We start from the raw sequence: 57,671 nt of genomic DNA on the forward strand, positions 1-57,671 counted from the left end.
GGCACGAACAAGCGCGGGCGCATAGGGGAGTTTGGGGGGAAAGGCAAGGTTGGGTGCCCCGTTTCCTCCACCCCCGTTTGCTTCGAGCGCAGGTTCGAGCCTGTCGAGAACCGTAGTCGAGAAGGGGTTGCCCCAAACGCATGGTTCTCGACGGGCGCTTCTCGACAAGCTCGAAGCTGCTCGAACCGAACGGAGGGAGACGGGGGTTACGCCGACGGCAACCTCAGCCGCACCAGCAACCCGCCCAGATCCTCGCTCTCCTCGAGCGACGCTGTACCCTCGTAAATCTCCGCCACGTCGCGCACGATGGCGAGGCCGAGACCGGTGCCGGGTTTGCCCGAATCGAGCCGCACGCCGCGATCGAAAATGCGCAGCCGGTCCGCCTCCGGAATGCCGCGACCGTCGTCCTCGACCAGCAGTTCGACGAAGCCCGCATCGGCACGCGCGGTGACGAAGACGCTGCCGCCGCCATATTTGGCGGCATTCTCGACCAGGTTGCCGAGGATTTCGTCGAGGTCCTGCCGCTCGATCCGGGCGATCAGGTCCTTCTGCCCGTCCACGTCGATGCGGACATTGGGATAGAGCCGGGCGACGGCGCGTTCGACCGCCTCGACCGAGGCCCATACGTCCGCCCGGCTGTGTGCCGATCCGCGCCGCCCGACCGCGCGGGCGCGGGCGAGGTGGTGGTCGACCTGCCGGCGCATCGTCCGCGCTTCGCGGATCACCGTGTCGGCAAGGTCGTCCTGTCCCGCGGCGGAGGCATTCATGATGACGGTCAGCGGGGTTTTCAGCGCATGGGCAAGGTTGCCGGCATGGCGCCGCGCCTCCTCCGCCTGCTTGTCGTTATGTTCGACCAGCGCGTTCAGTTCCTCGACCAGCGGCGCGACCTCGGCCGGCATCGCCCCTTCGACCCGCGCCGATTGGCCTGCGCGTAACCGGGCGATCGCATCGCGAACGGCGCGCAAGGGGAGCAGGCCGTACCAGGTCTGGAGCGTCGCCATGACGATCAGCCCCAGCCCCAGCAGCGCGAACGAGCGCACCAGCGTCTTGCGCAAAGCCGCGATCAACCCGTCGAGCACGTCGCGCGATTCGGCCACCTGAAACCGCCAGACGGTCGGCGATCCGGGCAATGTCAGGTCGCGTTCGACGATGCGCAGCTTCTGGTCGGGGAACGGCCGCGCGTCATAGACATGGACGTCGGTATAGCGCTTGCCATCGACCGGCAGTTTGCGGTCCCACAGCGACCGCGACGGCCAGGTCTCGTGCCCCGGCCCGCTCACCTGCCAGTAGAGGCCGGAATAGGGTTCGAGGAAGCGCTGGTCCGACAGCTGGCGGTTGAACGTCACCTCGCCCGTCGAATCGATCTCCGCCGACACGATCAGCGAATTGAGCAGATATTCGAGCCCGTCATCGGTGTTGCGGGTCACCGCCGACACCAGCACCCGGTCGAGCGCGAAGCCGCCACCGGCCAGCAGCAGCATGATCCACAGCGCCGCGACGAGGATCATCCGCCGCGACAGCGATCCCGTCACCCGGACATAGGTGCGCGGGGCAGGATCGGCGCTGCTCGCCATGACGCTGCGCTCAGTCCTCCGCGCCCGCCGGCTTCGGCGCGCCCGGTTCGTCGAGGCTGTAGCCCAGACCCCGGATCGTCGTGATGAGGTCGGCGCCCAGCTTCTTGCGGATGCGCGTCACGAACACCTCGATCGTGTTCGAATCGCGGTCGAAATCCTGGTCGTAGATATGCTCGATCAGCTCGGTGCGGCTGACCACCTTGCCCTTGTGGTGGAGCAGGTAGGACAGGAGCTTGTATTCCTGCGCGGTCAGCTTCACCGGTTCGCCGGCCTTGATCACCTTGCCCGAGCGGGTGTCGAGGCGGATGTCGCCGGCGGTCAGTTCGGCCGAGGCATTGCCCGAGGCGCGGCGGATCAGCGCCCGCAGGCGGGCGATCAGTTCCTCGGTCTGGAACGGCTTGGCGACATAGTCGTCGGCGCCCGCATCCAGCCCGGCGACCTTGTCCGACCAGCTGTCGCGCGCGGTCAGCACCAGCACGGGGGCGGTGCGCCCTTCCTTGCGCCAGCGATCGAGCACGGTCAGCCCGTCGACCTCGGGAAGCCCCAGGTCGAGGATGATCGCGTCATAGGTTTCGGTGGACCCGAGGAAATGCCCCTCCTCGTCATCGGTGGCGAGGTCGACGGCATAGCCCGCACCCTCCAGCGTGGCGCGCAGCTGGCGGCCGAGATTGGGTTCGTCCTCGACGATCAGGACGCGCATCGGCTGTTCTCCCCTAGTTGCTTAACGGCTGCGGCCGGTAACCTGACCGGTCCGGGCATCGACATCGACCCAGATCACCGCCCCATCGCGCAGGAATTTGAGCGTGTAAATCCCGCGATCGGGATCATAGTCGAAGCCGAGATACTGGGCACCGCGCATCTGTGGCAGGACGCGGCGTTCGATCTCGCGCATCGGCAGGATGCGGCCCTCCGCCCGCGCGGTGCGCGCGGCCTGGTGATCGCGCAGCACCTGGTCGGGCAATGCCTGCGCATTTCCCGACACCGCCAGCAATCCCAGCACAAGGAACCGAACGACCATCGACATGAGGCGTGGCATAGGGGCAACGCGTTGAACAGCCCGTGAATAGGGCAGACAGGCTGGCGTAACTTGCTTCGTTCGCGAGTGCGGCTTACCTGCCACACATGGCTGCACCGATATTGTCCTATGAGGGCCTTGGATTGATCCAGGGCAATGGCTGGCTGTTTCGCGGGCTCGACATCCATGTCGGCACACGCGACCGGCTGGCGCTGATCGGGCGCAACGGGGCGGGCAAGACGACGCTGCTGAAGCTGATCGCGGGGGGAATCGATGCCGACGAGGGGCGCCGGACGATCGTGCCGGGCACCCATGTCGTGCTGCTGGAGCAGGACCCGAAGGTCGATGGCTACGCGACCTTGCGCGACTTTGCGCTCAGGGGGCCGCGGGCGCCGGCCGAGCATGAGGTCGATGCGATCGCCGACCAGCTGGGCATCGACCTGAACCGCGAAGCCGCCACCGCTTCCGGAGGCGAGCGGCGGCGGGCAGCGATCGCCCGCGCGCTGGCCGAGAATCCCGACGTGCTGCTGCTCGACGAACCGACCAACCATCTCGACCTGTCGGCAATCGAATGGCTCGAGGAATGGCTGAACCGCTATAATGGCGCGTTCATCGTCATCAGCCACGACCGGACCTTCCTGACGCGGCTGACCAAGTCGACCTTGTGGCTCGACCGCGGTGGTATCCGTCGGGCGGAGATCGGGTTCGGCGGGTTCGAGGCATGGATGGAACAGGCCGCCGCCGAAGAGGAGCGCGCCGCGCAACGGCTCGACGCGAAGCTCAAGATCGAGGAGCATTGGCTCCACCGTGGCGTCACCGCGCGACGCAAGCGCAACATGGGGCGGCTGGAAAAGCTGCATGAACTGCGCGCCCAGCGCGCGGCGATGCAGGGGCCGCAGGGCACGGCCAAGATCCAGGTCGAAGCCGACGATACCAAGACCAAGGTCGTGATCGACGCCGAGCATGTGACCAAGGCGTTCGGCGACCGGACGGTCCTCAAGGACTTTTCGCTGCGGGTGCGGCGCGGCGACCGGATCGGCATCGTCGGCGGCAATGGTGCGGGCAAAACGACGCTGCTGCGGCTGCTGACCGGCGATCTGGACCCGGACGCGGGCAAGATCATGCGCGCGCAGACGCTGGACGGGATCGTCATCGATCAGCAGCGCAAGCTGATGGCACCGGAAAAGCGGGTGCGCGACGTACTGGCGGACGGTGGCGACTGGATCGAGGTCAATGGCTCCAAGAAGCACGTCCATGGCTATCTGAAGGAATTCCTGTTCGATCCGTCGATCGCCGAGGCGCGGATCGGCACGCTGTCGGGGGGCGAGCGGTCGCGGCTGCTGCTGGCGCGGGAATTTGCGCGGCCGTCGAACCTGCTGGTGCTGGACGAACCGACCAACGACCTCGACCTCGAGACGCTCGATCTGTTGCAGGAGGTGATCGGCGATTATGCCGGGACCGTGCTGATCGTCAGCCACGACCGCGACTTTCTCGACCGGACGGTGACGGTGACGCTGGGGCTGGATGGTTCGGGCCATGTCGATGTCGTGCCGGGCGGCTATGCCGACTGGGTCGCGAAGCGGCGCGAGCGGACGGTGGCGAAGGCGAAGGTCGCCAAGCCGGTCGAGGCGGTAGCGAAGCCCAAATCGACCAAGATGAGCTACAAGGACCAGCGCGACCTCGACCTGCTGCCCGGCCGGATCGAGGAGCTGGAGGCGGCGATCGCGCGGGACGAGGCGCTGCTGGCCGATCCGGCGCTGTACACGAAGGACCCGAAGCGCTTCGCCGCGCTCACCGCGCAGATCGACAAGGCACGCGCGGAGAAGGATGCCGCCGAGGAACGCTGGCTGGCGCTGGCCGAGATGGCCGAGGCGTAAGGCTCCTCCCCGTGCGGGGAAGGACCTTTACACCGCTTTCCCGTGCCGGCCGGCCAGGTCGGTCACATATTGCCACGCCACCCGGCCCGAGCGGCTGCCGCGCTTTGTCGCCCAGTTGATCGCTTCCTGCGCATCGAACGGCAGGTTATAGGCGGCGCAATAGCGTTCGACGATCGCGACATAATGGTCCTGATCGACGACGTGGAAGCCCAAGGACAGGCCGAAGCGGTCGGCGAGTGCCAGCGCATCGTCGATGCCGTCGCGCGGGTTGATGGCGCTGTCCTGTTCCTTGGGGTCGCGGGGTACGAGGTGGCGGCGGTTGGCGGTGACGATCAGGCGGACGTTGCCGGGCCGTCCCTCGGTGCCACCCTCCAGCAGCGAGCGCAGCGCGCGGCCATCGGCAGGGGTGTCGAAGCCGAGATCGTCGACGAATACCGCAAAGGCGCGCGGCACGGCGGCCAGCAGCGCGAACAGGCGGGGCAGTCCGGCCAGCGCGTTGGCCGGTGCCTCGACCAGCGCCAGTGCGCCGCCGGTCGCCTGCACCTGCCCGACCGCGGCCTTGACCAGTGCCGACTTGCCGGTGCCGCGTGCGCCCCAGAGCAGCACGTCATGCGCCGCCGCGCCGGCCGCCAGCCGGGTGAGATTGTCGGTCAACGCCGTCTTCTGCGCGTCGATGCCGACCAGCCGGTCGAGCGGAAGCGGGCGGAAGCTGCGTGCCGCACGCAGCACCATGCCGTCCCAGCCATAGGCGGGATGGCCCAGCGGATCGGCGGCGGGTGGCGGCGGAGGCGACAGGCGTTCGAGCGCCTCGGCGATGCGGAGCAGCGGGTCGGTCATGGGGCGGCCCTAGCGCAAAGGCCCAGGGCACGTCATCCCGGCCTTGCGCCGACGTCCCGCCTTTGATCGAACGCAGAAGAAGAAGCGGGACCCCGGATCAAGTCCGGGGTGACGGGTTTGGTGATCTCAGCTCCCGGCGATCAGCGTTTGTGCCGCTGCGCGGTCGGCGAAGCGGGCGTCGGCCAGTGCCGCCTGCGCATTGGCGATGGCGACCGGGCGGTTGCCGGCGGCGTCGGCGATCTGGGCCATGTGCCAGCGGATCGTGGCATCGCCGGGCGACAGCCGCACCGCCTTGACCGCCAGCGGCACCGCTGCCCCCACATTGTCACCGGCATAGAGCGCCCAGCCGAGCGCATCGGCCGTCATCGGGTTGGACGGAGCGAGCGCATAGGCCGCGCTGGCATAGCCCTGTGCCGCCTCCGGCTCGCCCGCGCCGGCATAGGCGAAGGCGAGCAGCGCCAGCACCGCCGCGTCGCGATCGCCGATGCGTTCGCGCAAGCGCTCGAGCGTCTCGATCGCCGCGTCATGCTCACCCGCCGCGACCTGCCATTCGCCCAGCAGGCGGAGCGCGACGACATTGCCGGGGTTCTGGGTCAGGAACAGCGACAGGGTGGCGCTCGCCTGATCGCGCTGCCCGGCGCGGTCGCGGGCATCGACCAGCCGCAGCATCGTGGCTTCGTCGAAGCGAGTGGCGGCGGCACGGGCATAGGCGGTCGCCGCCTCTCCCATCCGCCCCGCCCCGGCCAGCGCATCGCCCAGCACCAGTTGTGCGGCGGGCGAGCCGGAATTGGCATCGGCCAGCGCCTGCGCCGCCGACAGGGCGCCGGCCGCATCGCCGCTTGCCGACAGCGCGCGGACATAGGGCAGCGCCGCCGCCGGATTGCCCGGCGCGGCGGCCGCGTCGTTGGCGAGCGTCGCGAGATTCTCGCCGGTGGCAAAGGCACCCGAGCGGCCGCGGGTCAGGGCGGCGGCACGGTCGAACAGCGGCGCGGCATTGGCGCGGTCGCCGATCCGCTCCAGCGCGCGGGCGGCGAGCAGCAGTGTGTAGCTGTCGGCATCGCTGCGCGAGGCGACCGGCAGGATGGTGTCGAACGCCTCGCGCGCCGAATCGGTTTGCAGCAGCGCCAGCGCCAGCAGCTTGCGCGCGGTGATGTTAGTCGGTTGCCGTGCGACGAGTTCGCGTAAGGGGATAGCCGCCTGTGCCTCTTCGCCGGCGGCGAGGCCGATCGAGCCGCTGAGCAGCAGCGCGCCGGGCATGCCCGCCAGCCCCCGCCCCGCCTTGTCCAGCACGCTGCGCGCGGTCGCGAGGTCGCCGGCGCGCGCCGCGAGCACCGATTGCAGGTACAGCCCCTGCGGACTGCCCGGCCGCACCGCCATCGCCCGGCGTACCGCCACCAGCATGTCGCGGGCGCGCCCAACATCGCCGAGCGTCGCGGCATAGTCGATCAACGTGTCATGGGCGTAGGGGTCGCGCGCCAAGGCCGATTCGAACCATGGCAGCGCGGCGACGAGGCCATATTGCGTCCGCATCGTCTGTGCCCGGAGCCGCAGCGCGTCGGGCGAGGCGGGGTCGGCGCGGACGGCGGCGGCACTGGCGTTGATCGCGCCGACCATGTCGCCCGCATCCTGCTGCATCCGGCCGAGCGCGACCCACGCAAATGCGTCGCGCGGGGCTGCTGCGACCCGGTCTTCCAGCGTCGACAGCCCGGCGCGGACATCGCCGCCGGCCGCCAGCGCCTGGGCGCGGATGGTCGTGGCATAGCCGCGATAGCGCGGGGTGGTGCGGTCGGCCTCGGCAATCGCGCCGGCAGGATCGCCCTGCAGCAAGCGGGCATGGGCGTAGAGCTGATGCGCGCGGGCGACAGCGAACCCGGCCTTGGTCGCGCGGTCGAGCGATGCCTGCGCCCCCGCCCCGTCGCCCAGCGCCAGTTGCGTGCGGGCCAGCACCGCCTGCGCAAAGCCCGATGCCGGATCGGCCTCGGTCGCGGCACGGGCACGGTCGCGAGCCACGGTCCAGTGGCCGGCTTCGAACTGCGCCAATGCCTGCGCGACCCGGGTCCGCGCATCGGCGTCGGCACGCGCCGGCAGCACGCCGCCGAGCGAGGCCAGCGCGGCGGCGACGACCGCCAGCCCGCCCATGCCCAGCAGCGCGCGGAACGATCGGTCAGGGTTGCAGGTCATAGCTCTTCATCAGGTCATAGAGGGTCGGGCGGCTGATGCCGAGCAGGCGGGCGGTGCCCGAGATATTGCCCTGCGCCTGTGCCAGCGCCGAGCGGATCGCCGAGCGGTCCGCTGCTTCCCGCACCGCCTTCAGGTTGATCGGGCCGGACGCCATGTCGGGACTGGCGAGGTCGAGATCGGCGGCGGTCACCGCCTTGCCATCGGCCATGATCGCGGCGCGCTTCACCCGGTTCTCCAGCTCGCGGACATTGCCGGGCCAGCCCCATGCCTCGATCGCGGCCAGCGCATCGGGGGCGAAGCGCTTCGGCCCCAGCCCCATCTGCGCGGCGTGGCGGTCGAGGAAGTGGCGGGCGAGCAAGGCGGGATCGCCGGGCCGTTCGGACAGCGAGGGGATGCGGACGACGATCTCGGCAAGGCGGTAATAGAGGTCCTCGCGGAAGCGGCCGTCGGCGACCATCGCGTCGATGTCCTGATGCGTCGCGCAGACGATGCGGGTGTCGACCGGGATGGCTTTCCGCCCGCCGATGCGTTCGATCACCCGTTCCTGGAGGAAGCGCAGCAGCTTCACCTGCAAGGGCAGCGGCACGTCGCCGATCTCGTCGAGGAACAGCGTGCCGCCCGCGGCCTGTTCGATCTTGCCTTCGGTGGTCTTCACCGCACCGGTGAACGCGCCCTTTTCATGGCCGAACAGCTCGCTTTCGAGCAGGGTTTCGGGGATGGCGGCGCAGTTGATCGCGACGAAATTGCCGCGCTTGCGCCGCGATGCGTCATGGACGCCGCGCGCGAGCAGTTCCTTGCCGGTACCCGATGCGCCGAGCAGCATCACCGAGACGTCGGCCGGGGCGACGCGTTCGATGGTGCGGGTGACCTTCAGCATTTCGGGCGCGGCGGTGATCATGCCGCCCAGCACCGCCTGCCCCTCGATCCGGTCGGCGAGACGGCGGTTCTCTGCCTCCAGCGCATGGACGTGGAAGGCGCGCGCGACGATCAGGCCCAGCGCGTCGATGTCGATCGGCTTGGCATAGAAATCCCATGCGCCCAGATCGATGGCGCGCAGCGCGCTCGACCGGTCGCCATGGCCGCTCGCCACCACGACCTTGGTATCGGGCTTCATGGCGAGGATGGCTTCCATCGTCGCGAAGCCTTCGCTCACCCCGTCGGGATCGGGCGGCAGGCCGAGGTCGAGGGTGACGACCTGCGGTTCCTCGGCGCGGACGGCGGCGATCGCCGCCTCGCGGTCGCCGGCGACGACGATGTCATAGCCCTCATAGGCCCAGCGCAACTGGCGTTGCAGCCCGGCATCGTCCTCGACGATCAACAGGCATTTGCGTGTCGTCATGCCGCCTGCTCCAATGTGGGCGTCGCCGCCGCCAGCGTGACGCGGAAGCGCGAGCCGCGCCCCGGATGGCTCTCCACCTCGATCGTGCCGCCCATGGCGTGGGCCAGCTGCCGCGCCTCGAACGCGCCGATGCCGAAGCCGGTCGGCTTGGACGAGACGAAGGGGCGGAACAGATCGTCGCGGACGAACTGCTGGGTCATGCCGGCGCCGGTGTCGACCACGTCGATCCACACCCGGTCGCCGTCCTGCCCCAGCACCACGCGCACCGGATCAGGGCCGCCGGCATCCAATGCGTTCAGCACCAGATGGTCGAGCACCTGTTGCAGCCGGGCGGGATCGGCCGCGGCGTGGAGGGTGCTCGTCCCCTCCACCACCACTGCCCCGCGCGCCCGAAAGCGCTGGACCGACTGGGCGGCGATCGTCGCCAGCGCGACGGCGCGCGGCGCTTCGATGCGGGGCGGTTCGCGTTCGGACAGGCGGGCGAGCAGGTCGTTCATGCGGGTCGCCGATTCGTTCAGCGTCGCGACCATGTCGGCGCGGAAGTCGGGATTGTCGGCGTGGCGCGGGGCGTTGCGCGCAACGAGGCTCAGCTGGCTCACGATATTCTTCACGTCATGCAGGATGAAGGCGAAGCGGCGATTGAATTCCTCGAACCGGCGCGCTTCGGACAGGGCGGACTGGGCGCGTTCCTCGGCCAGGTAGCTGGCGACCTGTCGCCCGGCGATACGCAGCAGGTCGAAATCCTCCCAGTCGAGCGAGCGGGCGAGGATCGGCCGGGCGAGCAGGATCGCGCCCATCAACCGCCCGAGATGCGGGAGCGGCACGACCACCCACGCATCGGGATGGTCGAGCATCGCATCGGGCACCGCCGCGCGCTCCGGGTCTTCGGGGTGGTCGCGCAACGGATCGAGTTCGAGGATGCGCCCGGTCGCCTGGAGATAGGTCGCCAGCCGCGCGCCGCCGGCGGTGTCGGGCAGCGCCGCCCCGTCCCAGCACCACGACGCCTGGAGCGACAGCGTATCGCCATCGGCGACCAGCAGGAGGCCGGCGGGCGAATCGGTCAGGTCGCCGACCGCCTTGATCAGCCGTTCGTCGAGCGGGGCGCCGCCCTTGGGCTCACCCAGCGTTTCGGTAAAGCGGGTCCATTCGGCGCGATAGTCGTAGCGGTGGCGGAAGAGGTGCTTGACCAGCTTCACCTTGATCCACGCGCGCAGCCAGCCCGACGAGGCGGCGGTCAGCACCGCGACGGTCGATCCGAAGACGAAGGCGGTCTGCGCGATCCGGGCATGGGAGCCGCCCAGCGCCTCGATCAGGCTGGTCGCCATGATCGTGATCGCGCAATAGGCGACGAGCCCGAGCAGCGACAGGGTGTGGAAGGTCGCGGTGCGCGAGAATTGCACGCCGCCATCGCCGGGCCGCGACAGGGCGAGGCCGACCAGCAGCGCCATGGCCGCGACGCCCACGCCCCGCGCGGCGATCAGCTCGGCCGGGACGCCGCCGAACAGATAGCTGGCGATGCTGGCATTGACGTCGATCAGCCAGAAGGCGCCGGCCGTCACCAGCACCAGCCGGGTCGCGGCCGAGGAGGTCGAGCGGAACAGGCCGTGCAGCAGCAGCAGCGCCCCCAGCGCCGCGAGCATGCCGAGCACCGTCGCGACATCGCCGATCAGGCCGGCGACCGTGGCGTTGCGCGCGCTCGCGCCGATCAGCTCGAGCAGCAGCTGCGCGACGTCGACCACCGCCACCGCGCCATAAGCCATGGTCCGCCCGAGCGCTTCGCCCCCCCGCGTGCCGGTGCGCCGCTGGATCGCGAACAGCAGCACCAGCCAGCCGAGCGTGCGCAAGCCGGCCAGCAGATGCGTCAGCGGATGGTCGGTGGCGATCCCCGCCACCGCCAGCGCCCACAAGGCGGTCAGCGCCAGCGCGACCGACAGCCAGCGGCGCGGCAGCGCGCCATCGGCCGGACCATGGCGTGCAGCCCAGAAGGCCAGCGCGCCGAACAGCAGCGCGGCGATGGCATGGCCCCAGACGACGACCCCGGTCAGCATCGCATCAGCGCGCCCCGCCCGACCAGATCACGACCCGGATCGTCTGGAGCAGGATCAGCAGGTCGAGGAAGGGCGAATAGTTCTTGGCATAATAGAGGTCGTATTCGAGCTTCTGCCGCGCATCGTCGATCGACGCGCCATAGGGATAGTTGATCTGCGCCCAGCCGGTGATGCCCGGCTTCACCATGTGCCGTTCGGCATAATAGGGCAGCTTTTCCTCCAGCGAGGAGACGAATTCGGGGCGTTCGGGGCGGGGGCCGACAAAGCTCATCTCGCCGATCAGCACGCTCCAGCATTGCGGCAGTTCGTCGATCCGCGTCTTGCGCAGGATGCGGCCGATCCGGGTGATGCGCGGGTCGTTCTTTTCGGCCCAGACGGCCGAACCGGCCGCCTCCGCATCGGTGCGCATCGAGCGCAGCTTGGGGATGTCGAAGCCGCTGCTGTACAGCCCGACGCGGCGCTGGCGGTAGAAGACCGGTCCGCGGCTGTCGAGCTTCACCGCCAGCGCCGCCAGCAGGATCACCGGCAGCGTCAGCGCGAGCAGCAGCAGGCTGGCGGCGATGTCGAACATCCGCTTGAACACGCTCGACACCATCCGCCCCGACGAGAAGCCGTCCGAAAAGATCAGCCATGACGGGTTGACGCTGTCGAGGTCGACGCGGCCCGTCTCGCGTTCGAGGAAGGTCGAGATTTCGTTGACGTGCACGCCCGTCGTGCGGATGCGCAGCAGGTCCTTGAGCGGCAGCGCGTTGCGCCGCTCCTCCAGCGCCAGCACGACTTCGGAGGCGCCGAGCAGCACGACATGGTCGGCGAGGTTGTAGATCGCGTCGCGGGCGATCGCTTCGGGGATGACCCGGTTCGCCTCGCTCATCGCGATATAGCCGACGACGACGAAGCCCGCACCGGGGCGCTGGCCGAGGTCCTTGAGCCGCTGTGCGCGCGGGCCGGCGCCCAGCACGATCACCCGCCGCTTGAACGCCTGTCCGCCCAGCAGCGTGCCGGTGACGATGCGCAGCAGGAGCAGGAGCACCGCGGCGAAGCCGACCGCATAGAGCAGGTTCGAGCGCCAGAAGGTGATGCCCGGCGCCACGAAGAACAGCACCGCGAGGAAGATGACGCCCAGCAGGATCGCCACGATCAGGCGCGCAGCGGCGAACTTCACCGATTGCAGCGCGTCGGTGCCGTACACCCCGACCGCGACCATCGCGATTTCCAGGCTGAGCGCGAAGCTCGCCAATTGCGGGATGCGGGTGTGGATCGGCTCCACCGCCATGCCGATCTGCATCGCGCGCGTGATCCAGCCCAGTTCGGCCGCCACGAGCAGCGCGGCGATGTCGAGCAGGCCGAGCAGCAGCACGGCATGGGGGATGTAATGCTTGAACAGCCGAATCATCGCGGCGATCCCGATACAGGTGTAAGGCAATCCGACACCCACCCGCTATGCCGCGAAAGCGCAAAGAAATACTGAACGCCACGATCACGCCGTTCGCCATTGTGGTCCGACCGCAACAGTTGTGGCGACTGGTCCCGCCTGTTCAGCCGGCGATCAGCATGGGCGCAGCATTGTCGCTGTTCGAACGGGACCGGACGGCGAATCCCCCTTCCCTTCGTCATCCAGCCATCTAGGCTGGCGTCAGTTCATGGAGTGGATGTGATGCGGGTACGGATCGGGGCGGCGTTGGGCGTGTTGGCGATACTGTCGGCCTGTGGCGGCGGCGGTGGTGGCGGGGGCAGCGTGACCGGCGGCAGTCCGGCGCCGACCCCGGCGCCCACCGCCACGCCGACCCCCACCCCGACGACCACGGCGGGCTGTTCGCTGCGCGAGCGGCAGGACTGGGCGCTCGCGCAGCTGCGCGAATGGTATCTCTTCCCCGAAACGCTGCCGGCCAATCCCAATCCGGCGGCGTTCTCGAACGTCGACGACTATATCGATTCGCTGACCGCGACGGCGCGGGCGCAGCGCAAGGACCGGTATTTCACCTATCTGACGTCGATCAAGGAAGAGGATGCCTATTACAGCTCGGGCGCGACCGCCGGGTTCGGCACCCGCTTCGCGCTCGACCAGACCGGGCGGCGGCTGTTCGTGATCGAATCGTTCGAAGACGCGCCGGCGCTGGGCGCCGGGATCGATCGCGGGACCGAGATCCTGCAGATCGGCACGTCGACCAGCAATTTGCGCAACGTATCGACGATCATCGATTCGGAAGGGACCGCCGGGCTGAACGCGGCACTTGGCCCCGATACGCCGGGCACGGCGCGGGTGTTCCAGTTCCGCACCATCGCGGGCGAGACCAAGACCGCGACGGTGACCAAGACCGACTTCTCGCTCCTGCCCGTCTCCACCCGCTATGGCGCCAAGGTGCTGACCGACGGCGGCAAGAAGGTCGGCTATATCAACCTGCGCACCTTCATCGATTCGGCCGAGGCACCGCTCAAGGACGCCTTTGCCAGTTTCCGGGCGCAGGGCATCAACGAGTTCATCATCGACTTCCGCTACAATGGCGGCGGGCTGATCTCGATCGCGAACCTGATGGGCGACCTGATGGGCGGCGGCAAGTCGACGAACGACGTGTATAGCTATACCAGCTATCGTCCCGAAAAGGCGTCGCGCAACACGGTCAAGTATTTCGCGCCGACCGCCCAGTCGGTTACCCCGACCAAGATCGCCTTTATCGGCACCGGGCGGACCGCATCGGCCAGCGAGCTCGTCATCAACGGCTTCGTGCCCTATCTCGGCAACAACATGGCGCTGATCGGCACCAACACTTATGGCAAGCCGGTCGGACAGATCCCGCTCGACCGGGCGAACTGCGACGACCGGCTGCGCATCGTCGCGCTGGCGGTGCAGAATTCGGCGCGGTCGGCGGCCTATTATGACGGCCTCGCGACGACGGTGCCCAATACCTGCCAGGCGAGCGACGACATCAGCTATCCGCTGGGCGACAATCGCGAACAGTCGGTCGCCCGCGCGCTCGACTTCCTTGCGGGCCGTACGTGCAGCCGCATCTCCGCCTCGACCGGCAGCAGCGCGCAGCGCGAGACGGTGCGCTTCGACGAGCGCACGCTGCTGCAGCCTGCCCGGCCGAACACGGCGCAGCGCGAGGTGCCGGGGTTGTTCTGACCGTGGTCGCTCGGCTACGCCTTCGATCATGAGAGGCGGTGCCGGCCCGCTCCCCCGCCCCACCACCTACGCCAGTATGGTGATGGGTGGGGGAGCGGGCTGGCACCGCATCCGCGTGAGCGGATCGAAAGGGCCAGGCCATGAGCGACGACGACTATATCTATGACGAAGCGAGCGGCGAGTGGATGCCGGCGTCGCAGGTCGCCGCCGCGCCGGCCGATGACGACGCGGTCGTGGTGCGCGATGCGGTGGGCAATGTGCTGGCCGATGGCGATCAGGTGACGCTGATCAAGGACCTGACCGTCAAGGGCGCGGGGCAGACGCTCAAGCGCGGGACGCTCATCAAGTCGATCCGCCTGACCGGCGATGCGCAGGAGATCGACTGCAAGTTCGACGGGATCAAGGGGCTGGTGCTGCGCGCCGAGTTCGTGCGCAAGCGGGCATGATCCCGAGCGCGATCGACCCGAGCTGGGCGGACGCGCTCGGCCCCGTCTTTGCCAGTCCGGGGATGGCGGCGCTGCGCGACTATCTGAAGGCCGAGAAGGCGGCGGGGAAGCGCATCCTGCCGCACAGCGCCGACTGGTTCACCGCACTCTCCCTCACCCCGCTCGACAAGGTGCGGGTCGTGATCCTGGGGCAGGACCCCTATCACGGGCCGGGACAGGCGCATGGGCTGTCCTTTTCGGTGCGGCCGGGGGTGGCGGTGCCGCCGTCGCTGCGCAACATCTACAAGGAGCTGCACAGCGACTTGGGCGTAGTGCCGCCCGCGCACGGCTTTCTGGAGCATTGGGCGCGGCAGGGGGTGCTGCTGCTGAACGCGGTGCTGACCGTCGAGCAGGGCCGCGCCGCCGCCCATGCCGGCCGGGGGTGGGAGGCGCTGACCGATGCGGTGGTCCATGCCGTCGCCGAACAGGGCCGGCCGAGCGTCTTCCTGCTATGGGGCGCGCATGCCCAGAAGAAGGCGGGCTTCGTCCGCGACGTTTCCGCCGGGGGGCGGCATCTGGTGCTGAAAAGCCGCCACCCCTCCCCGCTGTCGGCGCATAGCGGGTGGTTCGGCAGCCGCCCGTTCAGCCAGGCGAACGCGTTCCTCGAGGCGCAGGGACGCGGCAGCATCGACTGGGCGATCCCCCCGCTCGATACGCAGACGGAACCATCGGCCCTTCCAAGCGATTGAACACGCTTGTCCGCCACAGGGGCGGGATCAAAGAGGGAATTGCCATGAAGACGATGATGACGGCGACCGGCCTGGCCGCGCTGATGCTGCTGGGCGCGTGCGGTGGCAATGCCGACGACAAGGCCGCCGACAATATCGAGGCGATGACCGAGAACCGCGCCGACGCGCTGGAAGACCAGGCCGACATGACCAGCAACGAACAGGTTTCGGACGCGCTGGAAGCACAGGCTGAGAACGTCCGCGACATGGGCGAGGACGCCGCCGACAAGGCCGACGACGACGACAATGCCCAGGTCGAACAGGCCGTGCGCAACGCGATGTAAGTCGCGTCACGCGGCATGAAGGACCGAAAGGGGGCGCTGCGGGATCGCGGCGCCCCTTTTTGCATGTGACGGCGGCCAGCTACTGTCCCGTCACCCCGGACTTGATCCGGGGTCCCGCTTTCTTGCGACGGCGGCAGAAGAAGAAGCGGGACCCCGGGTCAAGCCCGGGGTGACGAGAGGGGTGGCGGTTTTCACGCACGGAACCGTCACCCCGGCGGAGGCTGGGGTCTCAAGCGGCGCTTGCCGTGCGCTACAACCGGAAGACCCCAGCCTGCGCTGGGGTGACGTTCGTGGCGGTTGGGGTCGACGGTTGAAATTCCACAGCGCGTTTCCCGTCCAAAGTTCACTAAGTTCACACTCGTCGCTGCGCGCGGCGGGCGCGGCGGTTCGGTTTGGGGCGGGGCACGACGATGCCGCGCTTGGCGAGTTCGAGCTCGACCTCGAACGCTTCGCCCAAGGGACCGGGTTCGCCGATATAGATGTCGTCCTGCGCGGCCAACGCGGCGGCGAGCGCGTCGTGGAGCGGCGGTTCGACCCGCTTGCGCGCGACGGGCTCGATACGGCGATCGGGGTCGAGCCAGCCGGGCAGGCGGCCGTCACTGAGGTCGGCGACCTGGATCGCGACGTCGAGATCGGCGGGCGACATCAGCTTTTCGGGCTCGGCCGGGGTGACGGGGGAAAGCGCGTCGAGCGCCGCCGCCACGCTTTGCGCCGAGGCCGGGGGCGGTGCCTCCGCCTCGCCGGGGGCCGGGCGGCGGCGCTGCTGCTTGCCGTAGCGGTCGGGATAATGGGCGGCGAGCAGGAACATCAACATCCGGTCGCCGGGGCGATGCTTCGACCCGACGCGGCGGCCATCGGCGTCGAGCACCGGTTCGACGGTGCCGTTGATCGCCCGGTCGAACGCGACGTCGACCAGCATGCCTACCGCTTGCGCAACCGCCGCATCCCAGGCGCGGGCGAACGCCTCGCCACCGGGCGAGCGACGCAGGCGATAGGCGCTGCTGGCCGACATGTGGACGGCGCGGGCGGCTTCGGCGACCGATCCGCCATCGGCGAGCGCCTCGATAAAGTCGCGCTGCTTGGCTTCGGACCAGCCGTCGCTGCGCGGTTTGCGCAGGACCGGGACCCATTGATAGGCGGCCGGGTCATAGCCGTTGGCGTCGAGATACGGCGTCTCGGACGGGACCGTCAGGTTCGAGGGGTCGAGCGCCGGTGCGGGCGCGGGCGAATGCTCCGGGAGCTGGGTGTTGGCGTGCATGGAGGGCAGGGGAACATATTAGGAACTTGTAGGACAGTGGTTTTTGGGGGATGCGTTGCAGTGGGCGTCGGTTCCGGTACACTCGGCGGATGGAATCAATCAGCCTGTCCGCCGCGCGTGCCGATCTGAAAGCGGTCATGGACCGGGTCGTCGCCGACCGGATGCCGGTGGCGATCACCCGCCGGCGTGGCGAGGGCGTCGTGATGATTGCAGCGAGCGAATGGGCGTCGATCGAGGAGACGCTGTATCTGCTGCGGTCGCCGAAGAATGCTGAGCGGTTGTTGGCGTCGGTGCGCGGGTTCGAGCGGGGCGTAGCTTTCCCCTGAAGCGCAGTTCCTCGGTGCCGTATCTGCCGAACCCTCTGGAACATGGATCACGCATTTTCATATTCGTCCGAACGGACATAAGCAGATACAGATCGCTTATAGATTTTACTTGATTGGTGGGTTAAGTGGCGTAGGTTCCCTCATAACTATCGTGGGGATCGCCCCGGACAAAAGCAAACACCGGGTTCTCCCCCGCCGCTTGCGGGGACGAAATTAGGCTGTGCAGGTGATGGCGATTGGCCATTGTCTTCGGCCAAAAGAATTGGGGCCACAACCGCGCCAACGGAAGTGACCCCTAGCGGAGGAGGCAGACGCCCACTCTCCGGTGCTTGGTAAGCCCTAGGAGTTTAGTGGACCTTCGCGACGCAATCAACCGTGCAGGCGTCTGCGCACGGGATCGCCGGAGCGCGATATGACACAGACTGCCGAAATCCAATGCATCAACAAAACCTATCGTAGCAGCGCCTATGACCGCATCTCCCATGTGGGAGGCGGTTATCCGACGCGCTGGAAACTCACACAGCAGCAAGCGATCATCGAGATCGAAACTGGTAGGTGGCGCTTCTACACCAATGTCGGCGGCTCGATTGCGTGGGTGGAGGTTGCCCGAAGCGCAGCGGGCAACAAATATCTCAAGACCGAGAACGACGGCGAGCAGCCGAACAACCTGCTCAGCCTGCCCGAGTGCCCCTGATCTGAAGTTGCGGCGGGGCGGTGGCTTTACCACCGTCCCGCTCGCGGCCGCGCCCCTCCACCATGCTGCGCATGGTCCCCCTCCCCGCATAGCGGGGAGGATCTTTGGGGTGGCACTTTCAACACAACCGCTCGTGCTGAGTAGGGGCTGAGCGAAGTCGAAGACCCGTATCGAAGCATCCGCCTCAGACGGTCCTTCGATACGTCGCTTCGACAAGCTCAGCGACTACTCAGGACGAACGGTTGCCGGGTGGGGTGTACGCCCCACCCTCCACCTCACTCCGCCGGCAGGTAAACCTCCCCACCCTTCTCGCGGAACTTCTCGCTCATTTCCGCCATGCCGGCTTCGGCCGCTGCGGTGCCGTTCGCGAACAACGCGCGGTCGGCGTCCACCTTGTCGGCGGCGAGGAACGTATCCGCCGGGGCGTTCTGCTTCGCGGCGAAGTCGCGCACTTCCTGCGTGATCTTCATCGAGCAGAATTTGGGGCCGCACATCGAACAGAAATGCGCGGTCTTGGCGCCTTCGGCCGGGAGCGTCTGGTCGTGGTAGCTTTCCGCCGTATCGGGGTCGAGCGACAGGTTGAACTGGTCGCGCCAGCGGAATTCGAAGCGGGCGCGGCTGAGGGCATCGTCGCGCATCTTGGCGGCGGGGTGACCCTTTGCCAGATCGGCGGCGTGGGCGGCGAGCTTGTAGGTCACCACGCCGACCTTCACATCGTCGCGGTCGGGCAGGCCCAGATGCTCCTTGGGCGTGACGTAGCAGAGCATCGCCGTGCCGTACCAGCCGATCATCGCCGCACCGATGCCGCTGGTGATATGGTCGTAACCGGGCGCGATGTCGGTGGTGAGCGGCCCCAGCGTATAGAAGGGCGCTTCGCCGCAGACCTGCAGCTGCTTGTCCATATTCTCCTTGATCTTGTGCATCGGCACATGGCCGGGGCCTTCGATCATGACCTGCACGTCCTGCGCCCAGGCGCGGTGGGTCAGTTCGCCCAGCGTATAGAGTTCGCTGAACTGCGCTTCGTCATTGGCGTCGGCGATCGAACCGGGGCGCAGGCCATCGCCCAGCGAATAGGCGATGTCATACGCCTTCATGATCTCCGTAATCTCGTCGAAATGTTCGTAGAGGAACGATTCGCGATGATGGGCGAGGCACCATTTGGCCATGATCGACCCGCCGCGCGAGACGATGCCGGTCACGCGCTTCGCGGTCATCGGGATGTACGGCAGGCGGACGCCGGCGTGGATGGTGAAGTAATCCACCCCCTGTTCGGCCTGTTCGATCAGCGTGTCGCGGAAGATGTCCCAGGTCAGTTCCTCGGCGATGCCGCCGACCTTTTCCAGCGCCTGATAGATCGGCACGGTGCCGATCGGGACGGGCGAGTTGCGCAGGATCCATTCGCGGGTGTCGTGGATGTTGCGGCCGGTCGACAGGTCCATGACCGTGTCGGCACCCCAGCGGATCGACCAGACGAGCTTGTCGACTTCGGCGGCGACGTTCGATGCGACCGCGCTGTTGCCGATGTTCGCGTTGATCTTGACCAGGAAATTGCGGCCGATCGCCATCGGTTCGGTTTCGGGATGGTTGATGTTGTTGGGGATGATCGCCCGGCCGCGCGCCACTTCGTCGCGGACGAATTCGGGGGTCACGTAATCGGGGATGGCCGCGCCGAAGCTCTCGCCGTCGCGGACGTACTCGCGCAGCATCTCGCGGCCGAGATTTTCGCGGGTCGCGACATATTCCATCTCGGGGGTGATGATGCCGCGGCGGGCATAGTGCATCTGGCTGACGTTCATCCCCGCCTTGGCGCGGAGCGGCCGCTTGACGACGTTGGGCAAGGGCTGGACGCCGCCCGAACGATCGGGGCCGAGCTGGCCGTTATCCTCGGGGCGGATTTCGCGGGCGTCGTAAGATTCGACGTCGCCGCGCGCGAGAATCCAGTCGCGGCGGAGCTGCGGCAGGCCGGCCATGATGTCGATGCGCGCGTTCGGGTCGGTGTACGGCCCCGACGTGTCGTAGACGTTGAGCGGCGGTTCGCCTGAAGAGGGATCGAGGTCGATCGCGCGCATCGCGACGTTCAGGGGGCCGACGTGAATCTTGCGGCTGCCACGGATCGGGCCTGTCGTTACGCCGATTTCGGTCTTTGCGGGGATGTCTGCCATATTCCACTCCATGCGGAGGGGGCGGGACTCGTGATGCCGCTCCCTCCCTACGCCGGTGTCAGCCGGATCAGGTTCAGCGGGTCGAAGGCTGCGGCCTTCCTCTCAAGCGTGACGGAACGCTCCCCCGGGGACGCGGGTGTTGTAGGCGGGTTGGGCCGGTGCGTCAAAGTGTTGCGCGCCGTATCCCCGCGCAGGCGGGGATCCAGGGCCAAGCAAACTCCCGTAGGCGCCTGTGGCTCTGGGCCCCCGCCTGCGCGGGGGTACGGGCTGGGCGGTCACTACAACAGGTCCAGCTGGCCACTCGGGCCTTCGCCCGCGCCAAAGCCGGCCATCGTTACCCCGACCAGCCGCAATCCCATGCGTAAAGGGTAGAGCGTCGCGATCAGGCTGCGGGCCGTGGCGTGGAGTGTCGCGCGGTCGGCGACGGGGGCGGAGAGCGTGCGGCTGCGGGTGACGATGCGGAAATCGGCGTATTTCGCCTTCACGGTGACGGTGCGACCGTGCTGGCCGGTCTTTTCGACCCAGTCCCACACGTCGTCGGCCATCGCCAGCACCCGCTCCTCGATCGCTTCCGGGTCGGTCAGGTCGTGGTGGAAGGTGGTTTCGGAGCCGGACGACTTGCGCACGCGGTTGGGCCGGACCGGGCGGTGATCCTCGGCGCGGGCGATGCCGTGATACCAGCTGCCCGCCTTGCCGAAGGTGCGTTGCAGGTCGGGAAGGCTCCATGCCGCAAGGTCGGCGCCGGTGCGGATGCCGAGTGCCTCCATGCGCTCCACCGTCTTGGGGCCGATGCCGTGGAACTTGCCGACCGGGAGCGACGCGACGACGCGCGGGCCGGCCTTTACGGGGATCACGAACTGGCCGTTGGGCTTGTTCATGTCGGAGGCGAGCTTGGCGAGGAACTTGTTGTAGCTGATCCCCGCCGATGCGGTGAGGCCGGTGGTGTCGAGGATGCGGGCGCGAATTTCCTCGGCGGTCGCGGTGGCGCTGGGCAGGCCGAGCCGGTTGGCGGTGACGTCGAGATAGGCTTCGTCGAGCGACAGCGGCTCGACCAGATCGGTATAGTCGAGGAAGATCGCGCGGATCTGCTGGCTGACGGCCTTGTAGACCTCGAAGCGGGGGCGGACGAAGATCAGGTCGGGACAGCGGCGCAGCGCGGTGACCGAGGGCATGGCGGAGCGCACCCCGAACACGCGCGCTTCGTAGGAGGCGGCGGCGACCACCCCGCGCCCGCTCGACCCGCCGACCGCGACCGGCTTGCCCTTCAGCTCGGGGGCATCACGCTGCTCGACCGACGCGAAGAAGGCGTCCTGATCGACGTGGATTATCTTGCGGATGGGTGGAGGCTTATCCTGCTGGCTGCTCAATGGCTTAGCTCTCTGACGACTCTGACCACGATCGACCCAAAACGCTCCGGTTTCCTCCGTGGAGATTACCCGGCGATTGCCCCGAAGGCCAGCGAAGACTGAGAACAGGAAGAGAACCCGGCCGGTCGATGCCGCCATGCGATCGCTACTGACCACCAGCCGGATAGGTGGGTGCTGTTCCGGCAGCTGCAAGTCCGCCCAGGTGTACGCAGCAGTCCCGACTTACGGCACTGGATGCCATGGGGCGCACCGCCTTCAGGCCGATGCGATCCTGCCTCCGACCAAGAGAAGGAGCACCCATCTTGCCGCGAGAACGCCGCACCCTCACGAAGGACACCGTCAAGTCGATCCCGCCGTCCGCGCCCGGCCGCAAAGAATTCGTCTGGGATGACCGTCTCCTCGGCTTCGGGGCCTACCGTCGACACGATGGCATCGTCGTGTTCGTCTACCAGTACCGCGTGCCGATGCGGCCCGCGCGCCGCATCACGATCGGCAGGCTCGGCGACGTGACTCCCGCGCAGGCTCGCGACATCGCGCAGGAGCATGCCTTCCAGAAGAGCCGTGGCATCGACCCCGTCGACAAGCGTCGCGCGGAGGCCAAGGAGGCCGACGCCTCCAGATCCCTGGTCATGAAGACGTACGTCGCCGACTACATCGAACGGCGCAGGATCGAGCAGCGTCCGCTCATCCTGCAGCACGAGCGCATCCTGTCACGCGATGTGGCGGGCCTCATGCCCGACGTCCGCGTCGATCGCATCACCACGTCCGACATCGACGCGTTCCTCGCCGAACTCGCGAAGCGTTCGATCTCGGCCCGGACCTGGGGGCTCATCTACCTCAAGGTCATCATGAACGACGCGAAGCGGAGGGGTACGATCGTTCGGTCCGCGGCCGATGCCTACAAGGTGCCCGACAGGGTCGAGCGCGAGCGGGTGCTGAAGCTGTTCGAACTGCAGCGCATCCTCGAGGCGTGCAGCGACATGCGCGACACGCACGGTGTCGTGTACGAATGCATCCTCCGCACCCTGCGGCGGAAGGAGGAGATCGCAGCAATGGTCTGGGAGGAGATCGACCAGGCCACCTGGGAATGGATCGTACCGGCGGAGCGGACGAAGCAGAGCGAGCCGGTCGTCATGACCCTGCCGCCGCAGGTCGTCGCGATCATCGAGCGTCTCCACCCCGACAAGAGGAGGAGGAAGGGCTTCGTCTTCACCTACGATGGGAGCAAGTCGATCAAGGTCGGTGCGGAACAGGATCGGAGGCGCATCGACGCCCACATCCAGCGGCGCCTCGATCTGGCGGAGGAGAAGAGCGGATCCGCCTTCACGTTCGAGCACTGGGTCCCTCACGACAGCAGGACCACCGGCGCGACGATCCTGGCAGACGAGCCGTTCGACGTGCCCACCGACGACATCGAGCTCGCGCTCGGCCACAAGGTCCCGAAGAGCAAGTACAACCGTGCGCAGCGCAAGGCCGCGGTCAATCGGGCGATCGCGATCTGGAACGGCTATCTCGACGGCATCATGGAGCGTCCCGACGCCTGGCCCGGAGGGCGTGACCTGCCCGAACTGGGCAGGTTCGAGACGAAGCCGCTGTGGACGCGGATCCGCGCCACCTGGCCGCAGCGCAAGGCCGACGATGCACGGGTGAAGAAGGCCCGGAAGGGGAATGCGAAGTAGGACCTGGCGGTCAGGCCATCGGCACCGTGGACACAGGAAGGTCGAACGCTCTACCTTCATGGGATGCCGTGGAGGGAGGAAAGAATCCATCCGCTCGGCAGATTCCTGAACGCCGGTCGGAGAATGACGGATGTCCATCGAACAGTCGGTTGCGCGAGACCCGATCGAAGCGGCCGATTGGGAGAAGTGGTACGGCGATCCGGCCAAGTGGCCCGCAAGCAGGCACGCCTTCCTGGCCGACGTCGCCATGCGACTGGCGCGGGTCATGTGCTACCCCTGGTACGACGACCTCTTCGTGGCCGCGGGGCGGACCGAGATGTCCCAACCGCGGCCCGACCTGTTCCTGAGTCATCCGGAATGGTCACCCTACCGTGATGGCTCGGGCGTCATCGGCGTCGACCCTGACGTCGAAGCGGGGTTCTGGCGTCCGGACGACTGGACCGAGGAAGAGGAGGCTGCCCTCGATCGAGCCGACGCCCACAACAACTACCGTCACGCTGGACGAGTAGCGGTGAGGGCGGTCGCACGCGGGATCGCCCTGCTGGCGGCCAGCGGAAGGATCAGCACCATCGGGATGCCGCAGGACGGCTCCCCCTCGATCCCGATCGATCCCGGCGACTGGGAACTGATCGATCCCATCGATCGCATCGCGTCCTGCCGGCTGACGCCGGGCGATCGCACGGCGCCGGGCTCATCCGGCACCCACCTCGTGTTCGTCGACGGGAACCAGCTCGAGAAACGGCTGCGCGCGTATGCCCGTGACAACCAGGTGTCGTTGAACGACGGCGGCATCACCGTGATCGACGACGGACTCCTCGGTGCGCCGAAGCAGGCTCCTACGGCGTACGTGGAGAAGATCTGCGAGGACGCCATGCGCGAGCATCTCAGCGAAGCGGAGAACAAGGACATCACCAGCGAAGCGCTGAAGAAAGCGGTCGAAGCGCGGACGAACCGGGAGTTCTCGGCGAAGGTCTTCCAACGGGCCCGCGCCAGACTGCTGCCGGACTTCCCAGAGTGGGCCAGACCAGGTCGACGTCGAGGACCGCAGGGGCCGCGCAGGGGGCACTGAAGGACGCGGATCTTCGGATGGACGAGAGAATTCATGGAAAGACATCCGGGATGCATTCCCAGGGATGAAATAGAAATGGCTAAGGTTCAGCTCACCGATCGCGAGTATCCGCACATCGTCGAAACCGGTCTGGACCGGAACACGCACGTGCGTGTCGATCTGTTCGTCGACCTCCAGGGCGACGACGTGGAGAGGATGCTGCATGCGTTCGGCATGCTTCAGGACACGCCGCCGACCGAAGCCCAACGCCTGCTGCTGATCAACTACGTCTGCCGGCACACCACCCGTAGCAACACGTCGCATTGCATCGTCTGGTCGCCGACGTCGTGCACCTACGTCTCCGCCAACGGCCCCGCCGTTGATGGCGACCAGCCTCCGGTCGCGGATCACTGCGACGCACGCGATTACGATCGCGTTCCCTTCCGAACGGTGGACTGCACCGTCATCGCGCTGCCTGAAGGCCGCTACAACGAGTACCTGTCCGTCCGCCTCCTCGACGCGGATCACGTCGAGGTGTCGTCGGCATCCCCCGCGATGATCGGCTACCTCGATGAGACGCCGACCTTCGGCACGGATCCGATCCTGCCGTTCCTCGATGCGGACGGCGACTTCGTGCCGCCGACGCACTTCCGCGGCGTGAAGGTGACGGGGGTCATGAAGGGGCCGATCCTGCTCGGCCCGATACAGCCGGACGGGACAATCCGTCACGTGGTCCGACGCTGGCCTGCCGACGTGTGGGACGCCTGTCGCAAGGTCGCCGAGGGCACACTGCCCAAGGAGACCCTGTTCGCCGCCTGGCACGCAGTCGCGCCGTCCAGTGACACCCTCAATCTCGTAGGCGTGCGACTGGCCGCATAGTCGACGCCCCACTCCGGTTCTGATCCAAGGCCCATCCGCCAACTGGCGGGTGGGCCTTTTCCGTATGCCATTCCTCTGACAGATCCAGGTAAATCTCCTGCTGCAATCTCACCCCCTGCGGGACGACATTCGGACTGTTTGAACGAGATTTCCGCCTCCTACCACGGACTTGCCAGGCCATTCCGGTCCGGCAGCCAAGGAGGCGAAGCATGAACGTCAACTACATCAGCCCGAACACCGCCAGGATGGTCAGCCCGAACGGCTACGTCGTCTCGATCGGTGCTGCGGGTTCCGGGAAGAACCGCCCCGCCAGGACGCCCGATGCCGCCGATCACGACGACGAGGCGCCGCGCCGCCGGCTGATGACCACCACCGAGGCCGCGACGTACTGCGGGCTGGCCAAGAACACGTTGGAGAAGATGCGCCTCTACGGCCGCAAGGGCGACAACTCGCCCCGCTTCATCAAGCTGGGGACGGCCGTCAGGTACCACCCGGACGATCTCGACGTCTGGATCGACCGCAACCGCGCCATCACCACCAGCGAGTACGACTCCACCAACTGATCCGCCTGCCTCCGCTGGCCCACGGCTTCAGTCGTGGGTCCGCGACCCGCCGCGGCGTCGGCAGAACGCAGCAAGTCAGCAGCGACCGGCTCCGTCCAGCGGGCCGGCGACAACGAGGACATCGTCATGGACAACGTACACCGCCTTCCGCTCGCGAGCGGAAACCTCTCGCCCGACCAGATCGCGCTGATCCACCGCGCATCGAAGACCAGCTCCGAGCCGCCCGCGCTGCTCGTGCGTCTCGCCACCCTCCTCGGATGTTCGGCGTCCAGCATCGCGGCGGCTCCGATCGAACTGATCGACCGGCAGCAGGGTCTGCTGAAGCTGCCCGATCCGTCCGGCAGGATGACCGAGGTCGCGGTGGGATATGCCGCTGCGGCGGCGGTGGTCGCGGCTGCGGGGACCAGGACGCGTGGCCCGCTCGTCGTCGACACCTACGGCAAGGTGGTGACCTGCGACCTGGACACTGAGGACTACGCGAAGGAGATCCTGGCGGCGAACGTGCCCGCAACCAGCACCTTCGACTGGAGCCTGGCGCTCATCCGGGACTCCATCTTCGGCCAGCTCGTCGACTTCGGGACGCCGATGCTGGTTGCGGCGGCGCAGGCGGGCATCGGCCCGGAGTGGCCCGAAGGCACGAAGCGCGAGGACATGCTGCTGAACCAGCGGGCGGCCGCCGACTGGTGGACGTACCGCATGGGACTGCGTCCTCCGTCGCCGTTCGTGCTGGCCCATGCCGTCACCCGGGTCACCCTCGGTGGCGGTGGCGCGAACGACCTGCATTCCCGCCGCTCGAGCTGAGTTCGTGAAGGGTGCCCGGCGCCATGGCGCCGGGTCGGGATGGTTGCGCCCGCGCACGGACGCGCGGGCGGATCTCCAATGAAAGTGACTGCGGCGCGGAGGCGCCGGCCGGCTTGAGCCGGGCGGTGGAGGCAGGGGCCGAAGGAAAGAGGCCCCAGACCACCGCGAGCGTGGCGATTGACCAGCGAAGGAGCATGCACATGGACAGCATCGGCCTCCCGGCCAGATACATGGACGAAAAGGGGCGCATCGACGTCGCCCGCATCAAGGCGGAGACCTCGATCGCCAAGGTCGCGGCGGAAGCGACCGAACTGAAGAAGAGCGGCGACGAACTGAAGGGTCTATGCCCCTTCCACCCCGAGAAGACCGCCAGCTTCTTCGTCAACGAGGGCAAGGGGATGTACCACTGCTTCTCCTGTTCTGCGGGCGGAGACGTGATCGAACTCCACCAGCGTCTCCATCACGTCGACTTCCGGCAGGCCTGTTTCGATCTGACCGGGGCCGCAACACTCGTGCCGATCGCGCTCGAGAACCCGGACCTCGTCGCGATGCGTCGCGCGGAGTCGGTGAGGCGAGCGCGTCAGATCTGGCGGGAAGCGATGCCGATCGCCTGGTCGCTGAGCGAGACGTACTTCATCAACCGCGGGATCGGCGACGATATTCCCGGATCGATCCGCCACTCGCACGTCGCGCGGTGGTGGGATGCGGACGGTCGAGAGGGTCGACGCGAGCCGGCGATGATCGCGGCGCTGCAGGACCGCGATGGCCGGGTAGGTGGCATCCAGCGCACCTTCCTCGACCACGAGGGGCGCAAGTCGACGCGGGGCACGCCGAGGCTGTCGCTCGGCCGGGTGCGGGGCTGCGCCGTCCGCTTCGGTCCCGTCGCGGAGACGGTGATGCTGGCGGCGAGCGTCGAGGACGGACTGGCGGTGAGGCTCATGTTCCCCGGCGCCAGCGTCTGGGCGGCGGTGGGCGACGGCAACCTGCCGCACGTCCGCTTCCCTTCGCAAGTCAGACGCGTGATCGTCTGCGGTGATGCGGACGAACCGGGCAGGATCGCCGCCGCCGCTGCGATGGCGGCGTACGCCAGTGTCGGTCTCACCGTGGAGGACCTCGTCCCCCGTGCCGGCAAGGACTTCAACGAGGAGTGGCTGCTCCTCCACGCCTGAGCAGCGACCCCGATCCAGTCGGCGATGCACCATCGTCGCCATCCATGCGCCGCCGTGCGGATGACATCCCAAGGAGAATGACATGCCGAAGAAGAAGCACAACTCCGTCTCGCTGCCCGCTATCGTCAAGCCGCCCGCTGGCGCACGCCTGCCGCTCAGGGAGGACGGTGGCCTCGTGAAGGTCGATGCCGTCTACCGCGTCGCCGACGTGCACCCCACCGCGGATGGGCCGTGGAGCGGCGAGGCGGACAAGATCGCCTGGACCGATGAGGCGTCCGGATACGCCTGCATCATCCGCCGATCGCCGCTGTATCAGCACCTCTGCGGATACGTCGCGGTCCCCCCGGGCCATCCGCTGTTCGGTCGTGAATACGGCACGATGCTGGGCATCATGATCGGCGTGCACGGCGGCATCGACTATTCGCACGTCTGCGAGCGCGATGCGCCCGAGGATCGCAGCATCTGCCACGTCGCCGTGGACCTCGGATCCCGGCAGGAGGTCCGCAGGACCGTCGCGGACGATCGTGATGGCCACGACGATGACGACGCGTGGTGGTTCGGCTTCAGCTGCGACCAGCGGGACGACCTCGTCCCGCTGGATACCCGCCATCCGCGCAGCGACAAGACCCCGGCGTTCGGCGTCGACGATCCCACCTACAAGACCGAGGCATTCGTCTACGGCGAGTGCGTGCGCCTCGCGGCACAGCTGAAGGCGATCGGAGAGGACCGCGACCCCCGGGCGGCCGATCCCGGTCCGACCCTCATCCCAGTCTCGAGCCTGGAGTACAGGCGTTGACCCCGCACGTCTGCGATCCCGAGCTGCCCTGGGGCAACTGGCTGCGCGGCGAACACGTCGATGGTTCGACGGTCTTCGTCGACGAGGAGACCGGCGAACGGTGGCCATCGATGCGCGCGGCGTTCTGGAACGGTCGGCTGCGGATGCCGGACCATTTCGGCAGGACGCCGCACGAACTGCTCGAGACGATGCACGCCGTGCTCGTCGCGACGATCAGGCGCAAGCCGACGATCGGTGAGCAGGCGGGAGACATCTTCCAGTCCAGTGGGCTGTACCTCCTCCTGTTCCACCTCTGGCTTGCCCGGGAAGGACTGGTCGAACTGACGGAGGATGGCCGCGGTGCCAAGGCCGTGACGGCGGAGGGGATGGCCGTGATCCACATGCTGCTCGCCACCCGCCCGTACGACGTGAGGAGGCAGCGACCGTCCGCCGCCACGATCGCCCAGCTGTGCGAGCTCGGCCTCGGCCCGGAGACGCGTGAGGACAGGCTGGAGCGCGTCGAACAGGCGGCCGCACGCTGGGACGTCGCCTTCCTCCGCCGGCACGAGGCCGGGCGTCCGTCGATCATCCTGTCGAAGCGCGGAGACGGTCTCGTGCCGATCTTCGAGACGGTATGGACGCTCGGGCTGGGCACGACCGAAAGGCGCGACCGCTTCTACGAATGGCTGTGCATCCGGATGGATCGCTGGCCAGCTTGGGGGGAGATGGCGACCAGCTACGGGTCGGATCGACTGACCCATCACCTGCTCGAAGCGGTGGTAGCGACGCTGACGGACGACGAGGTGGGCAAGCAGATCCCGGGAATCGCCTACGACACCTGACTCCAAGATTGGGACGTCGCAGTGGACAACTGCTGGAACCCAGTCCGTCATGCGCAGCCCACCCCATGCTCGACGCGGCATGGGGTGGGCTCATTTCATCCCGTCGTCGATGAAGGTACCGTTGATCAGTCTCCCCACTCATTGCGTACGAATACTTCGATCTTGGCGGCGCGATCTCGTATTGCATCCTTGTTCCACTTCAGGCCGCCCTCGATCGCCCGCCCGACCGCCATCGTCGCGTTCATCCCGCACTCGAGGTAGCGCGAGGCCTTGTCCTCAGGGGGCTTGTCCTTCAGCGACGAGTTCACCCCTGGCGGAAGCATCGTCAGATTTCCGAGCCCGTGAACATAACCCTTCCCTGAGCTCTGCGGCATGATGTGCTCGATCGATTTCGCCGGGTCGGCCGCCCAGACCTTAGCCCATTGGGACTCGTTGATCTTCGTGCCGCTCGTGGACGCCAGATGTTCCTCGTAACGGAACAGCAGATATCGGACCTCCTCGTTATAGCCACCGTACCACTCGTCCCAGGTTTCTTCGTCGATGATGTCATCGATGTCGAACCCTTCGGCAAGATCGCCTAGCCCCTCCAGTATCTCGTCGGCGTTCATCTCGTCCTTCAACACGTCGTAGCCCAAGCGGATGTACTCACCGACCTTGGTACGGCTGTCCTTGCCGGCCAGCGTGAAGATCCTGAACGTGACACGTTCCCACTGAGCGAGAAGCATCGCTTCGGTCTGACGATCGAAGCCGCGAAGCATGATGGCGATAGCAAGGAACCGCGCCTGCCCGATGCGGGTCACGGCGGCTCGACGCTGGTCGTTGTGCAGATCCACAACCTTCGCGACCACCAGCTTCAGCCAAGCCGCCGCCTTCACGATCGTCGCCAGCTTGGTTCCGGCCGCCTTCAGCAAGGCCGCCGACGCATCCTGTTCGCTCAGGACACGGTTGGGACGAACCTCGTCCGACCATGTGCCCGCAAACCTAAGCGCCTCGTCTCCGAGATCGTCATCCAGACCGAGCCGGCGGTACACGTCCTTCCAGATGTTCTGCATTTCGTGCAGCCCATCCGCTCTCGATCCCTTCTCCACATACTCGTAGATCGAGGCCATCAACTGGCTCTTCGTCTTGTCGATCCATCGTACGTCGAGGCCCCGGCTGTTGAGGACCTCGAAGACACGATAGACGGTGCCTTCGTCGTCGAGTTCATGGTAGATCATCGACAGCTTGTGGCGGATCGTGGCGACGAGATCGACGAGCGTGCCGAGACCGATCCAACTGGCGACGAAGGCCTCGCACTCTACCGCAGCGTTGACGACATTCTCATCGGCAGCCGTGACGACCGCATCCCGCCTGATGACTCCATCTTTAACGTAGCTCGCGAACACGTCGCTGCTGTCGTGGTTGGTCTGAAGAAGCACGAGATTGTGGTCATCGCCCTTCACCAGAAGCCTGCGCAGGTCCTCTCGAACCTTGCCCTCCGTCTGATCGTCGACGTTCAGCGCCTTCTCGATGGCCTTGATGAGGATCACGAGCGTCGTGATGCGCTGCTGGCCATCGACGAGTTCGACGACGCCGAACTCGTCGGCATCTATCATCCGGGTGTCCCGAGCGAGGCCGACGACGGTAGCCATGAAGTGATCGCGACCGGTCCGATGCACTTCCCTGATGTCCTCGAACAGGTCGGCTCGCTGTCGCTTCTGCCAGGAATATGCGCGCTGATAATCGGGTATCCTGAAAAGTCTGCTCTGCATGAGCTTGGCGACCGTGAAGTGCTGGGGATTGAGACGCATCGAAACCTCGCTTCGGACAATCGATCGAACCTACGCGAGCAGATCAGGCTTTCCAAACAAATCGGCGTGGCCGGGTGAAGCGATGAGCCATTGCGGAGGAATGCCATTTCCTTTAATTAGGAAACATGTCTGGGGAAGCCGATGATGTCCTGATCGAAGTCGGACAGCTGCTGTTCGGCCTTCGCTGGCAGAGCGATCTGGCAAGGGCGCTCGGGGCCAGCGACAGGATGGTTCGCTACTGGTTGTCGGGTTCGAGCGCTCGCCCTTCGGACCTGAACGACAGATTGGCCACGCTTCTCGAAGAGCGGGTTGGAAGAATGCACGATGTGGTCGTCCGCCTGAGGACGTCCGGGATAGGGGAAAGCAACAAGTGACCACGCCAACGATCTACGACCTCTGCGTCCCTCGCCAGGACGTGCTGTCCGGTACGATGGCGGATGCGGACTTCGCCGCAAGGCTCGGACCCGTCGTGAACGGGACAGGTAAGCCCGACTACGTCGATCCCGTCCGGTTCTTCGAGAACACCTATCCGACCACCGGCCTTCGCGAGCTCCTGGACCAGGTGCTGAGACGGTTGTCCGGTAAGTCCGGCGCCGTCTCCTCGGTGTTCCGCCTCGACACCAGTTTCGGCGGCGGCAAGACACACGGCCTGATCGCGCTGATCCATGCGGCCCGAAACGCCGCAGTCATTCCGAACCTGTCCGAATTTACCGACGTCACCATGTCGGGCATTGCACGTGTCGCGGCCTTCGATGGCGAAGCGGCTGACCCGACGAATGGCCGCTCGATGGGAGACGGCATCCTCGCCTACACGCCATGGGGCGAACTCGCCTATCAGTTGCGCGGTCGCGAGGGTTATGAGCGTGTCCGCGCGTCCGACGTGGAACGCCGTGCGCCGGGCTCGGAGACTTTGGCGGAACTGCTCGGCGACCAGCCGTCGCTGATCGTTCTGGACGAGATCGGGGAATACCTGCGCAAGAGCCCCGGCGCAGGTGGCCGAGATCAGCTGGCCGGGTTCATCAAGGCATTGTTCTCCGCAGTGGAGTCCTCGCCAAAGGCCGCGATCGTCTTCACGCTGGCCGTCCGTTCCGACGGCAAGGCGACCGACGCCTTTGCCGCGGAGAATGAGGCTGTGGCTAAACTCATCTCGGAGGCAGAGAGCGTCTCCGGCCGCAAGGCGACCATCCTTAACCCCACGGGTGACGACGAGACCGTGGCGGTGCTGAGGCGGCGCCTCTTCGAAGAGGTCCGGCCGGGCGCCGCTGACGTGGCAACCGCCTTCGCCCCGATCTGGACCGACAAGCGCGTCGAGAATAGGGAGGGTGCTCGGGGATCGAAGCTCATCGATACCTATCCTTTCCATCCGGACCTGATCGACACCCTCACCGACAAGACCTCGACGCTCGCCGACTTCCAGCGCGTGCGCGGCATGCTACGGATCCTTGCCAAGACCATCTCCTGCATGTGGCAGAACCGCGTCGCAGACGCGTACGCCATCCACGCGCATCATATCGATCTCAGCCAGGACAGCGTCCAACGGGAGTTCACGACCAGGCTCGGACAGTCGGCCTTCGTTCCTGCGATCAACAACGACGTCGCAGGCTCCGCTGGCAAGCCGGCGCTGGCGCAACAGATAGACGCTGACATCAACGCGGGCCTGCTGCCTTACGCATCGTATACCGCCCGAACGATCTTCGTGCACACCCTGGCCTTCAACAACGAGCTGCGGGGCATCACGCCAGCGCAGCTGCGCTATTCGATCGCCTCGCCGGCATCCGATCTCGACCTGCTGGAGGCGAGCCTCGTCCGCTTCCAGACGGACAGCGCCTATCTCGACGACCGCCCCGGTGCGCCCCTGCGGTTCAATGCGGAGGCGAACCTGACGCAGATCATCGCGAGAGAGGAGAAGAGCATCGACGCCGAGCGCGTACGTCTCGAGCTCGACAGCCGGATCAAGGACATCTTCAGTGGATCCCGGCCGACATTCGACCCGATCCTGTTCCCGGCTGGCGCATTCGACGTGCCGGATGACGTAGGTGAAGGGAAGCCGCGGCTGGTGGTCGTCAAGCACGAGACCCTGGAAGTCTCGTCGCAGCTCGAGGAGGTTCCCGAGTTCATCGCCAACATGTACACGCGCAAGGGCAGCGAAGGCGACAAGTTCCGGATGCTGCGGAACAACCTCGTGTTCCTGCTGGCGGACGAACGCACGGTCCCGCAGATGCGCGAGGCGATGGCTCGCCGCCTGGCGCTGTCCGAGCTGAAGCGTCCGGAACGCCTGATCGACCTCGCCGAACACCAGCAGCAAGAGATCCTTCGCTTGGAAAGCCGGGCGGAGTCGTCGATCGCCGTCGCAATCCAGGGTTGCTATCGCCACCTCCTGTACCCTTCGAAGGCGGCGCTCGGTGAAGGACTGGTCAGTCTGGCGTACGCCTCGATCGACAATCCTGCGACGGCAGCCAATCCTGGCATCGGGCAGACCCAAGTGGTCCGGCAGCTCGCCGCCAGCGGAAAGCTGAAGTCCCCGGAGGACGCACCCGACGCACCTGCGTTCATCCGTGACCGGACACCGCTAAAGCTCAGGCGGCAGATCACGACGGCGGCGCTTCGCGAGGAGTTCCGCAAGGACGCCAGCCTGCCGATGCACATCGGCGACGACCCGTTCAAGAAGATGGTCCGCAAGGGCATCGAGGACGGCCTCTTCGTCTACAGGCGCGAGGATCTCGTCGCCGGTCAGGGCGAGCCGATGCCGAGCATCGTCATCGACGAGTCGTCGGTCATCTTCACCGTCGACTACGCCAAGGAGCACGGCATCTGGCCGAGGGTGGTGGTCAGCACGCCGTCCGGTGGCACTGCCACCGGTGGCAACGTTCCGGCCGGGCCGTCGACGAACGGCGCCCAGGATCAGGGCTTCCAGCAGGTTGGCGGATCGACGCCCGTCGTCGGAACGCCGAGCGGCGCCGGCGCGGCATCGGCCGTGAGGGAGCCTGGAAGCACTTACGGAGCGGGTGCGGTCTTCACGCACGAGGGCGTCCTGAAGGAAGCGCTGACGGTCGTCTTCCAGAAGGCACGCAGCAGCAAGGCCAGCCGCCTCGCTTCCTTGACGATCTCCCCCTTCGAATATGCGGACGCGTTCAAGCTGCTGGCGGTGGCGGACGCCGTGCCCGATGCGATCAAGCGCGTCGAGATCGACGGGGATCTGTCCACGGCTGCCGGCGGCGATCTCACCATCAAGGCGGATGGTACGATCGGCGAGATGAAGAGCCTGAAGGAGTACGTCGAGCCGCTGCTCCGCGCGGCAAGCGAGAAGCGGTTCGACGTCGTCATCCGCATCACCTTCGCCGACGGCCTGGATCTGGCGACTGACGCCGCAGAGAAGATCACCGAGCGCCTCACGCGCTTCGGATCGGCCGCCGCGTTCGTGGAAGCCTCTGCTGAGGTGGCAGCATGATGAATGCAAGAATGAAAGCCGACTACATGAACCGGCCAGCGATCCAGCCTTCATACGAGGTACGCGCGCGACGCGCCGGCAACGAACTGCAGGTGGACATCTGGCAGATGCCGTCGTCCGCGAGTCCGCACATCGTCACGCCGATCCGCGTGGCCGGACTGGCGGGCCGGAATCTGGAGATCAACCAGATCCGGATCTTCAAGCGCCTGAAGGACGCCGGCATCCGGCTCGACGTCATGCCCATCGACGGCCTCCGCCTCCCCATCGACGAGGCAGCGGCCCTCCGCCTCGCGCTTATGTTCCGCGTGCTCGCGCCGATGCGATCGCGCTCCGCGATGGTGCAGGTGGCGGAAGGCATCGAGGAGATGCCGCGCGAGGAGGCCGCCTACTGGCTGGGCATGGCCGTACACCGCAAGAATCCGCGCCGCGTGCTGACCGCACTTCGCGTCCTTCTTACTTCAACCGCTCGCTGATCGAAAGACGACCGTATGACAACTCGCTTGATCGAGCGTTATTTGCCCATCGCCGAGATCGGCATCGAGAGCGTGCGCGAGCGCACCCCGATGACCCCTTTCCCGGCGCCCAATCGGCTGCATGTTTGGTGGGCGCGGAGGCCGCTGGTGGCTTCGCGCGCGGCAGTCTTAGCTTCGATCCTGCCCGAGGATGCGGATCGCGATGCATTCAAGCATGCGCTTGGCATTCACGGCGATCCGATTGCTGCGCGGGCGCGGATTGCTCGCGCGGACCGTCTGGGCGAGCGTCTCGGTGCCAATGCTTACGGCTACCCGCGGGCCTTCTCGCACAATCCCACGCACAACGAACTCGACGAGCTGATTGGCGACGAAAATCTAGTTGTGCTCGATCCAACCGCTGGCGGTGGCGCGATCCCCTTCGAGGCATTTCGACTTGGTCTGTCTGCCAGCGCCAACGACCTCAACCCCGTTGCCAGTCTGATCGAGAAGGCGACACTCGAATATCCGGCAAAGTTCGGTGCCGAGCTTCTGAACGAATACGATTCCATCGGCCCGGTCTGGGCGGATCAGGTCAGGGCGCGCTTGTCGAAAGTGTTTCCATCGGAGCCTGAAGACGATTGCCGCCCGGACGGCTATCTGTGGGCCCGCACAATCGCTTGCCCCTATTGCGCCGGTAGGGTGCCGCTGTCGCCAAATTGGCGGCTAGCGCCGAACGGCACGGGCGTCAGGCTCGTTCCTCATCTAGGCAGTGGTGTTGGCGACCCCGCCCGCCATTGCACCTTCGAGATCGTTCACGACGCAAAGCATCAGTCCTCCGGCACCGTCGCTGGCGGCGATGGAATCTGTCCCTACTCTGATTGCGGCCGTGCGATCGATGGCGACGATATTAAAGGCCAAGCCCAAGCGGGTGGGATGGGCGACCAACTCTTCGCCGTTGTCTATAAAAGGCGGATCATTACTAAGACCAAAACTGGAAAGAACAGGATCAAGTGGGTTCGCGGCTACCGCACGCCTGAAGAAGAGGACGATAACAGCGAACTTCTTGCCTCCATTCTGAAGGATAAGTCGCCCGAGTGGGATGCAATCGACGCTGTCCCAAGTGAGCGCATCCCCGAAGGCAACAAGACGGACGAGGCGATTCGCTATGGTTGCGCGACGTGGCGCGACATGTTTTCCCCTCGACAATTATTGGCCCACGGTATCGGCGTCGAAGTGTTCAGGGAGTTGCTCGAACGCGATCGAGCCAACGGCTCGCTAAACGAAATCCGCGCTGCTGCCTATGTATATCTCGCTCTTGGAATGGATAAGCTGCGCGACTACAACTCGCGGATGACCCGCTGGCACGTAAGCCGCGAGACGATGGTCAACACCTTCGACCGGCACGACTTCGCCTTCAAATGGTCGTATGCTGAAATGGCCTTGCTTGTCGAAGGCATGGGCTTTGACTGGGTGGTGGAAGCCACGGGCAAGGCTCTGAAGGAACTGATCGGGATGGTCGGCGGCGACAAGCGCGGCGACATGCTCGATGCAGTTCAAAAGGCAACTGGCACCATCACCGTAACCAACGGCTCAGGTGCCTCGATGCCGCACATAGCGGACAAGTCCGTGGACGCGGTCGTCATGGATCCGCCATACGGGGCGAACGTGATGTATGCCGAGCTGTCGGACTTCTTCTACGTATGGCTAAAGCGGACTGCGGGCCTCGTCGTGCCGGAACTGTTCACCCGCCGCCTTGCCGACAAGGAAAGCGAGGCGGTCGCCAACAAGGCTCACTTCAAGGGTCAGAAGGGTGCGGAGAAGCTCGCAACCCGCGACTATCAGGACAAGATGGCCGGCATCTTTTCCGAATGCCGCCGCGTCCTGAAGGACGACGGCATCATGACAGTCATGTTCACCCACAAGGATACCGGCGCGTGGGACGCGCTGGCGATGTCGCTGATGGACGCGGATTTCGTCATCACCGCGTCGTGGCCGGTGAATACCGAGGCTTCTGGGTCGCTGCACATCAAGGACAAGGCGGCTGCCAACTCAACCATCTTCCTCGTCTGCCGCCCACGCCTCGAGCAGGGAAACGAGGCGAATTATTGGGAGGACGTCGAGCCGCTCGTCGCGAAGGCGGTTCGCGAGCGCATTGGGGAGTTCCAGATCGCCGGCATAACCGGGGTCGACCTATACCTTGCGAGCTTTGGTCCTGCGCTGGAGGCGTTCTCACGCCACTGGCCGCTTACCCGCGGCAACCCGGCGCCACTACCGCCGGCGAAGAGGGGATCTCAGGGAGATTTGCTTGAGGAGTTCGATCCCTACGCCGTGCGCCCCGAGGACGCGTTGAATGCCGCACGTCGCGAAGTTAAGGCGTGGCGTCTTGGGCAGCTCGCCGACCGTCGGGCGAACGCTGACATGGACCCCGCAACCGCATGGGTCGCATTGGCGTGGGACGCATTCCGGGCGCCGCAGTTCGCGTACGACGAAGGTCTGCGGCTGGCGCGTGCCGTCGGTCTGGACATGGCCCAGGTCGTAGGACGACTGGCGGAGAAGAAGGGATCGGACCTCAAGCTGTGGGACTCGGCCACACGCGTCGCCAAGGGTGCGTTGGGTCCAGCGAACGGCTCGCGTGGAATGATCGATGCGCTCCATCACGCGGCTCAGACGGCACAGAAGACTAGCGTCGAAGCCGCTCGCGATATGTTGGAAGCGAACGGCCTGCTCGACGACGACGAGTTCAAGGTGGCTCTTGAAGTCCTGCTAGAGGTCCTGCCGCCGTCCAAGACGTTCTCCGGCATCGAAGCCGACGATGCGATCAAGCCGGCGGCGGACGACTTCGATGCGCTCGAGAAGCTCCGTCGCATCGTCTACGGCGATGAGATCGGCGCGCCGAAGCAGCTGTCCCTGTACGATCCGCTGGACGCCTGATCCACGATGCGGTCGGAGAGCGACTACAATCACGAACGCGACGGCATCGATCTGGCTCACGCCCAGAACGATGCCGGCCGCGACGCGTTCGTCGGCCTCGTCCACACGGCGCTCTTCGCGGCTTCGATCGCGTTCGTCGGAGACGTCGCTCCGCTGAAGGATGCCGTGCTGAAGCCGGCTCTGCTAGCCGCTTGGTTCTTCAACTTCGTCGGTCTTCTCGCTCTGACGATCAGCTTCCAGGCCGCTCGCTGCGCTGCGAACAAGCGGCGGTCCGCGCTCAACGATCCCACGCCTCCATCGACCCGCGGCGTAGACGTACTGAACGGTGTTTCCCTTTGGACCTTTCCTGTCAGTCTTCTATGTTTGTTCTCCTTCACGACAGCCAACGTGGTGCAGACCAATGACCGACAGAAACCATCGACCACAGCCACCGTCGTTCCCGGACACCGATCGCCGGGGCTCGACGCCACCGCCCCGCGCCCCCGCGTACCAGGCTCCAACGCCGACCCCGCCAGCTCCCGTCCCACCGACCCCGCCCGCTCCACCCGCGAGCACCTGATCGCAGAATCGAAGGCTCGCTGATGCTGCTCACGGACCGGACCTGGAAACGCAAGTTCACCCGCGAGGACGGCGACCTCGTGCGGAAATTCTACGTCCCAGCGCTCTCCACGGCGACGAGATACGATCGCATCACCGGCTACTTCACGGCGGCCGGACTGGCGCTCGCATCGGCCGGGATAGAGCATCTTGCGATGAACGAGGGACGGATGCGCCTCATCGTAGGCTGCACCCTCGACGAGGACGAGGTCCACGCGATCGAAAGCGGTCTGGCGATGGCGGATCTCGTCGCCGATCGCGTCGGCGACGCCCTGCCTGATGCGCCGGAAGGTGACGAACGCAAGGCCCTCGAGCTGCTCGCCTGGCTGGTGGCGCATGGCCTGCTGGATGTCCGGATCGCAGTGCGTTGCGTGCCTGAGACGCGCAAGCCGATCGCCGGCACGGTCATCTTCCACGAGAAGTCAGGCGTCATCGAAGACAAGACTGGCAACCGGCTGGCGTTCACCGGGTCGCTCAACGAGACCTACCAGGGCTGGAAGTTGAACGGCGAGTCGATCAGCGTGTTCACGTCGTGGGGCGCGGCGGCTGAGTACGTGGACGACGAGGACACGTGCTTCGCGAGATATTGGAACAACCGAGCCGAGAGCATCCTTGTCGTCGACGTTCCGACCGCGATCCGCGATGCGCTGTTGAAGTTCCTGCCGCCCGATGATCACGTTCCCGCCAGGATCGCCGCCGCTCGACGTGACGACCAGGACGAACAGCCAGACGAACTCCTGGCACCTGCCGTGCCCGTTCAGGCTCCAGCGGCGGTGGAACCGACCTCCCACCATACTTCCCTGTGGGACCGCATCGCTTTCGCTGCGAACGATCCGGAGGGTGGCATCTGGGTCGGTGAAGCCACGAGCCCCGTCGATGCATGGCCGCATCAGCGCAAGGCGTTCCTGCGCATGTACGGCGATCATCAGGATCATGCTCCGAGGCTGCTGATCGCCGACGAGGTCGGATTGGGCAAGACCATCCAGGCCGGCCTGATCCTACGGCAGTCCTGGCTCGCGGGCCGCATGCGCAGAGGCATCATCCTCGCACCCGCCAACGTCTGCCCGCAGTGGCAGGCCGAGCTGCGTGAGAAGTTCGCGCTGAACTGGCCGATGTACGACGGCCAGAACATGCTCCGGTATGATCCGTCCACGAAACAGATCGTCGCCACGCCGGTATCTCGGGCGGACTGGTCGCGCGAGCCCTTCGTTATCATGTCGAGCCATCTAGCCCGACGGCGCGAGCGTTGGCCGGAACTGGTCGGTGCCGAGGAATACGATCTGGTCGTGGTGGACGAAGCCCACCATGCTCGCGTCTCGCGCTCCGGTCGGAAGTCCGAACCGAACATGCTCATGCGTCTTCTGCGTGAGCTCAAGCATCGGACGCGAGGTCTCGTGCTGCTGACTGCCACGCCGCTGCAGACCAACGGCCTCGAGCTGTACGACCTGCTGTCGCTGCTGGGGCTGCCCGACGAGTGGACCGCGGACGACTTCGAGCGCTACTTCGAGGCGCTTCGTCAACCGAACGTTCCGACGCACGAGTTCGAGGCGTGCGTTGCACTCTTCCAAGCCACCGAACGCACATACGGCGAACTCGCTGAAACGCGCGCGGCGGGGATAGGCGCGGGCGGGCGAAATGCGCCCCTATCCCGCGTAGCGGTGAAGACCGTGCTCTCTGCCCTCCGGGGCGCCTCGTCGATTAAACGGCGGCGCCTGACTCCGATGGAGCGGTCCGCTGCAATCCGGATCCTAAAGGGCTGGACACCGATCGCCGCGCTGCTCTCGCGACACACGCGCGCACTGCTGCGTCGCTACAAGGCCGCAGGAAAGCTGGACGTGCGCATTGCCACCCGCGATGTCCGGGATCGCCTCGTCGACATGTCGGGGGAGGAGCGAGAACTCTACGAGGCGACCGAGAAGCTGATCACCGACGCCTACGCGAACGCGGACGAGAAGAAGCGTGCGGCGGTCGGCTTCATCCTCACGATCTACCGCAAGCGGCTGTCTTCCAGCTTTGCGGCGTTAGCCTGCTCGCTGCGCGGACGCCTTGAGCGATCGAAAGCCATCGAAGACGATATGCTCGGTCTTGAAGACGAAGGTGAGGAGGTCGACGCCGACGACACCGCTGTCCTCGACCAGGAAGCACGGCAGCTGCTCGAGTCCGCGGCAATCGAGGAATTGCTGGCCGAGGTGAAGCAGCTTCCCCCGGACAGCAAGGCGATGGCGCTCGTCGAGGAACTGTCGAAACTGGAAGCCGAGGGCTACCAGCAGACCATGGTGTTCACGGGCTACACCGACACCATGGACGCGCTACGAGACTTCGTAGCCGACCGCACGAACCGTGAAGTCATCTGCTTCTCTGGCCGAGGAGGCGAAATCCGCAGCGCCGATGGGCGCTGGCGGTGGGTCTCAAGGGCGGACATCAAGCGCCGCTTCGCCAAGGGCCAAGGCGACATCCTGCTCTGTACTGATGCCGCAGCCGAAGGCCTCAACTTTCAGTTCTGCGGATCGCTGATCAACTATGACATGCCGTGGAATCCGATGCGCGTCGAACAGCGCATCGGCCGCGTCGATCGGCTCGGACAGCGCTTCGACGAGATCAGGATCGTCAACCTGCACTATGCGGACACGATCGAGACCCAGGTCTACCAGTCCCTCTCGTCGCGCATCAGCCTTTTCGAATCCCTGGTGGGAGGCCTGCAGCCGATCCTCTCCTCGGTCAGCAAGCGCATCGCCGAGCTCGCCCTGTCAGGAGCCGTCGTCGACGTGGAAGCGATGATCGCCGCAGATCTGAACCGCCCACCTCCGGCCGTCGATCTTGACGACGACGAAGCTGCGCTGGACGACATGCCGGACATCGGACACGCGGCGTTCGATCTCGGTGATCTCGAACGGCTCATCGCCGAAGGCGACGCGCTCCCGGTCGGCTTCCGGACGGAGCGGCTCAGCGAGCATGAATGGACCGTCGAGGCCGTGACGCTTTCGCAGCCCGTTCGCGCGACTCTGGATCGTTCGTTCTACGCAGCGCATTCCGATTCGGCTGAGTTCTGGACGCCAGGATCGCCGGCGTTTCCCGCAATCTCCTTCCATTCGGCGGGATCGAACGCGCCGAACTGAACGGGCATCTCAACGACCCTTCAAGCCCGAAGTCACTCGACGTCGAGATCCCTTTTGATCCTGGCCTTCTTCGCTTCGAACATCTTTCGGATGAAGGCCTGGGTGTCCTCTTTCGGGTAGTCAGGGTTGGGGCTACGATTTGAGCCACCGAAGAGTGACAGCCCGGACAAGTTTTGCAGCTGGGTCGCAAGATCTGCAACGCCCATGCGCCGGACGACCAGCGTCTTCGGGATGCGATCGTTCAGCACCTGCAGCTGATCGAGATGGTCCTCGAGCTTCATCGCGGCTGCCGTCGAGTGCCCGGTGGCGATGCGCGCGTTGATGATGTGCTGGAGCTCCTCGTGGCTGGCCTCCACGCTTTCGGTGCCACGGCGGACATAGATGGCGGCTGCTCGCGCGTCGCCGTTCGCGCGTTCCGCGACGTACGGAAGATGTTCGGGGTCCGGCAGTACCGAGACCAGCTGGAAGCGTTTTCCCTGCAGGGCCTGATAGTCCGATGTCTCGTACGCGAAGTCGTCGATGTGAAGATTCCGCATCAACGTGTCCGGGATCAACGGATTGACCTTTTTCGTGACGTCGACCTTGTCCTTGAACTCGGTCAGGCCGGCGGGATCGAGCGACTTGTCCGGACGTTCGGCCACGCCGATGACGATGCAGCCTCCGCCGCTGTTGCCAAGCGCCAGGACATGACGTGCCAGCTTCTCGTCAGCCGGCCACTCCGCCTTGAAATCCAGATTGGCGGCTTCACCGGTATGATCCCGGAGAAGATTGCGGAAGCTGTCCCGCGACGGGTCTTCAAGCACCGCGGCCAATTCCTCCCGAAAGCCGCGCTTCGTCGCCACTGCATCGTTCAAAGCCGTCTCCCTACATGTAGAAGCTGTATCGCGGGGCGATGACCTGTCCCTCGTCCACGTACTTCAGCACTTCACCCACATGTTTCGCCGCGGCGATCGTGATCGGCAAGCCGTTATCGAACTGGGTATTGTTCCAATTCATCTTCGTCAGGGCGAGCATCTCCTGCGCGATGTGCTGGAGCGGCTGACCCAGCGCCTGGCACCGCAACATCAGCGGTCGAGGTACGTAGATCCCCGGATAGGTTCGGAAAAATTCAACGCTTCCTCTGGTGTAGAGCAGCGCCTGATCCTTGTCGAAGCGCACCAGGGATCCGCGGAGGGGCGGGTACACCCCCAGCCGATACAGGCGGGTCATCGATTTCTGCACCCAGACGAAGTCAGCATAGTCGATGTCGCGCTCGTCGATGGCCTTGTGGAAGCCGTTCAGCTCGTTGCGGTCGAATCGGGAAGTCTTGTGCAGCACGACCCTCGCTGGGAAGTGACCATGCTGATCCTTGAAGACGCGAAGCGAGTTGCTCAGCAGCTCGTACGCGTCCTCGGCCGTCAGGTGGGGCTTCCGGTCCTCCTCGCTCTCGACCATGCGCCCGCCCCGGAGAATCAGCCCTTCACCCCGTTCGTCGAACATCTGCGCCGTGCTGGTATGTATGCGCTCGCCATCCAGAGATCGATAGAAGCTAAGGCCCACGAACGACGTCCGGAGCTGACGTGCGTCCCGAGCGAGGCGCCAGGGCAGGCCGCCGGCCTTGTAGTAGATCGCGGTCATGAGGTTCCACGCGATCGTCGCCTGGTCCTGGGTCCTCCGATCGCTAGACTCCTTCAGCTTGCGCGGGATCTTGAAGGTTGGATCGAACGTGGTCGGCCAGAGCAGCTGGATCGGTAGGTGAAGACGCATGCACGCGGCCTTCAACATGCCGCGGAAGTCGAGATCGGCTCCCACCTCGACCTCGTCAGCGTCCTCGCCACCGACCGCGTCCCTCGCATTGTAGGTCCGCTGGATGATCTCGACCGGCAGTGCAACGAGAACAACGTCGGGCTTCGTACTCCGCTCGGACAGCACGGCGATCTCGTTGGTGATCGTCTCGACCACCGCGCGGGTCATGTCCCGCTGGCCAGGAATTGACACAAGTCGGGCGATCTCCCGCGGCGGTATGACCCGCTGCAGTTCGGTCGAGGTGACGAATTCGCAACGGAACGTCTCCTCGAGCCCGGTCCCGGGAAATGGCGGGAAGAGGTTGGGTTGTCTGCTTTCCTTGGCCGGAAGCCCGACCGAACACATCTCAATCCATCTCGCGACTCCTTCCACGGTCTCGCCGCTACCGACGATGCCGAGCCTGATCCGCTTGGGGGCGCCTTCCAGACCCGCATCGAGCGGGCCATAGTCCATCAGGCCGAACCTGATGTCGGGATGACGCATCGCGCCGCCGAACTCGAGCGGCGGTTCCTTGAGATGGGTCAGCTTCATTCGGCGACGTCCTCGACCGTTTCGCCCACCAGGGCGTATTCGAACAGTGGAGAGGAGGGGTCGGCCTCCTGCGACTTCCACAACTCGTCCGGCACGCCCACCTCGATGCCGAGTTGATCGATGGCCTTGAAGGAGATGAAGGGATACGCCCCCTTCAGGAGGTCGCCCTGTCCTTGGGCGATGAGGAACTCGCGCCACATCACGAACTGGCCCATGACGGCGGCGTTGTTCTCCTTCTCCTTGATCTTCTTCAGCCGTTCACCGGCAAAACGATCCGCCCGCCGTCCGTCGTACGTGAAGTGGTAGGTGGGGGTGATCTCCACGAACCATCCACCGCCAAGCCGAACGAAACGATGCTGGAAGGCGGAGTGCCGCCAGTACGACGGTCGTCGAGGATCGTCCTTCCTTTTCCCGTAGCCCCCGACGACACGTCTGCTGGTCACGTTGAGCAGGCTTCGGTAGGCGTGGTTCAGATTGTCCCGCTCACGGGGCTTGCTGAAGTAGAACGCCCCGGAATCTCGATCGTGATGGAGATGCGGCCGCACGAACTCCCCGATCGCTCGGTTCAGCAGCGCCACGAAGTCCCGCTGCCGTTCCTCATCATCGCTGTCTGACCATTCGTCGACGTCAAACTCCTCCATCGCTTCCGCTTCGCAGAGCTGGTTCCAGGGCCACCTGTCCAGGTCATGGAAGGAGAGGACCGCCTTGCCGCGGACGATCCATTCTGCACCGGCTCGCCGATCGAGATCACGAAGTGCCGCACCGAACGACTTGTCGGAACCGTGCCTCGTCGGCGCCCAGTAGATCCTCTCAGAGAATTCGACGCCAACCAGGTTTATCAGCAGCTCCTCGTCCATACGGACGCTGGGCCCGGCAGCTCCTGGCCGCGCCGCAGCGGCCACGGATACGATCCCGGCCTTCGCCGCAGGCGTGAACTCGTCGGCGACCTTGTCGAAGACGACCTTGCGCGCCTTCATCCGTTCAGCGTCCGAGAACCAGTCCTTCAGCGACTTCCAGTAGGCCTTCCCCTCCTTCAGCCAGACGAAGATGAGCAGCACGGGAGCGGTACCCTGCATCCAGTACGCGATGTCCGCTTCCGAGCACGGGAATTCGAAGCTGGTGTCCGTCTCCCCCTGCAGTCGCTCCCGCTGGCTGGCCTTTCCCTGGACCTGAAGGAGCAGGTTGCTGACCTCTCCCGTGTCCGTGTCCCGGAGTTCGATGTAGCCATCGATGCCCGCCTCGACGCCGCCGGTCGGATAGAACATGAATCCCATGCCGTTCACGACGCTCTGGATGTGCGCCATGCCATGCTGTCCGATGATGTCGCTGCGACCGATCTTCTTCATGCAGGCTCCTCCTGCTCAGCATAACGTTCGCTTTTGGTTCCCGGCCACTACTATGTGACGACTGGCCCGTTCACGAGAACGTTTTTCGGAGGACAGGAGAGCTCGATCTCGATCCGGAACCTACCCCTTCCACCCAAATGAGCCCGGAAACATGGGCCGGATCTCCGTTTTGAAAGATTTGCGAAGACCCGGACATCGTTGCGCCGAAACCACAGCCTCACGATCGATGCGTCTCAAGGAGGCGGGTGGTTGATCGATCGGCCTGCAGAGTCCACCGTGTCAGGCGATTGTGTAAGGTCGGGGGACAGCATGGTTTTCGGAAGTCTGTTTGGTGGTGGAAGGACCAGGATCTCGCTTCCGCACGTCGGCCAGGTCGACAGACCCTCGGCGCCAGGGGAGTTCCAGGCCATCGCGGCCAAGCTCGCGAGCGTCCTGCCGTCCCTCCTTCCGACGGAACAGGACAACTGGTGGTTCCTGGCCGAGCAGTATGACCGACTGATCGATGCGGCAGGCACGGCAGCGAGCGCAGCCAGGCTGTCGCCCCTCCGCCTGCACCGGATCGAACATGAAGGCCGCCGGTCGGAGAATTCCTACGTCAGGGCTCCGAACCCCGGCGTTGCCTTCCTGAAGGACGTCAAGACGGAGATGGATCGGCACGTCTCGTCCAATCTGACGGACCTGATGCTCGCCAACGTCTTCGTCATGTACACGTCCGGCTTCAAGGACGCCTTGAACGGCATACGGCGCAAGTACGCCCAGCACTTCCACGACAACTGCATCGCCCAAGGCAGCGTCGCGATGGCGGGCCGCTGGCAGGCGGTGCTGGCCGATCTGGGCGTGAAGCCCGCGCCTGCCCCCGCACCGACAAGCACCGGGCGAGCCGAAGGGGAGCGCCTGTTCAAGCTCGGCATGGAGGCGGCCGTCGCGTTCCGATCGAACGAGGCCATCGATCTCTACACCCGGTCCATCGCAGCGTGGCCCAACCCCTCGCCGTACATGAACCGCGCCAACCTCCTCATGAAGCGCGTCCGCTGCCGTGAGGCGCTCCTCGACCTTCGCGAAGCGAAGAGGATCGACGATCGCGAAGGACGCGAGTTCGGGGCGACGCTGTCGCGTGAGATCCAGTGGGCCTCGATGCTCGCCAGCAACTACGAGAACGGCACCAGGGAGAAGCTGGTCGCCGATCTGAAGGTGACCGGGCGCGACCGGGTCGCCGAACGCATCATCTGCGTCTCCTTCGACATACATCAGGCCCAGTGGGACTGGAACTCGTTCGATCGCACGCTGCTCGAATACCACCTCTTCAACGATCTCGACGACATCCGGAAGTTCGACGACCTCGCCCTGTATCCTGAGGCGCGGGAGCTTCTGGATCTCTACGATGGCGACTTCATCGACATGAAGGTGGCTCGGTCCCCGTCGGGAGACGCATATGCCGACGCGCAGGCGAAGATGCACAACTTCCTGTGTTCGTACGACATGACGGACATGCTCCAGCTGCGGCGCTACATGCTGTACCGCATCCACGACCGTCTCCTGAGCATGGACTTCGGGCCCATGCACAACGCGCTCGATTCCGACTGCGAAGGCATCATCGCGGAAGCGGAGCGGTTCGTCTCGACCAGGGTCGGAGGTCGACGGTGAGCCAGAGTGCCTGCCGGTGAAGGGCAGTCGCCCATCAAGGACGAAGAAGGATCCGGCGCGCCTCCGGATGGTCGAGGCGGCGATTAGGCACGCCGAGAAGGTCGTACGGACTTCGGGACAGGCTGGACCGGTCCTCTTCCATCCGGCGACGGCCAAGGAGCCGCACACGAAGGCGACCGCACACGGCGATACCGATGCATCGCCCGTCAATCCCGCCATGGGATTGGCGGTACGAAGCGCCCTGGGCATGCCCAGTCCTGACACTACCGCGAAGTCCGACGCCGCGAGGGCCGCTCATCCGAAGGCAGCGATCGATCCTCGTGCTCAAGTCCGAACGGGTCCGAGCAGAGTCCAGAAGACCAAGACGCCAACGGACGCCGGCGTCAGGCCGGCCCAGCCGGCCAAGAAGCGGAAGGCGCCCAAGAAGAGGACGGGTCCGGTCGTACAGCAGACGGTCTCGAAGAAGGCCAAGGCCCGCAGAGCCGGGAGAACACCGATCGCCGTCCCTCCCGCCGCTTCCAAAACCGCCAGCGTCCGACGGAAGGGTGCCGCCTCGAATGCGGCATCCCGACTGGCGATCAACGCACGGATGAGGACGGCGGCCGGCACCGAAGCGCCGAAGACCGTTTCACCGTTCCCCGAGCTGCAACGTCGCTGGCAGGCGGCCTTCAGCTACCTCCAGCGGTTCGCCGAAGCCAACCCGGATGCGTCCGACGTCGTGGAAGCGAGGCGACGGCTGGCAGAGGTGGAGTGGGAATGGCAGCGTCTCCAGGCTCTTGATCCGAACAGCCCCGACTGCTTCCCGTGGCCCTCGACCGATGCTCCCGCCGGTGATGGTGATGGCCATGGGGCCACCGGCGCCTGGCAGGAGATCGGCATGCTGGCCTATCTCGGCTACCACGTCGGTCTGTCCAGCACGTTGACCTCGGCACAACGGATGCGGCTGCTCGGGCACGTCTTCGTCATGCGCCTGCCGCCGCTCAACGGCATCGCCTACATGCGACAGTGGGGCGCGCCCGATACGGGCACGCGCCTCAGGAAGATCGCCGAAGGTCTCGCCTCGTTCGCGCGGAACGCGAAGCGCCGCAGGAACCCGAACCTCGCCGAGGCGATCCGCCAGTGGGAGGACGACCTGGAGGGCCTCAGGCGCGCCCACTACGTGGGCCGCTTCGACTTTCCCTGGCCCGCTCCATGATCGAATGGCTCGTCCTGGGCGCCTTGGCGCTCGCCGGGGGCGCTTCGAGTTCCGGAAGCCGCTCGTCGTCCTCCGGCAGTCGATCGCCGGCGCCCTTCGATACCGGCGAATATCGGCGCAGGAAGGAGGCCGACGAAGCGGCCTGGCGGACAGGCTGGGAGCACGAGGTCGACCGGACCCGATGGATCCCGCAGAGCGTCGCACACCGCATCATCGAGACGTACCCGCTGCCGGGCGCCGATCGAACCTACTTCATGACCTCGATCCAGAAGCCGACCAAGCTGAAGGAGCTGCTCGCCGAGTTCGCCGCCCACAACCTCGAACACCTCGCCGACCGGAAGGCGGCGCTGAAGCCGTTCTTCGACGGCGTGGAGAGGAACCCGCTCACCGACGAGCAGATGGACGCCTGCATCTGCTTCGACGACGCCGTGCAGATCGTCGCGGCCGCGGGATCCGGCAAGACGTCGACGATGGTCGCGAAGGCCGGGTACGCGCTGCACGAGGGGCTCGTCACGCCCGAACAGATCCTGGTCCTCGCGTTCAACAGGGACGCCGCCAAGGAACTGGATGCACGCATCCAGACCCGTCTAGCGGGGTTCGAAGGCGTCGATCGCATCACGGCACGCACCTTCAGCGCATTCGGTCTCGGGCTGATCGGCGAAGCGACCGGCAGGCGGCCCTCCCTCGCTCCCTGGGTGGGGTCCCAGACGGACGAGGTCGCCAAGATCGTCGAGATCGTCGAAGACCTGCGCCGATCCGATCCCGCGTTTCGCGAGGACTGGGACGTGTTCCGCACCGTCTATGGACGGGACCTCGATCGCTGGAGCGCGCCTCGCGACAGCGCGAACCCGTCCATCGTCACCGCCAACGGAGAACGGGTGAAGAGCGACGAGGAGCGGACCATCGCGAACTGGCTGTTCCATCACGGCGTGTCGTACGAATACGAACGGCCCTACGAACACGATACCGTCACGTCACGGTACGGACAGTACAAACCCGACTTCTACTACCCGGACGTCGGGCTCTACCACGAGCACTTCGCACTGAACCGTAGAGGCATGCCGCCGCCGCACTTCGAGGGCGACTATCTCGGCGAACGCCGCTGGAAGCAGGGCCTCCACCGGGAGCGCGGCACGGATCTGTTCGAGACGACGTCGTACGAGATCCGCAGCCCCGGATCGTTCGACCGCCTCCGGCAGGAGCTCGAGGCCCGTGGCCTGTCCCTGCATCACGATCCGGATCGCACGGGAAAAGGGCCGCCACCGCCCACCATCAGTCAGCTCGCATCGACCCTGCGGACCTTCCAGCAGCACGTGAAGGGCAGCGGGCTGACGATCGCCCAGATCCGCGCGGCGATCCCGGCCGGGTCCGACGACGCCTACACGGCACGCCTCACACGGTTCGTCGACCTGTACGAGCGGATATCGGCGGAATGGGAGGACCGGCTTCGAGCGATCGAGTGCATCGACTTCGACGACATGATCGTGGCGGCGGCCGAGCATCTCGAGGCCGGCTACGAAAGCCCGTACACCCTGATCCTCGCCGATGAGTTCCAGGACAGCTCGCGCGGTCGCGTCAGGCTCCTGAAGGCGCTGCTGAAGAGTCGTGGTGGCGACGCCCGACTGTGCGTCGTCGGTGACGACTGGCAGGGCATCAATCGCTTCGCCGGCGCCGACCTGTCCGTGATGAGCCACTTCAAGGCGTCGTTCGAGCACTCCACCAGGGTGATGCTCAGCACCACCTTCCGCTGTCCGGCAAGGCTGTCCGAAGCGGCGAGCGCCTTCGTCCAGGCCAACCCGCGACAGATCCCGAAGACGGTCGTCACCACCAACGACTACGAGGGCCCGTCCCTGGTGGCGTATGCGTCGGAGACGAGCGAGGCGTCCACCTCCCTGCTGCACGATCATCTCGACGCCCTGCGGAAGCAGGTCGCTTCCGGCGCCCTGCATGGATCGAACGGCCACCGGCCTCGCGTCATGCTCCTCGGGCGCTACAATCGGGACCGACCCGCCGACATCGGACGATGGCAGCGCTCCTTCGCCAGCGCATTCGATCTCGAATTCCGGACGGTCCACGCCTCCAAGGGCCTGGAGGCGGACTACGTCATGCTGGTCAACCTCACCGAGGGCCTGTTGGGGTTTCCGGCCAAGCAGACCGACGACAGCGTGCTGGATCTCGCCATGCCTGAACCGGACCCGTTCCCGATGTCCGAGGAGAGGCGGCTGTTCTACGTCGCCCTGACCCGCGCCAGGCGGCAGGTCCGGATGTACACGACGATCGGTGAACCCTCACGATTCCTGATGGAGCTCGCGAACGGCGGACACCTCGAGATCAGAACGGCCGGGGGTCTCCTGGAACCATGCCCCTCGTGCCGGTCAGGCCATCTGAAGCTGATCGATGGGAGGAACGGCACGTTCCAGGCGTGCAGTCGGTCGCCATCGTGCCGCTTCAAGCGTAACATCGCCGTTCGGAGCGGCGGTCCGTCGGCCGGGAACGATCGCATCGGGGCGCCCATGGAGGCCGGCTGCCGTTGCCCGATCTGCGGGACCGGCACGCTGATCCTGAGGGACTCGGGGCCCTACGACCCCTTCCTGGGATGTTCGGAGTACCCGAGGTGCCGAGCGCGCGCGCTACCACTGGAAGCGGCGCGCGTTTGATCACGCTACTGAGGCTCCTGCCGCGAGGATCGGATGTGAAGGAAGGAAAGAGGAAGTGGGCGTCTACGTCAATCTGAAATGCCGAGGCTGCGGCGAGAGCCTGACGGGCGGCTACGTGCGCACCTACGCGGGGATAGGCGAGCCGCTCATCGATTGCCCACGCTGCAGGACCGTCAACAGTCATGCCGACCGGGTCACCGAATGGCAGCTGATGGGCGGATTCAGGAGGTTCTGGCTCCTCCTCACTCTGGGATGGTCGACGCTTTTCTTCTACGGCATCGGCGGAACCGTGCTTGCCACGTTCCTGCTCGTCAAGGAAGTGATCCGATCCGAAGAAGCCGTGTTCGCGATCATCGCGGCCGCCCTGGCGATCGGCCTGCTCCGCCTCTTCCTCTACTTCCGCAAGGGCATCCGCCTATCACACGAACGCATGTCCAGCCCGACGTACCGCCAGAAGCTGAAGAGACACGGGCTGACCTGACGACAGGCCGATGGCCTCCGGCTGTATTCCTAGACCGTGATCCGGCTCCGCAGGCGGTCTGCTTTCGGGATCCGGCGTCTTCACTCAGGTGGCACGATCGCAGGTCGGCTGTGCCACGATCAGGCATCCACCAAGCGATGAACGACGAAGAGGAAAAAGGAACCGATAAGGAGACTTCGCTCTCCGGACGGGCGATCAGGCGGCAGAGACGCCTGTCGGCCGCGATAGTGGCGGATGCCGTGCGCGATCTGCGACCGCAGGCTCCCCTTGGACAGGTGAGGAGGCTGGTCGCCGAACGCTGTGTGGCCGCCGGACTTCCCATGCCCTCCCGCAATGCGCTCGTGGCGAAGATCGCCGACATCCACCGCGCCGATCCGGACGCGACCATGCTGGTCCTCGATCGATGCTTCATCGAAACCGACATCGAAGGTGAGATGCCGAAGATCGCGACGCTGCACGTAGCGATACTCCATCCACCGGGCAGGATCCTGGCATACCGGCTCATCGGGGGCCCACCCGAAGCTGCGATCGATGCGGAACTTCTGCTGGAACTGCAGTCCACCACGAGAGGCGGTCCCTCAGCCCGCGTACGCCTCGCAGCGAGCGGCCCCGTCGAGGAACACATCCGCGCCGCCCTTATGGAAGCGCGGATAACGGTCGCCTCGAAGACCTCGAGATGGAGGGGGCAGGACGCGAAGGATGCCTTGGGCGGGTCGCTTCTTCCCCACAGGGTACGCCTGCGAGTTCCGCGCTTGGAAACCGGCATGTTTTGGGCAGATCCCCCGACGGTCAGGCGACTGAGCAGCCGTCTAAAAGCGACCCTCGAACATGGACGTATCCCGCAGACCGCAGGCACTCTCCATGTCGCGCTGGCAGCTCCGCATCGGGCTCCGACCCTCATCAGCATGCTTCGCACGATACTGCATGATCGACGTAACCTATCCCGCGACTAAGTGACAAGGTATTGATTCCTAATTACTTTATGTTGTCATCCTAGGCGGTTACGCTGGAAGCGGACGTCCCATACCCTCAGCTGGCACGACCGTCTTCACGAGCGCCAACCGCAAGAGCGGCTGGCCACGTCTGATGCGCGGTCGAAGCGATCGGGGGATTGTGAATGTCGAACGTGCTCATCGGGATCATCGGGGTAATCCTCTTCATCGGTCTCGCTCTGGCGGGTGCGTTGTTCCTCGGACCTCGCTTTCAGGAGTCGTCGAACAACGCCAAGGCTTCAGCCATCGTTAACCAGATGCAGCAGATCTCAGCGGCCATTGAGATGTACCAAATCACGACCGGTACGACCATGATGGCGTCGAACTTCTCGACCAACGTGGCAAGCCTGGTTCCTGAATACCTGAAGATGGCGCCGTCAAACTCGCAGGGTCGGCTCTATGACACGACCGATGCAATCGGCTTCGGCACCAATACGCCGGTCAAACTCGTGGTGACGACGGTCCAAGGCGATGAAGCGACTGCTCGTGGCATATGCATGGCGATCAACAAACAGGCCGGACGACCGGACTCGTCGGCATCCCTGGGCCCAGTGACCCGCCCGGAGGATTTCGGGCCCTTCGTCGCCGAAAGCAAGTCGCTTGGATGTATGCACTACACGGCAGGGGGAAGCCGTTACACGGCTTGGCTCGCAATCTGAGGCATGAACAACGTCTTCATCAGGATGATGAGCGAAACGCGGCATATCAGGTCGAAGCCTAAACGCATTCTCCAGGAGGGCTTGGGCTAACTTCGGATTGGAACGACAGGAGCCAAAAGATGCGGCGCCTTCATGTTCGCCCTCGCGATTGCCCTACGATTGCTCGCACCATCAAACACCACTTCGATGTTCATTTCACGAGGAGTGTAGGGCTGACACGCATAGAAGGCGTCCATGTCGACATGGATGATCTTGCGGGTGGGGTCCGACATTGCGCGGGTTTACAATGCGCTACGGTACGAGACAGCGCAAGAACAAAGAGGGAATGGATGCTGCACGCTTGCCGTACCCCCGCGCAGGCGGGGATCCAGAGCCAAGCAGGCGAGCGGTAGCGTCTGACGCCCTGGACCCCCGCCTGCGCGGGGGTACGGAGCGCGCGGTACGGGCCGCTCAGCTGTTCGTCAGGTTGAGGAACACGTCCTCGAGGTCCGCTTCGCGCGTTACGACGTCGACGATGCCGTAGCCCTGTGCGGTCACCGCCGCGAGAACCTCGCCGGCATTGGCGACGTCCTTGCGATAGGTGATCGCCAGCAGCCGGTCGCCCTTGCGCTCGACCTTTTCGAAGCAGCTGGCATCGGGCAGGTCGGCGACGTCGCGGTCGAGGGTCAGTTCGACCGCCTTTTCCTGTGCCATGCCGAGGAGTTCGCGAGTCGGCTGGTTGGCGACGACGCGGCCATGGTTGATGATGGCGATACGGTCGCAGAGCTGCTCGGCCTCTTCCAGATAGTGCGTCGTCAGCACCACCGTCACGCCCGCCGCATTGAGTTCGCGGACATAGTCCCACAGCTGGTTGCGCAGCTGGATATCGACGCCGGCAGTCGGTTCGTCGAGGACGAGGACCGGGGGCGAATGGACCATCGCCTTCGCCACCATCAGCCGCCGCTTCATGCCGCCCGAGAGCGTCCGGGCATAGGCGTTGGCCTTGTCCTCCAGATGCACCGCGCGCAGCAGGTCCATGGTGCGGCGCTGGCCCTTGGGCACGCCGTAGAGGCCGGCCTGGATCTCCAGCGTTTCGGCAGGGGTGAAGAACGGATCGAACAGGATTTCCTGGTTGACGATGCCGATCGACGCCTTCGCATTGCGCGGGTGCTGGTCGATGTCGAAGCCCCAGATCGACGCGCTGCCGCTGGTCTTGTTGACGAGGCCGGCCAGCGTGTTGATCAGCGTCGACTTGCCCGCGCCGTTGGGGCCGAGCAGCCCGAAGATCTGGCCGCGGGGCACGTCGAACGACACGCCGTCGAGTGCCACCTTGGGCGCAGCGCCGCCCTTCCCCGCTGCATAGGTCTTGCACAGGTCGCGGATCGAAATGGCGGCTTGGGTTTCCATGGGGGTTGCCGATACGCCCGTGGGGGCCCCAAGGGAAGCATCGACTTGTCGAGGCTTCGCACCGTTGCTATTCGCGCAGACATGCTGCCTCCGCCCGAACTCCTCCGCGTCACCACCCCCCGCGTCGCCTGCGACGGCGCCGGCGACATCGCCCCCGCGCTCGGCCACCCGCGCGTGTGGTTGCAGATCGACGAGACGGGCTATGTCGATTGCGGTTATTGCGACCGGCGCTTCGTGCTGGTCGGCGGGCCGGCGGATGGGGCGGATCACAGCCAGTTGAAGGATCATGGGGACGGCGCGGGCCGGTAAGGCCGAACGTAGTTCGGACGACCAGCAAGGCCCGCGCCCGGCCGGCGGCGGGCAAGCTCGCCGTTGCCCGCCGACCGACGACGCGGCTTTGCCGCGGCGGTGAGACTGTTTCCTTACCCCGCCCCAACGTCATCCGCGCGCAGGCCGGGTATTTCGGCGATCGCGCGGGACGAGCGCCGCGAGAGACCCCAGCCTTCGCTGGGGTGACGGTTTAGGTCAGAAGTGCCGTTGCACCGCCCATACCAGCTGCATCACGATGGAGATGGCAACCACCGCCATGCAGATGAGGAACACCCGGCGGCGCAGCGGGCTTGCCGGCAGCAGGCCAGTTGGTTCCTGCTCCTCGGCCTCCACCGCCTGGATCCGGTCGCGCCGTGCCGTCAGTGTGCGCCGACCCAGACGCCGACGGCATAGGCCGCGCCGCTGCCCCATTTGAGCGCCGTACAGATGCCGAACACGACCAGCGCTGTGTTAGCCGCCGTCTGAAATTTCTGCTTCATTCGTCGATGCTCCACCCTTCAAGTTCTTCAGCCTATGGCCGACCGCCCGTGGCTGCAAGCACTGGAACGCGACCCCGGCTACGTCGGCAGCTGACGGCGGCACGGGGCAGGAATGGCGACGACTTTGGCTTGGGGGGAGGCCCGATATCGCAAAAGCTGAAAAGACGCCGTCAGGCTTCGTTGTCAGGCATAGGGCGGACCATCACGCTGCCAAGAAACGCGAGCAGGAATGACGTCCCCAGAAGGGCGCAACCACCATAGACCATCCAATCGTTCCGGCTGTCGAGCATGGCGTTTGCGTCCGACGCCAGTAACGCCAGCGCGCCGCCGCCCAGCAGGCCGCACGACATCGCGGAGAGCCATAACCGGCCGACGCGCCGTTCCGCCGGGGCGATGCTGTGGGCCATGGCATGAAGGCCCGGCACCAGACGCCAGGCAAGCCAGAGCGCACTCGGCAGGCACAACAATGTCAGGACAAGGAACGGCAGGTTCGGCGGATCGCCGGCCGCTACCGCGCCGAGGACCGTCGACAGGCCGCTCAACCCCGCAAAGGCCAGAACGGCGAAAGCATAGATCGAGTAGCTGACGTCGCGCTCGTGCATGGGCGAACGCTATGTGCCGGCACGCCCAAAGGCAACGTGGTCGCTCGTCCCGCACACCGGGGACCGACACCCCATTCCCCCACGCCGCCGCCGCCCTATATTGGCCGCATGACCCCGACCGATCCCCGCTCGTACCTCTATTCCGGCGACCTCGACCCCGCCGCTGCGCTCCGCGCCACGCAGGCGACGCTGGCCAATGTCGAGGATGGCGAACTCTATCTCCAGTATCGCCGGTCCGAGGCGTTCGGCTTCGACGACGGGCGGCTGAAGACCGCGTCCTACGATACCCATGCCGGGTTCGGGCTGCGTGGCGTTTCGGGGGAGACGACCGCCTTTGCGCACGCCAACGAGCTGTCCGAGGCGGCGATCCGCCGGGCCGGCGAGACGATGGCGCTGATCGATCCGGCCAAGGGGGCGAAGGCACCGCCGCCGCGCGGCAACAATAGGCATCTCTATACCGCCGCCGATCCGCTCGACCTGATCCCCTTCGCCGACAAGGTCGCGCTGTGCCAGTCGATCGATGCCGCCGCTCGGGCGCGCGATCCGCGCGTGTGCCAAGTGTCGGCGAGCCTGATGGGGTCGTGGACGGTGGTCGAGATCGTGCGGCCCGATGGCTTCGTCGCCACCGATGTCCGGCCGCTGGTGCGGTTGAACGTGTCGATCGTGGTCGAGGCGAACGGGCGGCGCGAAACGGGCAGCTTCGGGATCGGCGGGCGCTATCTGTACGAATCCTTGTTCGCCGACGCGACGTGGAACCGGGCGATCGACGTGGCGCTGGGCCAAGCGCTGGTCAATCTGGAGGCGGTCGACGCGCCGGCGGGCGAGATGACGGTGCTGCTGGGTGCGGGCTGGCCGGGGATTTTGCTGCACGAGGCGATCGGGCACGGCTTGGAGGGCGATTTCAACCGCAAGGGCACCAGCGCCTTTTCGGGCCGCATCGGCGAGCGGGTGGCGGCACCGGGCGTGACCGTCATCGACGACGGATCGATCGCCGACCGGCGCGGGTCGCTGAGCATCGATGACGAGGGTACGCCGACGCAGGAGAATATCCTGATCGAGGACGGCATCCTGAAGGGCTATATCCACGACCGGCTGAACGCGCGGCTGATGGGCGTCGCGCCGACCGGCAACGGGCGGCGTCAGGACTTTTCCCATGCGCCGATGCCGCGGATGACCAACACCTTCATGACCGGGGGGAAGGATGACCCCGCCGAGCTGCTGTCGCGGGTGAAGAACGGCATCTTCGCCAAGTCGTTCGGCGGGGGCCAGGTCGACATCGTGTCGGGCAAGTTCGTGTTTTCCTGCACCGAGGCGTACCGGGTCGAGAATGGCCGGATCGGTGCGCCGATCAAGGGCGCGACGCTGATCGGCGACGGGCCGGAAGTGTTGAAGCAGGTGCGGGGCATCGGCAACGACTTTGCGCTGGACGAAGGGATCGGCATGTGCGGCAAGGCCGGGCAGTCGGTGCCGGCAGGGGTCGGGCAGCCGACGCTGCTGATCGACGGGCTGACCGTCGGCGGCACCGCCTGATGCCGCTGGCCGAACTGGGGCGGTTTCCGCGGGTCGAGGCGCAGATCATCGTCGGGCGGCTGGAAAGCGAGGGCGTGCCGGCGGTCGCCTTCGATGGCGAGGCGAGCATCGGCGATGGCAGCTGGCTGCTGATCCCCGTGCGGGTGATGGTCGATGACGACGATCTGGATGCGGCGCGCGCAATCCTCGACGCGGCCGACGGGCCTGCCTGAAAAACGGGCAGTCGTGACGCGCTGCACAAATTAACCGCTCGTTAATCCGGCAACCGCGCCGCCAACGCCTGAAAATTGGTGGTACGGCACTTTGGCATGGCCGTTGCAACGTTTCCCCCGAGCAATGATGCGACACGGGGGGCGACATGAAATTAGTCATCGCCATCATCAAGCCGTTCAAGCTGGATGAGGTACGCGAAGCACTGACCGAGATCGGCGTCGCCGGCATGACGGTGAGCGAGGTGAAGGGATTCGGGCGGCAGAAGGGCCAGACCGAAATCTATCGCGGGGCCGAATACAGCACCAACATGGTGCCCAAGATCAAGATCGAGGTCGTGTGCGACAGCGAGATCGCAGCGCGCGTCGTCGAGGCGGTGCAGTCCGCCGCGAACACCGGCGCGATCGGCGACGGCAAGATCTTCGTTCTCGACGTCGGACAGGCGGTGCGCATCCGCA

Annotated in this window: 48 protein-coding genes and 1 riboswitch (1 of these 49 running past the window's edge); of the genes, 30 read left to right on the forward strand and 18 right to left on the reverse strand. The window is 65.9% G+C overall.

Annotated elements, in window-relative coordinates; all coding sequences use genetic code 11:
- Positions 1–206 precede the first annotated feature (206 nt).
- The 3 genes from CA237_RS00975 to CA237_RS00985 are packed head-to-tail and all read right to left on the reverse strand — an operon-like array spanning position 207 to position 2,610.
- The gene (locus CA237_RS00975) at positions 207–1,574 is read right to left on the reverse strand and encodes a HAMP domain-containing sensor histidine kinase (protein ID WP_241215403.1); all 1,368 of its coding nucleotides are present in this window, start codon (positions 1,572–1,574) and stop codon (positions 207–209) included.
- 10 nt (positions 1,575–1,584) lie between these two features.
- Positions 1,585–2,274 (reverse strand): response regulator transcription factor, encoded by a 690-nt coding sequence (locus CA237_RS00980; RefSeq protein ID WP_126012364.1) that lies wholly within the window; start codon positions 2,272–2,274, stop codon positions 1,585–1,587.
- 21 nt (positions 2,275–2,295) lie between these two features.
- Positions 2,296–2,610 (reverse strand): PepSY domain-containing protein, encoded by a 315-nt coding sequence (locus CA237_RS00985; RefSeq protein WP_066692270.1) that lies wholly within the window; start codon positions 2,608–2,610, stop codon positions 2,296–2,298.
- 86 nt (positions 2,611–2,696) lie between these two features.
- Between CA237_RS00985 and CA237_RS00990 the strand changes: the two genes are divergently transcribed.
- A complete protein-coding gene (locus CA237_RS00990; protein WP_066692273.1) occupies positions 2,697–4,466 on the forward strand; it encodes an ATP-binding cassette domain-containing protein in 1,770 nt (589 codons plus the stop codon).
- A 27-nt stretch (positions 4,467–4,493) separates the two neighbouring features.
- On the opposite strand, the gene CA237_RS00995 is transcribed toward CA237_RS00990, so the two are convergent.
- The 5 genes from CA237_RS00995 to CA237_RS01015 form a co-directional block, all read right to left on the reverse strand.
- Positions 4,494–5,303, reverse strand: a complete 810-nt coding sequence (locus tag CA237_RS00995) for an ATP-binding protein (protein ID WP_126012370.1) — start codon at positions 5,301–5,303, stop codon at positions 4,494–4,496.
- Between the two features lie 126 nt (positions 5,304–5,429).
- Positions 5,430–7,484, reverse strand: a complete 2,055-nt coding sequence (locus CA237_RS01000; protein WP_232308024.1) for a tetratricopeptide repeat protein — start codon at positions 7,482–7,484, stop codon at positions 5,430–5,432.
- On the reverse strand, positions 7,468–8,823 hold the full coding sequence (gene prsR, locus CA237_RS01005) for a PEP-CTERM-box response regulator transcription factor (RefSeq protein ID WP_066692280.1): 1,356 nt from the start codon (positions 8,821–8,823) through the stop codon (positions 7,468–7,470). Before prsR ends, CA237_RS01000 begins: the two co-directional genes overlap by 17 nt.
- Positions 8,820–10,871 (reverse strand): XrtA/PEP-CTERM system histidine kinase PrsK, encoded by a 2,052-nt coding sequence (prsK, locus tag CA237_RS01010; protein ID WP_126012373.1) that lies wholly within the window; start codon positions 10,869–10,871, stop codon positions 8,820–8,822. Before prsK ends, prsR begins: the two co-directional genes overlap by 4 nt.
- Before the next feature lie 4 nt (positions 10,872–10,875).
- Positions 10,876–12,264 carry a TIGR03013 family XrtA/PEP-CTERM system glycosyltransferase gene (locus CA237_RS01015; protein WP_066692291.1) on the reverse strand — a complete coding sequence of 463 codons (1,389 nt, stop codon included), beginning with the start codon at positions 12,262–12,264 and terminating at the stop codon, positions 10,876–10,878.
- A 261-nt stretch (positions 12,265–12,525) separates the two neighbouring features.
- Here CA237_RS01015 and CA237_RS01020 point away from each other — a divergent pair, with 261 nt between their 5' ends.
- The 4 genes from CA237_RS01020 (at position 12,526) to CA237_RS01035 (ending at position 15,489) form a co-directional block, all read left to right on the forward strand.
- Positions 12,526–13,992 (forward strand): S41 family peptidase, encoded by a 1,467-nt coding sequence (locus CA237_RS01020; RefSeq protein ID WP_126012376.1) that lies wholly within the window; start codon positions 12,526–12,528, stop codon positions 13,990–13,992.
- Positions 13,993–14,132: 140 nt separating this feature from the next.
- Positions 14,133–14,438, forward strand: a complete 306-nt coding sequence (locus CA237_RS01025; RefSeq protein WP_066692297.1) for an alkylphosphonate utilization protein — start codon at positions 14,133–14,135, stop codon at positions 14,436–14,438.
- On the forward strand, positions 14,435–15,166 hold the full coding sequence (gene ung, locus CA237_RS01030) for a uracil-DNA glycosylase (RefSeq protein ID WP_066692300.1): 732 nt from the start codon (positions 14,435–14,437) through the stop codon (positions 15,164–15,166). The genes CA237_RS01025 and ung overlap by 4 nt, the downstream gene beginning before the upstream one ends.
- A gap of 44 nt (positions 15,167–15,210) precedes the next feature.
- Positions 15,211–15,489 carry a hypothetical protein gene (locus CA237_RS01035; protein WP_066692303.1) on the forward strand — a complete coding sequence of 93 codons (279 nt, stop codon included), beginning with the start codon at positions 15,211–15,213 and terminating at the stop codon, positions 15,487–15,489.
- 352 nt (positions 15,490–15,841) lie between these two features.
- On the opposite strand, the gene CA237_RS01040 is transcribed toward CA237_RS01035, so the two are convergent.
- Positions 15,842–16,747 carry a hypothetical protein gene (locus CA237_RS01040; RefSeq protein WP_126012379.1) on the reverse strand — a complete coding sequence of 302 codons (906 nt, stop codon included), beginning with the start codon at positions 16,745–16,747 and terminating at the stop codon, positions 15,842–15,844.
- Positions 16,748–16,836: 89 nt separating this feature from the next.
- Between CA237_RS01040 and CA237_RS01045 the strand changes: the two genes are divergently transcribed.
- Both CA237_RS01045 and CA237_RS01050 read left to right on the forward strand, forming a co-directional pair.
- Positions 16,837–17,073, forward strand: a complete 237-nt coding sequence (locus CA237_RS01045) for a type II toxin-antitoxin system prevent-host-death family antitoxin (protein WP_066692310.1) — start codon at positions 16,837–16,839, stop codon at positions 17,071–17,073.
- Between the two features lie 412 nt (positions 17,074–17,485).
- Complete coding sequence (locus CA237_RS01050) at positions 17,486–17,767, forward strand: DUF3892 domain-containing protein (protein WP_066692311.1); 282 nt, start codon at positions 17,486–17,488, stop codon at positions 17,765–17,767.
- A 275-nt stretch (positions 17,768–18,042) separates the two neighbouring features.
- On the opposite strand, the gene thiC is transcribed toward CA237_RS01050, so the two are convergent.
- The gene (gene thiC / locus CA237_RS01055) at positions 18,043–19,929 is read right to left on the reverse strand and encodes a phosphomethylpyrimidine synthase ThiC (protein WP_066692313.1); all 1,887 of its coding nucleotides are present in this window, start codon (positions 19,927–19,929) and stop codon (positions 18,043–18,045) included.
- A gap of 40 nt (positions 19,930–19,969) precedes the next feature.
- A riboswitch (TPP riboswitch) is annotated at positions 19,970–20,060 on the reverse strand.
- Positions 20,061–20,207: 147 nt separating this feature from the next.
- Positions 20,208–21,296 carry a DNA polymerase IV gene (gene dinB, locus CA237_RS01060; protein ID WP_241215404.1) on the reverse strand — a complete coding sequence of 363 codons (1,089 nt, stop codon included), beginning with the start codon at positions 21,294–21,296 and terminating at the stop codon, positions 20,208–20,210.
- Between the two features lie 302 nt (positions 21,297–21,598).
- Between dinB and CA237_RS01065 the strand changes: the two genes are divergently transcribed.
- The 8 genes from CA237_RS01065 to CA237_RS01100 all read left to right on the forward strand — a co-directional run bounded on the left by CA237_RS01065 (position 21,599) and on the right by CA237_RS01100 (position 29,052).
- Positions 21,599–22,975, forward strand: a complete 1,377-nt coding sequence (locus tag CA237_RS01065) for a tyrosine-type recombinase/integrase (protein ID WP_164523804.1) — start codon at positions 21,599–21,601, stop codon at positions 22,973–22,975.
- Positions 22,976–23,105: 130 nt separating this feature from the next.
- Entirely contained in the window at positions 23,106–24,044 is a 939-nt protein-coding gene (locus CA237_RS01070; protein ID WP_114686195.1) for a hypothetical protein, read from the forward strand.
- A 75-nt stretch (positions 24,045–24,119) separates the two neighbouring features.
- The gene (locus CA237_RS01075) at positions 24,120–24,902 is read left to right on the forward strand and encodes a hypothetical protein (RefSeq protein WP_126012385.1); all 783 of its coding nucleotides are present in this window, start codon (positions 24,120–24,122) and stop codon (positions 24,900–24,902) included.
- 209 nt (positions 24,903–25,111) lie between these two features.
- Positions 25,112–25,465, forward strand: coding sequence for a helix-turn-helix domain-containing protein (locus CA237_RS19855; RefSeq protein WP_206432930.1), 354 nt, complete (start codon positions 25,112–25,114; stop codon positions 25,463–25,465).
- 126 nt (positions 25,466–25,591) lie between these two features.
- Positions 25,592–26,266 (forward strand): hypothetical protein, encoded by a 675-nt coding sequence (locus CA237_RS01085; RefSeq protein WP_126012388.1) that lies wholly within the window; start codon positions 25,592–25,594, stop codon positions 26,264–26,266.
- A 200-nt stretch (positions 26,267–26,466) separates the two neighbouring features.
- Complete coding sequence (locus tag CA237_RS01090; RefSeq protein ID WP_164523805.1) at positions 26,467–27,435, forward strand: CHC2 zinc finger domain-containing protein; 969 nt, start codon at positions 26,467–26,469, stop codon at positions 27,433–27,435.
- Between the two features lie 82 nt (positions 27,436–27,517).
- A complete protein-coding gene (locus CA237_RS01095) occupies positions 27,518–28,231 on the forward strand; it encodes a hypothetical protein (protein WP_126012394.1) in 714 nt (237 codons plus the stop codon).
- Positions 28,228–29,052: a hypothetical protein gene (locus CA237_RS01100; RefSeq protein ID WP_126012397.1), complete on the forward strand. Its 825-nt coding sequence runs from the start codon at positions 28,228–28,230 to the stop codon at positions 29,050–29,052. The genes CA237_RS01095 and CA237_RS01100 overlap by 4 nt, the downstream gene beginning before the upstream one ends.
- A gap of 125 nt (positions 29,053–29,177) precedes the next feature.
- On the opposite strand, the gene CA237_RS01105 is transcribed toward CA237_RS01100, so the two are convergent.
- Positions 29,178–30,842 (reverse strand): DUF262 domain-containing protein, encoded by a 1,665-nt coding sequence (locus CA237_RS01105; RefSeq protein WP_126012401.1) that lies wholly within the window; start codon positions 30,840–30,842, stop codon positions 29,178–29,180.
- Between the two features lie 370 nt (positions 30,843–31,212).
- Here CA237_RS01105 and CA237_RS01115 point away from each other — a divergent pair, with 370 nt between their 5' ends.
- The 5 genes from CA237_RS01115 to CA237_RS01135 are packed head-to-tail and all read left to right on the forward strand — an operon-like array spanning position 31,213 to position 41,386.
- Positions 31,213–34,290 (forward strand): DUF499 domain-containing protein, encoded by a 3,078-nt coding sequence (locus CA237_RS01115; protein WP_206432931.1) that lies wholly within the window; start codon positions 31,213–31,215, stop codon positions 34,288–34,290.
- Positions 34,291–34,301: 11 nt separating this feature from the next.
- Positions 34,302–34,763, forward strand: coding sequence for a hypothetical protein (locus tag CA237_RS01120; RefSeq protein ID WP_206432932.1), 462 nt, complete (start codon positions 34,302–34,304; stop codon positions 34,761–34,763).
- Positions 34,764–34,790: 27 nt separating this feature from the next.
- Positions 34,791–37,673, forward strand: coding sequence for a DUF1156 domain-containing protein (locus tag CA237_RS01125; protein WP_206432933.1), 2,883 nt, complete (start codon positions 34,791–34,793; stop codon positions 37,671–37,673).
- Between the two features lie 6 nt (positions 37,674–37,679).
- Entirely contained in the window at positions 37,680–38,255 is a 576-nt protein-coding gene (locus tag CA237_RS19520) for a hypothetical protein (protein WP_164523806.1), read from the forward strand.
- On the forward strand, positions 38,255–41,386 hold the full coding sequence (locus CA237_RS01135; protein ID WP_206432934.1) for an SNF2-related protein: 3,132 nt from the start codon (positions 38,255–38,257) through the stop codon (positions 41,384–41,386). Before CA237_RS19520 ends, CA237_RS01135 begins: the two co-directional genes overlap by 1 nt.
- Positions 41,387–41,418: 32 nt before the next feature.
- Here CA237_RS01135 and CA237_RS01140 read toward each other — a convergent pair whose 3' ends face one another.
- Genes CA237_RS01140 through CA237_RS01150 form a run of 3 tightly spaced genes read right to left on the reverse strand, consistent with a single transcriptional unit; the run spans position 41,419 to position 45,048 of the window.
- Positions 41,419–42,240 (reverse strand): ATP-binding protein, encoded by an 822-nt coding sequence (locus CA237_RS01140; RefSeq protein ID WP_126012415.1) that lies wholly within the window; start codon positions 42,238–42,240, stop codon positions 41,419–41,421.
- 10 nt (positions 42,241–42,250) lie between these two features.
- On the reverse strand, positions 42,251–43,702 hold the full coding sequence (locus CA237_RS01145) for a hypothetical protein (RefSeq protein ID WP_126012418.1): 1,452 nt from the start codon (positions 43,700–43,702) through the stop codon (positions 42,251–42,253).
- Positions 43,699–45,048: a DUF4365 domain-containing protein gene (locus CA237_RS01150; RefSeq protein WP_126012421.1), complete on the reverse strand. Its 1,350-nt coding sequence runs from the start codon at positions 45,046–45,048 to the stop codon at positions 43,699–43,701. Before CA237_RS01150 ends, CA237_RS01145 begins: the two co-directional genes overlap by 4 nt.
- Before the next feature lie 309 nt (positions 45,049–45,357).
- Between CA237_RS01150 and CA237_RS01155 the strand changes: the two genes are divergently transcribed.
- The 6 genes from CA237_RS01155 (at position 45,358) to CA237_RS01180 (ending at position 52,676) form a co-directional block, all read left to right on the forward strand.
- Entirely contained in the window at positions 45,358–46,692 is a 1,335-nt protein-coding gene (locus tag CA237_RS01155) for a hypothetical protein (RefSeq protein ID WP_126012424.1), read from the forward strand.
- Positions 46,693–47,281: 589 nt separating this feature from the next.
- Complete coding sequence (locus tag CA237_RS01160) at positions 47,282–47,887, forward strand: hypothetical protein (RefSeq protein ID WP_126012427.1); 606 nt, start codon at positions 47,282–47,284, stop codon at positions 47,885–47,887.
- The gene (locus CA237_RS01165) at positions 47,884–50,544 is read left to right on the forward strand and encodes a UvrD-helicase domain-containing protein (protein ID WP_126012430.1); all 2,661 of its coding nucleotides are present in this window, start codon (positions 47,884–47,886) and stop codon (positions 50,542–50,544) included. The genes CA237_RS01160 and CA237_RS01165 overlap by 4 nt, the downstream gene beginning before the upstream one ends.
- Positions 50,545–50,599: 55 nt before the next feature.
- Positions 50,600–51,025, forward strand: a complete 426-nt coding sequence (locus tag CA237_RS01170; RefSeq protein WP_126012433.1) for a hypothetical protein — start codon at positions 50,600–50,602, stop codon at positions 51,023–51,025.
- Between the two features lie 137 nt (positions 51,026–51,162).
- Positions 51,163–51,978, forward strand: a complete 816-nt coding sequence (locus CA237_RS01175; RefSeq protein ID WP_126012436.1) for a hypothetical protein — start codon at positions 51,163–51,165, stop codon at positions 51,976–51,978.
- A gap of 164 nt (positions 51,979–52,142) precedes the next feature.
- On the forward strand, positions 52,143–52,676 hold the full coding sequence (locus CA237_RS01180; RefSeq protein ID WP_126012439.1) for a hypothetical protein: 534 nt from the start codon (positions 52,143–52,145) through the stop codon (positions 52,674–52,676).
- A gap of 450 nt (positions 52,677–53,126) precedes the next feature.
- Here the strand turns inward: CA237_RS01180 and CA237_RS01185 are convergent, their stop codons facing one another.
- Positions 53,127–54,062: an ABC transporter ATP-binding protein gene (locus tag CA237_RS01185; RefSeq protein ID WP_066692317.1), complete on the reverse strand. Its 936-nt coding sequence runs from the start codon at positions 54,060–54,062 to the stop codon at positions 53,127–53,129.
- 81 nt (positions 54,063–54,143) lie between these two features.
- Here CA237_RS01185 and CA237_RS01190 point away from each other — a divergent pair, with 81 nt between their 5' ends.
- Positions 54,144–54,371, forward strand: coding sequence for a zinc-finger domain-containing protein (locus CA237_RS01190; protein WP_126012442.1), 228 nt, complete (start codon positions 54,144–54,146; stop codon positions 54,369–54,371).
- 216 nt (positions 54,372–54,587) lie between these two features.
- Here CA237_RS01190 and CA237_RS19525 read toward each other — a convergent pair whose 3' ends face one another.
- A complete protein-coding gene (locus CA237_RS19525) occupies positions 54,588–54,725 on the reverse strand; it encodes a hypothetical protein (RefSeq protein WP_157092775.1) in 138 nt (45 codons plus the stop codon).
- A 316-nt stretch (positions 54,726–55,041) separates the two neighbouring features.
- Positions 55,042–55,473, reverse strand: a complete 432-nt coding sequence (locus CA237_RS01195; protein WP_126012445.1) for a hypothetical protein — start codon at positions 55,471–55,473, stop codon at positions 55,042–55,044.
- 108 nt (positions 55,474–55,581) lie between these two features.
- Here CA237_RS01195 and tldD point away from each other — a divergent pair, with 108 nt between their 5' ends.
- From tldD to CA237_RS01210, 3 genes are all read left to right on the forward strand, one after another.
- Positions 55,582–57,003 carry a metalloprotease TldD gene (gene tldD, locus CA237_RS01200; protein ID WP_066692326.1) on the forward strand — a complete coding sequence of 474 codons (1,422 nt, stop codon included), beginning with the start codon at positions 55,582–55,584 and terminating at the stop codon, positions 57,001–57,003.
- Positions 57,003–57,215 carry a DUF2007 domain-containing protein gene (locus tag CA237_RS01205; protein WP_066692328.1) on the forward strand — a complete coding sequence of 71 codons (213 nt, stop codon included), beginning with the start codon at positions 57,003–57,005 and terminating at the stop codon, positions 57,213–57,215. The genes tldD and CA237_RS01205 overlap by 1 nt, the downstream gene beginning before the upstream one ends.
- Before the next feature lie 146 nt (positions 57,216–57,361).
- A protein-coding gene (locus tag CA237_RS01210) for a P-II family nitrogen regulator (protein WP_066692331.1) crosses the window boundary here: on the forward strand, positions 57,362–57,671 show its 5' portion. The gene runs 29 nt beyond the window's last position; 310 of the gene's 339 nt are visible here — the first part of the coding sequence; it begins with the start codon at positions 57,362–57,364; its stop codon lies beyond the right edge, outside the window.

Source organism: Sphingomonas sp. ABOLH (assembly GCF_003951715.1).
Lineage (GTDB): Bacteria > Pseudomonadota > Alphaproteobacteria > Sphingomonadales > Sphingomonadaceae > Sphingomonas > Sphingomonas hankookensis_A.

Bases quoted from the DNA above. Each gene is read 5' to 3' on its own strand.
- CA237_RS00975 (WP_241215403.1), bottom strand. From the start codon at position 1,574: ATGGCGAGCAGCGCCGATCCTGCCCCGCGCACCTATGTCCGGGTGACG.
- CA237_RS00980 (WP_126012364.1), bottom strand. From the start codon at position 2,274: ATGCGCGTCCTGATCGTCGAGGACGAACCCAATCTCGGCCGCCAGCTG.
- CA237_RS00985 (WP_066692270.1), bottom strand. From the start codon at position 2,610: ATGCCACGCCTCATGTCGATGGTCGTTCGGTTCCTTGTGCTGGGATTG.
- CA237_RS00990 (WP_066692273.1), top strand. From the start codon at position 2,697: ATGGCTGCACCGATATTGTCCTATGAGGGCCTTGGATTGATCCAGGGC.
- CA237_RS00995 (WP_126012370.1), bottom strand. From the start codon at position 5,303: ATGACCGACCCGCTGCTCCGCATCGCCGAGGCGCTCGAACGCCTGTCG.
- CA237_RS01000 (WP_232308024.1), bottom strand. From the start codon at position 7,484: ATGACCTGCAACCCTGACCGATCGTTCCGCGCGCTGCTGGGCATGGGC.
- prsR (WP_066692280.1), bottom strand. From the start codon at position 8,823: ATGACGACACGCAAATGCCTGTTGATCGTCGAGGACGATGCCGGGCTG.
- prsK (WP_126012373.1), bottom strand. From the start codon at position 10,871: ATGCTGACCGGGGTCGTCGTCTGGGGCCATGCCATCGCCGCGCTGCTG.
- CA237_RS01015 (WP_066692291.1), bottom strand. From the start codon at position 12,264: ATGATTCGGCTGTTCAAGCATTACATCCCCCATGCCGTGCTGCTGCTC.
- CA237_RS01020 (WP_126012376.1), top strand. From the start codon at position 12,526: ATGCGGGTACGGATCGGGGCGGCGTTGGGCGTGTTGGCGATACTGTCG.
- CA237_RS01025 (WP_066692297.1), top strand. From the start codon at position 14,133: ATGAGCGACGACGACTATATCTATGACGAAGCGAGCGGCGAGTGGATG.
- ung (WP_066692300.1), top strand. From the start codon at position 14,435: ATGATCCCGAGCGCGATCGACCCGAGCTGGGCGGACGCGCTCGGCCCC.
- CA237_RS01035 (WP_066692303.1), top strand. From the start codon at position 15,211: ATGAAGACGATGATGACGGCGACCGGCCTGGCCGCGCTGATGCTGCTG.
- CA237_RS01040 (WP_126012379.1), bottom strand. From the start codon at position 16,747: ATGCACGCCAACACCCAGCTCCCGGAGCATTCGCCCGCGCCCGCACCG.
- CA237_RS01045 (WP_066692310.1), top strand. From the start codon at position 16,837: ATGGAATCAATCAGCCTGTCCGCCGCGCGTGCCGATCTGAAAGCGGTC.
- CA237_RS01050 (WP_066692311.1), top strand. From the start codon at position 17,486: ATGACACAGACTGCCGAAATCCAATGCATCAACAAAACCTATCGTAGC.
- thiC (WP_066692313.1), bottom strand. From the start codon at position 19,929: ATGGCAGACATCCCCGCAAAGACCGAAATCGGCGTAACGACAGGCCCG.
- CA237_RS01070 (WP_114686195.1), top strand. From the start codon at position 23,106: ATGTCCATCGAACAGTCGGTTGCGCGAGACCCGATCGAAGCGGCCGAT.
- CA237_RS01075 (WP_126012385.1), top strand. From the start codon at position 24,120: ATGGCTAAGGTTCAGCTCACCGATCGCGAGTATCCGCACATCGTCGAA.
- CA237_RS19855 (WP_206432930.1), top strand. From the start codon at position 25,112: ATGAACGTCAACTACATCAGCCCGAACACCGCCAGGATGGTCAGCCCG.
- CA237_RS01085 (WP_126012388.1), top strand. From the start codon at position 25,592: ATGGACAACGTACACCGCCTTCCGCTCGCGAGCGGAAACCTCTCGCCC.
- CA237_RS01090 (WP_164523805.1), top strand. From the start codon at position 26,467: ATGGACAGCATCGGCCTCCCGGCCAGATACATGGACGAAAAGGGGCGC.
- CA237_RS01095 (WP_126012394.1), top strand. From the start codon at position 27,518: ATGCCGAAGAAGAAGCACAACTCCGTCTCGCTGCCCGCTATCGTCAAG.
- CA237_RS01105 (WP_126012401.1), bottom strand. From the start codon at position 30,842: ATGCGTCTCAATCCCCAGCACTTCACGGTCGCCAAGCTCATGCAGAGC.
- CA237_RS01120 (WP_206432932.1), top strand. From the start codon at position 34,302: ATGAAAGCCGACTACATGAACCGGCCAGCGATCCAGCCTTCATACGAG.
- CA237_RS19520 (WP_164523806.1), top strand. From the start codon at position 37,680: ATGCGGTCGGAGAGCGACTACAATCACGAACGCGACGGCATCGATCTG.
- CA237_RS01135 (WP_206432934.1), top strand. From the start codon at position 38,255: ATGCTGCTCACGGACCGGACCTGGAAACGCAAGTTCACCCGCGAGGAC.
- CA237_RS01145 (WP_126012418.1), bottom strand. From the start codon at position 43,702: ATGAAGCTGACCCATCTCAAGGAACCGCCGCTCGAGTTCGGCGGCGCG.
- CA237_RS01150 (WP_126012421.1), bottom strand. From the start codon at position 45,048: ATGAAGAAGATCGGTCGCAGCGACATCATCGGACAGCATGGCATGGCG.
- CA237_RS01155 (WP_126012424.1), top strand. From the start codon at position 45,358: ATGGTTTTCGGAAGTCTGTTTGGTGGTGGAAGGACCAGGATCTCGCTT.
- CA237_RS01160 (WP_126012427.1), top strand. From the start codon at position 47,282: ATGAGGACGGCGGCCGGCACCGAAGCGCCGAAGACCGTTTCACCGTTC.
- CA237_RS01165 (WP_126012430.1), top strand. From the start codon at position 47,884: ATGATCGAATGGCTCGTCCTGGGCGCCTTGGCGCTCGCCGGGGGCGCT.
- CA237_RS01175 (WP_126012436.1), top strand. From the start codon at position 51,163: ATGAACGACGAAGAGGAAAAAGGAACCGATAAGGAGACTTCGCTCTCC.
- CA237_RS01180 (WP_126012439.1), top strand. From the start codon at position 52,143: ATGTCGAACGTGCTCATCGGGATCATCGGGGTAATCCTCTTCATCGGT.
- CA237_RS01185 (WP_066692317.1), bottom strand. From the start codon at position 54,062: ATGGAAACCCAAGCCGCCATTTCGATCCGCGACCTGTGCAAGACCTAT.
- CA237_RS01190 (WP_126012442.1), top strand. From the start codon at position 54,144: ATGCTGCCTCCGCCCGAACTCCTCCGCGTCACCACCCCCCGCGTCGCC.
- CA237_RS01195 (WP_126012445.1), bottom strand. From the start codon at position 55,473: ATGCACGAGCGCGACGTCAGCTACTCGATCTATGCTTTCGCCGTTCTG.
- tldD (WP_066692326.1), top strand. From the start codon at position 55,582: ATGACCCCGACCGATCCCCGCTCGTACCTCTATTCCGGCGACCTCGAC.
- CA237_RS01205 (WP_066692328.1), top strand. From the start codon at position 57,003: ATGCCGCTGGCCGAACTGGGGCGGTTTCCGCGGGTCGAGGCGCAGATC.